This window comes from uncultured Algoriphagus sp. (genome assembly GCF_963974365.1).
GTDB lineage: Bacteria > Bacteroidota > Bacteroidia > Cytophagales > Cyclobacteriaceae > Algoriphagus.
This window is the reverse complement of the sequence record NZ_CAXBBX010000008.1, coordinates 1-57,671: the sequence shown is the minus strand read 5'-3', so window position 1 is coordinate 57,671 and position 57,671 is coordinate 1. Positions and strand designations below refer to the sequence as shown.

At 41.3% G+C, this 57,671-nt stretch carries 44 protein-coding genes (1 of these 44 running past the window's edge); 15 read left to right on the top strand and 29 right to left on the bottom strand.

Annotated elements, in window-relative coordinates; genetic code table 11:
• From AACZ87_RS11870 to AACZ87_RS11840, 7 genes are all read right to left on the bottom strand, one after another.
• Positions 1-140: the beginning of a histidine kinase gene (locus AACZ87_RS11870; RefSeq protein WP_339867405.1), read on the bottom strand. 934 nt of this gene lie to the left of the window's left edge; 140 of the gene's 1,074 nt are visible here — the first part of the coding sequence; the start codon lies at positions 138-140; its stop codon lies off the left edge, out of view.
• 77 nt (positions 141-217) lie between these two features.
• A complete protein-coding gene (locus tag AACZ87_RS11865; protein WP_339867404.1) occupies positions 218-862 on the bottom strand; it encodes a hypothetical protein in 645 nt (214 codons plus the stop codon).
• A gap of 11 nt (positions 863-873) precedes the next feature.
• On the bottom strand, positions 874-3,033 hold the full coding sequence (locus AACZ87_RS11860) for a TonB-dependent receptor (protein WP_339867402.1): 2,160 nt from the start codon (positions 3,031-3,033) through the stop codon (positions 874-876).
• A gap of 137 nt (positions 3,034-3,170) precedes the next feature.
• Positions 3,171-3,557 carry a VOC family protein gene (locus tag AACZ87_RS11855; RefSeq protein WP_339867401.1) on the bottom strand — a complete coding sequence of 129 codons (387 nt, stop codon included), beginning with the start codon at positions 3,555-3,557 and terminating at the stop codon, positions 3,171-3,173.
• A 4-nt stretch (positions 3,558-3,561) separates the two neighbouring features.
• Positions 3,562-5,361 carry a M14 family metallopeptidase gene (locus AACZ87_RS11850; protein ID WP_339867400.1) on the bottom strand — a complete coding sequence of 600 codons (1,800 nt, stop codon included), beginning with the start codon at positions 5,359-5,361 and terminating at the stop codon, positions 3,562-3,564.
• Positions 5,362-5,538: 177 nt separating this feature from the next.
• A complete protein-coding gene (locus AACZ87_RS11845; protein ID WP_339867399.1) occupies positions 5,539-7,194 on the bottom strand; it encodes a carboxylesterase family protein in 1,656 nt (551 codons plus the stop codon).
• Between the two features lie 235 nt (positions 7,195-7,429).
• Positions 7,430-9,961 (bottom strand): M14 family zinc carboxypeptidase, encoded by a 2,532-nt coding sequence (locus AACZ87_RS11840; RefSeq protein ID WP_339867397.1) that lies wholly within the window; start codon positions 9,959-9,961, stop codon positions 7,430-7,432.
• Positions 9,962-10,296: 335 nt separating this feature from the next.
• Here AACZ87_RS11840 and AACZ87_RS11835 point away from each other — a divergent pair, with 335 nt between their 5' ends.
• Positions 10,297-10,893, top strand: coding sequence for a Crp/Fnr family transcriptional regulator (locus tag AACZ87_RS11835; protein ID WP_339867395.1), 597 nt, complete (start codon positions 10,297-10,299; stop codon positions 10,891-10,893).
• Between the two features lie 68 nt (positions 10,894-10,961).
• Positions 10,962-11,360: a nuclear transport factor 2 family protein gene (locus tag AACZ87_RS11830; protein WP_339867393.1), complete on the top strand. Its 399-nt coding sequence runs from the start codon at positions 10,962-10,964 to the stop codon at positions 11,358-11,360.
• 21 nt (positions 11,361-11,381) lie between these two features.
• On the opposite strand, the gene AACZ87_RS11825 is transcribed toward AACZ87_RS11830, so the two are convergent.
• Together AACZ87_RS11825 and AACZ87_RS11820 are read right to left on the bottom strand one after the other, a co-directional pair.
• Positions 11,382-11,912 carry a hypothetical protein gene (locus tag AACZ87_RS11825; protein ID WP_339867391.1) on the bottom strand — a complete coding sequence of 177 codons (531 nt, stop codon included), beginning with the start codon at positions 11,910-11,912 and terminating at the stop codon, positions 11,382-11,384.
• Positions 11,913-12,050: 138 nt separating this feature from the next.
• Positions 12,051-12,236, bottom strand: coding sequence for a hypothetical protein (locus AACZ87_RS11820; RefSeq protein ID WP_339867389.1), 186 nt, complete (start codon positions 12,234-12,236; stop codon positions 12,051-12,053).
• Between the two features lie 102 nt (positions 12,237-12,338).
• Here AACZ87_RS11820 and AACZ87_RS11815 point away from each other — a divergent pair, with 102 nt between their 5' ends.
• Positions 12,339-13,499 (top strand): hypothetical protein, encoded by a 1,161-nt coding sequence (locus AACZ87_RS11815; protein WP_339867387.1) that lies wholly within the window; start codon positions 12,339-12,341, stop codon positions 13,497-13,499.
• Between the two features lie 52 nt (positions 13,500-13,551).
• On the opposite strand, the gene uvrA is transcribed toward AACZ87_RS11815, so the two are convergent.
• Complete coding sequence (uvrA, locus tag AACZ87_RS11810; protein WP_339867386.1) at positions 13,552-16,368, bottom strand: excinuclease ABC subunit UvrA; 2,817 nt, start codon at positions 16,366-16,368, stop codon at positions 13,552-13,554.
• A gap of 277 nt (positions 16,369-16,645) precedes the next feature.
• Here uvrA and AACZ87_RS11805 point away from each other — a divergent pair, with 277 nt between their 5' ends.
• From AACZ87_RS11805 to AACZ87_RS11790, 4 genes are all read left to right on the top strand, one after another.
• Positions 16,646-17,164 (top strand): hypothetical protein, encoded by a 519-nt coding sequence (locus AACZ87_RS11805; RefSeq protein ID WP_339867384.1) that lies wholly within the window; start codon positions 16,646-16,648, stop codon positions 17,162-17,164.
• A gap of 167 nt (positions 17,165-17,331) precedes the next feature.
• Positions 17,332-17,955, top strand: coding sequence for a nicotinamide riboside transporter PnuC (gene pnuC / locus AACZ87_RS11800; RefSeq protein WP_339867382.1), 624 nt, complete (start codon positions 17,332-17,334; stop codon positions 17,953-17,955).
• Between the two features lie 172 nt (positions 17,956-18,127).
• Positions 18,128-18,640 (top strand): ATP-binding protein, encoded by a 513-nt coding sequence (locus AACZ87_RS11795; RefSeq protein ID WP_339867380.1) that lies wholly within the window; start codon positions 18,128-18,130, stop codon positions 18,638-18,640.
• Positions 18,641-18,664: 24 nt separating this feature from the next.
• Positions 18,665-20,191 (top strand): arylsulfatase, encoded by a 1,527-nt coding sequence (locus tag AACZ87_RS11790; RefSeq protein WP_339867378.1) that lies wholly within the window; start codon positions 18,665-18,667, stop codon positions 20,189-20,191.
• Positions 20,192-20,206: 15 nt separating this feature from the next.
• Here the strand turns inward: AACZ87_RS11790 and AACZ87_RS11785 are convergent, their stop codons facing one another.
• The 4 genes from AACZ87_RS11785 to AACZ87_RS11770 form a co-directional block, all read right to left on the bottom strand.
• The gene (locus tag AACZ87_RS11785) at positions 20,207-21,292 is read right to left on the bottom strand and encodes a serine hydrolase domain-containing protein (protein WP_339867377.1); all 1,086 of its coding nucleotides are present in this window, start codon (positions 21,290-21,292) and stop codon (positions 20,207-20,209) included.
• Between the two features lie 350 nt (positions 21,293-21,642).
• Positions 21,643-23,184 carry a M20/M25/M40 family metallo-hydrolase gene (locus AACZ87_RS11780; RefSeq protein ID WP_339867376.1) on the bottom strand — a complete coding sequence of 514 codons (1,542 nt, stop codon included), beginning with the start codon at positions 23,182-23,184 and terminating at the stop codon, positions 21,643-21,645.
• A 244-nt stretch (positions 23,185-23,428) separates the two neighbouring features.
• Positions 23,429-24,328, bottom strand: coding sequence for a sugar phosphate isomerase/epimerase (locus tag AACZ87_RS11775; protein WP_339867375.1), 900 nt, complete (start codon positions 24,326-24,328; stop codon positions 23,429-23,431).
• Positions 24,329-24,377: 49 nt separating this feature from the next.
• Entirely contained in the window at positions 24,378-25,202 is an 825-nt protein-coding gene (locus AACZ87_RS11770; RefSeq protein WP_339867374.1) for an alpha/beta hydrolase family protein, read from the bottom strand.
• Positions 25,203-25,589: 387 nt separating this feature from the next.
• Here AACZ87_RS11770 and AACZ87_RS11765 point away from each other — a divergent pair, with 387 nt between their 5' ends.
• From AACZ87_RS11765 to AACZ87_RS11745, 5 genes are all read left to right on the top strand, one after another.
• Positions 25,590-28,922 (top strand): TonB-dependent receptor, encoded by a 3,333-nt coding sequence (locus AACZ87_RS11765; protein WP_339867372.1) that lies wholly within the window; start codon positions 25,590-25,592, stop codon positions 28,920-28,922.
• A 16-nt stretch (positions 28,923-28,938) separates the two neighbouring features.
• Entirely contained in the window at positions 28,939-30,654 is a 1,716-nt protein-coding gene (locus AACZ87_RS11760; RefSeq protein WP_339867371.1) for a RagB/SusD family nutrient uptake outer membrane protein, read from the top strand.
• Between the two features lie 63 nt (positions 30,655-30,717).
• Positions 30,718-32,025, top strand: coding sequence for a sulfatase-like hydrolase/transferase (locus tag AACZ87_RS11755; RefSeq protein ID WP_339867370.1), 1,308 nt, complete (start codon positions 30,718-30,720; stop codon positions 32,023-32,025).
• 163 nt (positions 32,026-32,188) lie between these two features.
• Positions 32,189-33,577 carry a sulfatase-like hydrolase/transferase gene (locus AACZ87_RS11750; protein WP_339867369.1) on the top strand — a complete coding sequence of 463 codons (1,389 nt, stop codon included), beginning with the start codon at positions 32,189-32,191 and terminating at the stop codon, positions 33,575-33,577.
• 34 nt (positions 33,578-33,611) lie between these two features.
• Entirely contained in the window at positions 33,612-34,529 is a 918-nt protein-coding gene (locus AACZ87_RS11745) for a serine hydrolase (RefSeq protein ID WP_339867368.1), read from the top strand.
• A gap of 129 nt (positions 34,530-34,658) precedes the next feature.
• Here the strand turns inward: AACZ87_RS11745 and AACZ87_RS11740 are convergent, their stop codons facing one another.
• From AACZ87_RS11740 to AACZ87_RS11715, 6 genes are all read right to left on the bottom strand, one after another.
• On the bottom strand, positions 34,659-35,807 hold the full coding sequence (locus AACZ87_RS11740) for an aldose epimerase family protein (RefSeq protein WP_339867367.1): 1,149 nt from the start codon (positions 35,805-35,807) through the stop codon (positions 34,659-34,661).
• Positions 35,808-35,812: 5 nt separating this feature from the next.
• A complete protein-coding gene (locus tag AACZ87_RS11735; RefSeq protein WP_339867365.1) occupies positions 35,813-37,657 on the bottom strand; it encodes a sugar-binding domain-containing protein in 1,845 nt (614 codons plus the stop codon).
• A 73-nt stretch (positions 37,658-37,730) separates the two neighbouring features.
• Positions 37,731-38,618 (bottom strand): virulence RhuM family protein, encoded by an 888-nt coding sequence (locus AACZ87_RS11730; protein WP_339867364.1) that lies wholly within the window; start codon positions 38,616-38,618, stop codon positions 37,731-37,733.
• Between the two features lie 178 nt (positions 38,619-38,796).
• Positions 38,797-40,341 carry a glycoside hydrolase family 43 protein gene (locus AACZ87_RS11725; protein ID WP_339867363.1) on the bottom strand — a complete coding sequence of 515 codons (1,545 nt, stop codon included), beginning with the start codon at positions 40,339-40,341 and terminating at the stop codon, positions 38,797-38,799.
• Complete coding sequence (locus AACZ87_RS11720) at positions 40,334-42,484, bottom strand: beta-L-arabinofuranosidase domain-containing protein (RefSeq protein ID WP_339867361.1); 2,151 nt, start codon at positions 42,482-42,484, stop codon at positions 40,334-40,336. The genes AACZ87_RS11725 and AACZ87_RS11720 overlap by 8 nt, the downstream gene beginning before the upstream one ends.
• A gap of 259 nt (positions 42,485-42,743) precedes the next feature.
• A complete protein-coding gene (locus AACZ87_RS11715; RefSeq protein WP_339867359.1) occupies positions 42,744-43,787 on the bottom strand; it encodes a family 43 glycosylhydrolase in 1,044 nt (347 codons plus the stop codon).
• A 289-nt stretch (positions 43,788-44,076) separates the two neighbouring features.
• Between AACZ87_RS11715 and AACZ87_RS11710 the strand changes: the two genes are divergently transcribed.
• Complete coding sequence (locus AACZ87_RS11710; RefSeq protein WP_339867358.1) at positions 44,077-45,663, top strand: ABC-F family ATP-binding cassette domain-containing protein; 1,587 nt, start codon at positions 44,077-44,079, stop codon at positions 45,661-45,663.
• A 115-nt stretch (positions 45,664-45,778) separates the two neighbouring features.
• On the opposite strand, the gene AACZ87_RS11705 is transcribed toward AACZ87_RS11710, so the two are convergent.
• Positions 45,779-47,170: a sulfatase-like hydrolase/transferase gene (locus AACZ87_RS11705; protein WP_339867357.1), complete on the bottom strand. Its 1,392-nt coding sequence runs from the start codon at positions 47,168-47,170 to the stop codon at positions 45,779-45,781.
• A 161-nt stretch (positions 47,171-47,331) separates the two neighbouring features.
• Between AACZ87_RS11705 and AACZ87_RS11700 the strand changes: the two genes are divergently transcribed.
• Positions 47,332-47,496 carry a group II intron maturase-specific domain-containing protein gene (locus AACZ87_RS11700; protein ID WP_339867356.1) on the top strand — a complete coding sequence of 55 codons (165 nt, stop codon included), beginning with the start codon at positions 47,332-47,334 and terminating at the stop codon, positions 47,494-47,496.
• Between the two features lie 372 nt (positions 47,497-47,868).
• Here the strand turns inward: AACZ87_RS11700 and AACZ87_RS11695 are convergent, their stop codons facing one another.
• The 6 genes from AACZ87_RS11695 to polA all read right to left on the bottom strand — a co-directional run bounded on the left by AACZ87_RS11695 (position 47,869) and on the right by polA (position 55,484).
• Positions 47,869-48,180: a helix-turn-helix transcriptional regulator gene (locus AACZ87_RS11695; protein WP_283411820.1), complete on the bottom strand. Its 312-nt coding sequence runs from the start codon at positions 48,178-48,180 to the stop codon at positions 47,869-47,871.
• Entirely contained in the window at positions 48,177-48,638 is a 462-nt protein-coding gene (locus tag AACZ87_RS11690; RefSeq protein ID WP_339867353.1) for a type II toxin-antitoxin system RelE/ParE family toxin, read from the bottom strand. The genes AACZ87_RS11695 and AACZ87_RS11690 overlap by 4 nt, the downstream gene beginning before the upstream one ends.
• An 86-nt stretch (positions 48,639-48,724) precedes the next feature.
• Positions 48,725-49,417: a hypothetical protein gene (locus tag AACZ87_RS11685; protein ID WP_339867351.1), complete on the bottom strand. Its 693-nt coding sequence runs from the start codon at positions 49,415-49,417 to the stop codon at positions 48,725-48,727.
• Between the two features lie 133 nt (positions 49,418-49,550).
• On the bottom strand, positions 49,551-50,864 hold the full coding sequence (locus AACZ87_RS11680) for a tyrosine-type recombinase/integrase (RefSeq protein WP_339867349.1): 1,314 nt from the start codon (positions 50,862-50,864) through the stop codon (positions 49,551-49,553).
• A 224-nt stretch (positions 50,865-51,088) separates the two neighbouring features.
• Positions 51,089-52,462, bottom strand: a complete 1,374-nt coding sequence (radA, locus tag AACZ87_RS11675; protein ID WP_339867347.1) for a DNA repair protein RadA — start codon at positions 52,460-52,462, stop codon at positions 51,089-51,091.
• 193 nt (positions 52,463-52,655) lie between these two features.
• Positions 52,656-55,484 (bottom strand): DNA polymerase I, encoded by a 2,829-nt coding sequence (gene polA / locus AACZ87_RS11670; protein WP_339867345.1) that lies wholly within the window; start codon positions 55,482-55,484, stop codon positions 52,656-52,658.
• Positions 55,485-55,646: 162 nt separating this feature from the next.
• Between polA and AACZ87_RS11665 the strand changes: the two genes are divergently transcribed.
• A complete protein-coding gene (locus tag AACZ87_RS11665; RefSeq protein WP_339867344.1) occupies positions 55,647-55,961 on the top strand; it encodes a hypothetical protein in 315 nt (104 codons plus the stop codon).
• A 178-nt stretch (positions 55,962-56,139) separates the two neighbouring features.
• Here AACZ87_RS11665 and AACZ87_RS11660 read toward each other — a convergent pair whose 3' ends face one another.
• Both AACZ87_RS11660 and AACZ87_RS11655 read right to left on the bottom strand, forming a co-directional pair.
• Positions 56,140-56,967 (bottom strand): hypothetical protein, encoded by an 828-nt coding sequence (locus tag AACZ87_RS11660; protein ID WP_339867342.1) that lies wholly within the window; start codon positions 56,965-56,967, stop codon positions 56,140-56,142.
• Between the two features lie 99 nt (positions 56,968-57,066).
• Positions 57,067-57,510 (bottom strand): hypothetical protein, encoded by a 444-nt coding sequence (locus tag AACZ87_RS11655; protein ID WP_339867340.1) that lies wholly within the window; start codon positions 57,508-57,510, stop codon positions 57,067-57,069.
• Positions 57,511-57,671 lie beyond the last annotated feature (161 nt).

The following is a 57,671-nucleotide window of genomic DNA, read 5'->3' as shown; positions in this document are numbered from 1 at the left end:
TGCCAGCTCAAAAAGCAACTAGGACAGAAAAAGAGCATCAGGATGGTGACGATTCCTAGGTTGATTAGTATGAAACTAGGGAATGTACTCCAAATACCTTTGTTTGTTTTGCAGATTCCTGATTGCATTGCTTCTGACATACTGGGAAATTAATTAAAATGGCGCAATTCCTATCTTAGACTTTTAAAAGAAAAGAAGTGCGCCACCTGTGGAATGATCAATTACATTTTGAAGCTACCTGATCTGCTTGAGTTTTGCCCCAAGTAGGAAGAATATACGCTGCTGTGATTTTTGCTTCTTCTTCCTTATAGAGTTCTAGGCTCATTCTGGCCATGCCGCAGGCTTTCTCTGGTCCAGTACCAAAGAATTCAGCCATTCCCAACTCCATTTGAGACATCAGTGACACTGCCCGAGGGTTTCCTCTATCAAGATTGATCGCTTTTCCAAGAAGTTGCATCGCCTGCGGGCTCATCGTCTGTCCACGACCCGCAGGATCCAAGCTTATTTTACCCATCAAAATGTAGCCTTGTAAGGCAGTGATTTCGGAATTTTCTGAGGCTATTTTATCAGCCTTTTTAGCCAATTCCATGGCTTCGTCTAGGCTTTTGTCCTTATCAATATCAAACCGAAAAGCAGCTTCTGTTTTCAATAGTGATGCATAATAAAGTGGAAGCCACTCAGTTTCTGACACCTCTGCAATTCTCAAGAATCCATTGGTTACAGATTGGGATTCTTCAAATGTTGAGACGGTATTTCTTGCTTCCAACTGCTTTTGCATCGCTGCAACGAATGCTGGGTCAGATGCTTGGGCGAAGGCGATAAAAAGGAAAGTTAAGGCGAAGGTTAAGATGTTCTTTTTCATGTGTTTATGGTTTATAAGTTGTTTAGATTATTTGCAGTTTTGTCTTGTGAAAGGGTAAGGAAAATTCCCAGAAAAAGGAATCTAGGCGCTGGCTGTCCAGTGGGTAGTGATTCAAACACACCTTGCTCATTTGGCGATCTAGCATAGGAATACCCAAATACATTTTCTCTCCCCATCACGTTTTGCACCGCAAAGTGGATAATCAAATTAGGTTTGGGTAGATAACTCCAAGAGAAACTTAGGCTTTGGTAACTCTTGGTTTTTGAATTCATTTCTCCGGTCTCATTTGGATCAGTGTAAGTATATCCGTCATTGAAGGCGAAAGTCGTACCTAGCTGAGAATTCAGCACGGGGATGAAGTGTTTGACAACCAAGGAGAAATTATGCCTTGGAGCGAAATCGGGCTGAACTTGGGTTTCATACTGATTGTATATGCGCTTACTGTCCACAAAACTATACGATATCCAGTAGTCGGTATTTTTGATGCTTTGACGATCCCGGAAGAAAAAATCCAATCCGCGGGCATAGCCTGAGCCTGAATTGGACAGCATACTTGGATTTTGTGGAATACCTTCGAAAGTCAACAACTGATTGTAGGATTTGTAGAACGTTTCTGCTCTAAATAGTACGCCCTCTTTTTGATACATATAATTTAAAATCAGGTGTTTAGATTTAGAATTTTCAAGGGAAGGATCGATTACTTTGTAATTTTCGATAGGTAACTGGTGATATTGACCAGTGGCAAATGACACTTGACCGAATTCCGATACCTGATAGGCGAGCGAAAGTCTAGGGTCTACCCAGGTCTGATTTGCCAGCTTACTATTTCCAGCACGCAAACCACCACGGAGTACAAGCTTCTTACTCAGGTACCAATCCCACTCTGTAAACAGGTAGGTTTCTCTTTCTCCAAAGCTTCTTTGCTGATTTTCCAGCGGAAGCGCTTCTGAGTAATTATGGATGAAATATTCTGTTCCAATTTTCATGGAAATACGATCAGAGAAATCTTTGATCGCAGTGAATTTGGCATGAGAAAGCAGGTTTTTTCGCTCTATCGGAACAGTAGCCACATTCAGATTATCCTTGTTTGAGGAGACTGAAATTCCCCCGAATAGTGACCAGCCATTTTCATAGGAATTCCTCCAATTTGTCTGAGCATAAGAGTATTTGTTGTTCAGATTCACCAAAATTCCACGGCCATCAATTCCAGGCTGAGGCTGCCACAGTTCCATTCCCCCCGCCTCAGTTCTGGCAAGTACTTTCATAAGCCCACCTTTCTTTAGCTTTTGCTGAGCGGACAATTCCACATCCCATCCGAATGGTGCTCTTTCCCAATCAAAATCTTGTTTGATAAGTTTCTGGTAGGGTTTTAAGTCAAAGTAGTTCGCGGTGAGCGAGATACTTTGAGTTTCATTGGCCAGTGTTTGAGCATATCCTCCACCCACCGACATGATAGACAGATCACCCTGAGTTCTCAGCGAATGGTCTTTAGTATTTAGTGATAAAGTGGAGGAAAGCGCCTGTCCATATTCGGCAGAATACCCGCCCGTACTGAAAAAGGTGCCCTTGAAAATATTGGGATTAAAGCGTGTTCTGGTTGGCACGTTTGCGGTGGAGCTCCCATAGGCATTTCCTACACGAAGCCCATCGATGTAGATTCCCACCTCGCTGGCATCGCCACCCCGAACAAACAGACGCCCGTCATTTCCCACGGTGCTAGTTCCTGGTAATGTCTGCAAAGCCCCTACTATATCTCCCATCGCGCCTGAGGTGGTGACGATATCCAGTGGTCTCAGTACTACAGATTTTTTCTCATCAGAGGCCTCCATGGCTCCAGCAGAGATCGTCACAGAATTCATTTCGGTGATTTCTTCGATCAGTTTGACTTGCTGGATTTCGAGAGAATTCTGATCAATTGAAATTGTTACTTCCTGAGTTTTGAAGCCTAGAAACTTAAAAACCAACACTTGAGATCCTGTCGCTGAAGTTTCAATTCGGTAGCTTCCATCTGCCTCACTTGTAGCCCCATCATAACTGCCTTTGATCAGAATATTTGCTCCTGGAAGAGGTAGTCCTTTTTCGTCTAGGACTTTTCCTTGGAGAGTTGCTTGCGCAAAAGCTAGAGTGTGCAGAAGGAGAAAAGTGATAAAAAGTAGAAGTCGTGGATTCATTTCGTTTGAGATTTGAATCAAATGTGGGAGATAACCCTACCTCAAAAAATTAAAGTTGACTGAAGTGTAGAAATCTGCGACTGAACCGTGAAAAAGTGAAACTGGGTAAAATCAGAGAAATACGATAGTCGTTAAAATCAAACTGTAATCTCTATCCAATTCCCTTCTGGATCTTCAATCACACTTTCGTAATATCCATCGCCAGTAGTTCTCGGCTCACCTATAATTGAGGTTCCTTGTGCTCGAAAATCAAAAGTCATCTGATCTACGATTTCCTTGGAACCCACAGAAATAGCGAAATGTGCAAAGCCAGAAATCATTCCCCTTGGTATTGGCGATTCAGAAATAACAGTTCTTTTCATCAGTTCTATTCTGGTTCCTGATGCAAAGCTGAGAAAATAGGAGCTAAAACCTTTTGTAGGATTCTCATATTTTTCTCCAGCAGACAAATCAAAAGTTTGGCAATACCAATCCTTCATTTGCTCTAAATTATCAACCCAGATTGCGAGGTGTTCAATTTTCATCTTGTTACCACTCCCTTCCCACTGGAATAACTTTCCAATTTTGATCAAAATATGGTGTTTGCTTATAGAACCAAGAATAAATTGCTCTCGGAGATTTAGCAAAATCAGGATTTGCAGTCTTTTCTTCTTCAAATCGCCTTTTCAAATCCGCATCTTCAGCTAACATTTTTGTGATAAAAGGCTCCATGATGTAGGTTTCCATATACTCAGTCTGGGTAAAAATCGAATTGAAATATCCCCATTGAAAAAAGCTGTCAACTGACTCAGGTTCCAGTAAAATCACAGCAAGCTCACCTAAAGCTTGATCTGTAGCTACTCTTACTGACCCTGGATTTAAAGTCATCGTTCTGTACATTTTATCCAGCTCAAATCTTTGCACCCGCATCAATCCTTCGTAAGGTTGATTTCCCATAGCATAGCTGCTAACTGTGGATAACTCAACACGAACGTCCTTGGCTTCCTCTAAAGTTTCAAACTGAATTCCATGCTGCTCAAGTTTCGAGATTACTTCTGACCATTCTACTGGTACCCAATAGGCTTTTGGAACTGGAACTGAAAGCTCAGGCACATCCATAAGAATACTTGGAACGGATTGGGTCACAGGTTTTCCTTCCCACTTTACATATTCTGCTCCAGTAATTTCGGATTTTACTTTTGTAGAAGCTACACCCAGAAATTCCATCGAATCAGCTGGAGTATCGCGGAATTTGAATTTCACAGGAATAGACTCCTTTGGTTGATTGGCATCAGCTTTTACTGCTTTTTGGAGTGCTTCAAAATGATCTCCCAGTGATTTGATGGCTTGTTCTAAAAATACATACGTGCCCAAAACCCGCTGCTCGAAAGGTTTCAAGGAGTGATTTTCAATCAGGATGGAAGCCATGTGTCGGATATCACCATAGGTATGAGAAAAGCGGGGGCTAAAGGAAAAAGCAATGTTACCTTCGGAGAAATCATTTCCATTTGCTGCAAATAAAAGTGGGCCTGGAATGTGCCCCTTATCCTTTAAGGCCTGATCAACTTCAGGCTGAAATTTCGTGGATAACCAAGATGAGACCTCAGGTGAATAGCCGCCAGTGGCTACGTAGCCATAAGTAATGTCGTATTGATAGTCGGCACCGTCAGTGACATGGATGTCAATGTATAAATCAGGATCGTAGCTGTTGATAACTTTTGCTACAGTTTGAATTCCCACAGTTTCTAATTTGGTGTAATCTCTGTTCAGATTGAGGTTTACTGCATTAGTTCTCCAACCCATTTCTTTAGGACCTCGCTGATTTACTCTTCCATATTCACTTCTTCTTTCATGACCATCCACATTTAGAATTGGAATAAAAAGTAGGTTAGCGTTATCTAATAGGGATATTTTATTCCCTTGACTAATATCTCTTAGCAGCATCATTCCAGCATCTTTTCCATCAATTTCGCCTGCATGAATTCCAGCTTGGAAGAAAATCAGCGGTTTTTTTGATGTGGATAACTCTTCTGCGGTAAAGTCCTGGTCCAAAGATGCGATGACCATTTGAATCGGCCTCCCTTGTTCGCTACGTCCGATAGAAACAAGCTGCAGGTATCCCGAATTTTCTACTAATTTCTCCACCCAAGCCATCGTTTCAGCGTAGGTAGGAGATTCCATTCCATCAGAAAGTTCGAAAGGAGTTGCCCATTGATTAGACTTATCTACCAGAAGTTCTTTGCTTTTACCATTCCATGGAATTGTCGGAGGCATTATGTCTTGGGCAAAGGTTGCTATGGAAATGCTGAAGAAAAATAGGACTAGAGTTAATGTACGAAGTGATTTCATTGAACTTGAATATTTTTCTAAATATCGGAGTGTAAACAACAAATATCCCACATAGTAACAAGTTTTACTGCCGTAGATGGAAATTCTAAGGAGTGGTTAACTTTTATCATCTAGTCTATTTGAAAAAAAAAAGCGCAGTCCAGAGAGAACTGCGCTTCGGTTGGATTGAAACTCTAATTAGGCCGGCAAAGCAGCAAGCCCATTTCCATCTGGCTTACTTTTCACTTCTGGCGTATCTTTTAGAATCATAGTATCTCCACTTACTGCCGTATATGCTGGCCATTTTGGTAAAGTTCCAGCATTTGGATTACCGGTTTTCATAAAAGCTAGCAGAGAGGAGGACATTTTCTCGGATAATTTTCTTGGGCGATCTCCACCGCCAGTATGTGTATACATTCGATCTGTATTATCAAACCAGAAGCAAATATCAATGCAGTGGAATGCTTTCATTCTTCCATCATATAATTCTGGTTCCCAACCGAACCAGGCCAGGTAAACCGGAGCTTTTTGCTTCGACTTGGCATTGGCAGTACTTATTGCTCCTTTTCTGTTTGAAATGATCATTGCCCAAAGGTCTGCCGGAGATACATGAGGAAAGTCTTTTCGGTAAGCTGCGATTACTTTTTCAGTATCATCTCCAAAATTTGGATTAAGCTTCTCAGCTACTCCTGCCCAATCAATTTTCTCAAGTTCTGCTGAAGTTCGAGTAGGATTCCACTCGTGATAAGTTGTACAGATCATCAAAGGAATGTCCGATGCCAAGCCATTTGGATCAGAAAAGAATTCAGCTTTTGGAATAGTTGTACCATCAGCTACTGGGCTGAAGCCCCCTCTAAACCCGGGAAGTGGATGGTCTTTCCTCATTTTGGCTAAAGCCTTATTGGCAACATCTAAATATTCCCTCCAGCTCATGTCTTGCAATTTATCCACAGTTTCTGCAGTCAGCCCGGCTTCTTTCATTACGTATTCACCAAGCTCGCGTGAATATTCTTGATCCGATGCCTGAAGCATTGAGCCACTCAGTGCAACTCCCTTATGGACTAGACCTTTTGCTGCTGGCATAGCCATAGTAGCAGTGACCTTTGCGCCACCACCGGACTGCCCCATGATGGTGACATTTCCAGGATCTCCTCCGAAATTTTCAATGTTATCTCTCACCCATTCAAGTGAGGCGATTATATCCAGTTGGCTGACATTCCCTGAATCAGAATACTTGGATTCTACTACGCCAGAAAGATCAATAAACCCCATGGGACCAAGACGGTGATTAATGGAAACGAAAACCATGTCACCATTTTTGCTAAAATTCTCACCATGGTATCCATCTTGTTCGATACCATTGCCATTGGTGAATCCTCCACCATGCAACCAAACTAAAACTGGTCGTTTTTTAGCATCTAAAGCCGGAGTCCAGACATTTAATTTCAAGCAATCCTCACTCACTTCATCGTAATTCCAATGATCTGCGAAGGAGTAATCTGGACTTGCATAACGATTATCCATAATCTGAGGAGCAGTATTCCCCCACCATATTGTAGGCTTTACATCTTTCCAGGGAGCGGGTTTTTGGGGAGGCATAAATCTGTTTTTACCAGAAGTGTCTGCTCCATATGGAACTCCTAGGAAAGTATAAATATCGTTGAGAATATAGCCTCTGACCTTTCCAGAATCAGTATTGGCAACGGCAATTTCATCGCCTATTTGCAGAAATTGACCTCCATCTGCTTTTGATTTTTGCTTTGCTTGGGAGGAAAAAGGAAGAGCGGTTGCTAGGCTGAGTCCTGCAGTTCCTACGCTTACTTTCTTGAAGAATTCGCGTCTGTTATTTTTCATGGTTTTGGGTAGTATTGTAAAGGTTTGATCTTGAGTAAAATATACTTTAGACTTTCCGGATTATTAGCCTTTCTATAGGTGGAATTACTTGAACGGGAAATTATTGTTTCAAAGTGATAAAATAGAATTAGAAATCAAAAAAGACCGACCACTTTTCAGTAGCCGGTCTTGAATCTTATGTTTAGGTACCAAAATCTATTTCTTTGGTTCTTGATTCTATAATCTTGGATCTATTTTACTGTCCTACCATAAAGATCGCATTGCTCAGAATTAGTTTTCCAGACTCCCAGAAGCCTCTGAAAATCGGGTCATCCACGAAGTAAACGATTTCTCCGCGGCCAGCTCTCTCTACGCCAATTGCCATGGATTCGCCCATGGTGGATTTGATTTTAAAGCCAATATAACCGGTTCTATAGGCATCGTTATTTGCAATTATTCCTGCATTTGCACCATTGTTTAAGTAGGTGAATTTGCTTGAGTTGTTCTTTAAAGCATAATAAGTTCCGCCCGTACCATATCCCAATGGATGAGTTTCGTCCATGGTAATCTGATAAATTGCTCCGGCCGCTCCGTTAGAAATAGCAACTCTTTCCCCATCTTGATATGGAGTAAGTCGCTCTGCTTTTGCTAAGGAATCCAGCTTCTTTTGAGCTGCTTTTTTATCATCATCACTATCAAATGTTTTCAGGTCAAACCCTTCTTTGTTTGCAAAGAGATTCAAAGCACCATCGATCGCTATTACTTTTCCACCACCTCGAACCCATTGCATTACGTTTTCTTCAGCTGATTTGCTCAATCCTCCACCACGCATGGAAGGCATGATGAGCACTGTGTATTTATTTAGGTCGTAGCGACCCATGTTATCTAGTTCCAGATTTACCAGTGGATAATTCAAGTCTTTTTCGAAGAAATGCCATAGTGCACCGTAGTTCAGCGAATTTGTTCCTTCTCCGCCTACTAGCGCTACTTTCGGTGCTTGGATTACACGGATATTTGGCGAGCCAAAATCTTTTCCTTTGTCCACATACCCACTCATGGTAGTAGCCAGAGTCACCCCGAATTTATTGGCGATCTCAACCACTTTCTGGTCAAAATTTTGAGCATATTCATTCCCTCCTTTGGTGATCATCAGTGATCCAGCAGGAAAGCTTTTTCCTTCCACTTCAAAAGGAAATTCATTGTATTTCACACGAATATCAGCAGCCAGCAAAGCGGATAGAAATGCCGCATCACGAGTTCCTTCCCAAGCTGCGATATATGCTACGGGAGTTTTTCCTGCGACGTTTGCTGAGAACTCAGGCTTCATATATTCACCAGCAGCATTTACTCTAGTTTCAAGTGCATATGCCTCCAAACCATAGGCATAAGGCATGGACCAGCTGGTGATATCATAGGTAATACTGTCATGCAAGGCTGGATTTGGCTCAAATAATAACTGAGTCAACACAGCTTTAGGCTGATAGGCATTGATGATAATATCCTCTTCACTCGTAGAGAATGATTCACTTTTCCCAGAAGTATAAGAGAAGCCTTTCAAACCAGATTTTGCTCCTGCTTTGCCATAGACAATTTTATTTTTATCCAGCAATTCGAGTAGTTTCGCTACCTGAGCAGGGTTGCTTTCTCCTTTGATCACAAAGCTTTTGTACTGCCCTTTTGGAGAAGAGGAATTTTCATCAAAGAATTTCTCAAATTCTGAAAGCAATTTTTCAGCGTTTTTGCTGGTGACCTCAGTAGCAGACATGGCTGCAGTGTAATGGCCCTGGATTCTGTAGCTCAGAGTGACAGTATCTCCAACGGCATCAAAGCCTCCAACTCCAGCCTGACCACCACCACCTTGCTCGATGGTCATTCCTATAGCGCCGTTAAACATCGGATATGAATCACCATAGGATGGATAAAGCAAGTCAAAGCGCTCCTTTGTAAAGTAAAATCTTCCTGCCTCATCGAAGTATTTGGCAGTATTTCTACCAAAAGTATCCTGAAACTCATGTTGCCATGCAGTCAACTGCTCATGAAGAGGCTCCGCTGCTGGAGCCATGTAAAATGGATTGTTGATCCCTTGCTCATGGAAGTCCAAATGCAACTGAGGCATCCACTGGTTGTAAAGCTTCATTCTAGCTTGAGATTCCACTTGTACCTGCCAAGCCCAATCACGGTTTAGATCAAACAAATAGTGATTTGCACGTCCACCTGGCCAAAGTTCATTATGCTCCACCGATTGTAAATCCGGCTGAAGGGTAGTGTTCATTTTCTGGTTGTACCAGTTCGAGTAGCGATCGCGACCATCAGGGTTGATACATGGATCAATAATGACCACTTGGTTTTTTAGCCATTCTTGAGATTTTGCATTGTCAGGATTGGCTAGTGTATAGAACGAAGAAATCGCAGCTTCCATACCCACTGATTCATTTCCATGAACATTAAAGGACATCCAGTTGATCGGAACAGAAGTTGAAGGATTTCCATCCACCATGCCAGTTCTTTTCAGGTTGTCCGTTCTGATTTGTTCCAGATTGGCCATGTTTTCCGAACTCGAAAGTATAGCCACAATCAACGGACGCTTTTCGTTTGTTTCTCCGTATTGAACAAGTTTGACATTCGGATTATTTGCCGCCACATGCTCAAAGTAATCTACCATTCTGTGATGTGGAGTGAAACGGTCACCGGGCTTGTAGCCTAAAAACTGCTCCGGAGTCTGGATTTGGGCCCAAGAGCAGATGGTGGTCAAAAAAACGAATAATGATAAGAATAAGAGTTTTTTCATAAGGGGGTGGTGTAAAATGCTATGCTGAAAGTTAAAAGGAATTGTGATTTTACTTGACACCGATTAAAAAAAAGCTTGAATTTCTCTAGTGAGTAATAGCCAGGATCGCTGTAGCTTTAAGAGACCTCCTTCATTGAATCATGTAATCCTGAAATCTTTTACCATGAAAAACGTAAATCAAACCTTCGATTTTCATGGTAAATAGCCTCCTCAAATTATAGAGTTTAATGGTTGACTGTTTTAACTTTGGAGAACGGTGACCTCAACACTTTCTAAAAAACAAGATATAAGGTTTTAGTAATTGAAAAACAGATATCTGAAAATCTAACTTCTAAATGGAAATAGAATCAGAGAAATATTTCAAAAAATTCAGGCTTCATATTGAGAAGTATGTCCATATAGAAGACGCTGAATTTGATTCTGTTTGCAGGTATTTTGAAGTGGAAAAAGTCAGTAGAAAAACCTGTCTACTTGAACCAGGAAAAATTTGCAGGTTCGAGAATTTTGTCGTTTCTGGTCTATTTCAAACTACGGTGTCTGATGAATCTGGAAAAACTCACACACTGAATTTTCCTCACGAAGATTGGTGGGTAGGAGACTTCAAAAGTTTCTCTTCCAAGACCCCTTCTGTCATGAGAATAGAAGCCCTTGAGGACGCAATTCTGCTTAAAATATCCAAATCCTCTCTTGACACCTTATTGGAAAGTTCTCCAGCTTTCGCAAGCTATTTCCAAACACTTAGCGAGAATGCTAGTATTGCGGCAAATGAGCGGATTATCCAGCAATTATCACAGACCGCAGAACAACGTTACGTGTTGTTCAACCAAAAATACCCCAACATAAAAGGCCGCCTTTCTCAAAAGAAAATCGCCAGTTTTTTAGGGGTTTCTCCTGAGTATTTTAATCAGATAGAGAAAAGAAATAAATTTTAAAGACTTAATGTAGTTAAAGTTTTTTGGGAATTTGAAGTAATAGGTTTGGGAAACAAAACTGATGAAAAATGACTCAAAAGCACCCAAACATTAAACTTATTGAAAGCTTTTTTACAGCCTACGCTAATGCTGACTTTGCGGCTATGCAACAGGTGATGTCCATCGATGTTAAATGGCACATACCAGGCAATCATCCTTTTAGCGGAACCAAAAATGGAGTTAAAGAATTAATGGAATATTTAGAAAAACTAAATGATTTCGGCTTCAGAGCGGAGCAAATTGTAATCGGAGTAAATGAAAATTATGTGATCGATTGCCACAGAAACTGGAGTACTTCCAGTGGCTCAGGAGGATTGAATGCTATGTCCTGTTTGCTATGGAAAATCGATGAAAACAAGATAGTTGAGGTATTCAACTTCCCTCAGGAGCAATATTTGGTAGATGATTTTTTTAATAAGAAGATATAGTGACTATCTCAAAGCTAATCACTATCGTTTTTCTGCATGAAAGCTGTTAACCACCGAAGCAAAAATAGGCTGTGCTTTTTCGAATTGTTCCGCTGTAGAAGTTGCCGTTATTTTGAACGTTTGATTCAGCTTTTGGTACATGTAGAAAACTCCCATTTTATCTCCATTTGTGCCATAAGAGAATTTCACCCACTTAGCCGGAGTTTCGTCTATCGTCGCGGTTCCATTTTCCTCCACTTTTAAATTCGGAAACTCCTCGGGTAAAATGTACTGAATTTCAAAAAGAAAATCTTCTTCGAAGGATTGCTTTGCACCAACTGATTCAAAATTTTCTGTCCCCTGAGCGCTTTCTAGATAGGTTACAGATAGGATTGCTTTATCTATGTCTTTAGCAATAATCTTATAATCATAGCCATCGTCACTTACCTGCCAGTCTTTTGGCAAAACATAGCTGAATTTGATGTCTGGATCAGTAACCACTACTCGTTCTTGAGCAAAAGTAACTAGTGGGATCACTGTTAGGGAAAATAGAAATAGGATGCGATAGATCATGATGGATTTAAAGTTAGGATACGAAAAACACCTGAACTAATATATCCATTAATCAGGTGCTTATAAAATACATATCGCTTGATTTAAGTAGAATTAAGAAGTGGAATGAAAATGCTTATGCTTCTTGTACACTAAAAGCTACACAAAAGCCTCCCTCAGATACTTCGCAGTATAATTTCCCTCTTCCTTCATCATATCTTCAGGCGTTCCTTCGAAAGTTAAATAACCGCCTTTATTTCCACTTTTCCGGCCCAGATTAATTACCCAATCTGCCGTTTTAATTTCCTTGGCAGTTTGCTTCTTGGCTATCCATTCCCTTGTCAATCAATTTGTTAAATAAAGTGAATCAAAAACTTTAGCATGTTATAAATAAATATCTTAAGGAATATTTGGTAACGTATCCTTTGAGCAAACCTCATTTTAAATATGTCTAGACCTATTCTATTTTTTGTCATTTTCATTACGCTGCTTTCCTGCGATAAAAAAGAAAATTCTGTTACAGATGTACAAGTTTTATTTGAAAAGGTGGATAGCATTCAAATTAATTACTTAGGCAGCCCTACAGTTCATGATCTCGATCCTTTGTCTCAGAGGGTCGTTTTTATGGAACATAGTTTATCGGATAGTGGGCATGAAATTTTTATAGCGGACTTTGATGGAAATATCCTTTCATCGTTTATCAAAGATGGAGATACCCGTGACACTTACGGTCACATTATGGCACCTCTCGCAATCGATGGGGAAAACTCCTTTATGGCCTACTCTTTTAATGGTTTTATTCATTATGATTTTGATGGAAACCTTATTTCAAGAGTCAAAATTGTAGATTTTTTTAATCCTGGCGGACGAATATTAGGGATGGGATATGGCATGGAAAAATGGGAAGGCAAATACTTTTACGTGAATAGGGGAAGTAAAAATGCCGATTATGGTGATAAGGACTTTTTTGATGAGTATCATACCATGTACTTATTAGATCCTAGTACTGGTATAAGGGAATCTATTATCCCCTTTCCCGAAAATAGTCTCTTTATGAAAGGAAACTTTTTTTTTAGCCGCGCTTGGGAACCGGTTTTTCATATATCAGAATCTAAGCTTTACATAGTGTTCGGATTGGAGCCAGTCATTTACATTTATGAAAATCAAGCTCCTTTTAATCTTATATCAAGTATCCCTATTGAGCTTCCCGATTATCATTATTTTAAAGGATCAGAAAAATATAATAATGAAGATGTTCGCTTCTTTGGACATAGGGTTACCTCAGGTAAAATTTCCAATATAAAATATGTAGATAATTATTTTGTTCTCTCGTATTTTCCCGGCTTTGATGCTGCAGATACTGAAATGAGTATTTCAACCAATACAGGTCCGGATTTTTGGAATGCGATGCGGAAAAAATATACCACTCGTATTGCAATTTTGGATAGCCAAGGGAAAGTTCTCAATGACTTTGTGCCTGAAGGGCTGAGTGAAACTTCTATGAAAGTTAAAAATGGAGAGCTTTGGATGATGGGTAAACCCAATGGGGAAGTTGAGCTTGATTATTTCCAACTTTTTAAAGTAGGGTTAACAACTAAGGGGCCTTGAAAATTTGATTAAATAGAGCTCTTGGTACTTCTTTCAAAAACCAACTGGTAAACTACACAAAAGCCTCCCTTAAATACTTCGCAGTATAATTTCCCTCTTCTTTCATCATATCTTCTGGGGTTCCTTCGAAAGTCAGGTATCCTCCTTTATTTCCTCCTTCCGGTCCTAAGTCGATAACCCAATCTGCAGATTTGATCACCTCGGTATTATGCTCAATGATGATAACTGAATGTCCCTGATCGATCAGTGCATTGATGGAATGCAGGAGTTTTTTGATGTCGTGGAAGTGAAGTCCAGTCGTCGGTTCATCGAAGATAAATAGGATATGATCACCCTGTTTAGTTCCGCCCTTGCCTAGGAAGGAAGCCAGCTTTACCCGCTGAGCTTCACCACCTGAAAGCGTATTGGAGCTTTGTCCCATACCAATATAGCCAAGCCCAACTTCCTGTAGTGGTTGCAGCTTATTGATAATCTGAGTCTTTCCCTTAAAGAAATCCAAGGCTTCATCGATGGTCATATTCAATACGTCAGAGATGTCTTTCTCCTTGTACTTTACGTCCAATATCTCGTTCTTAAATCGCTTGCCTTTGCAGGACTCGCAAGTGAGATGTATATCTGCCATAAACTGCATTTCAACAGTGGTGATTCCTTCTCCGGCGCAATTTTCACAGCGACCACCATCTACGTTGAAAGAGAAAAAAGCAGGTTTATAGCCTCGCTGCTTGGAAATAGGCTGCTCGGAGAAAAGCATACGAATTGCGTCATAGGCTTTCACATAAGTCACAGGATTAGATCGGGACGACTTTCCTATAGGGTTTTGATCCACAAATTCCACTTGAGAAATGGATTTGTAGTCTCCCTCGATCTTGTCGTACTTTCCACTTTCGTCGATGACAGTTCCCAGCATTTTTCCCAAAGCAGGATAAAGCACTTTTTTGATCAGAGTAGACTTGCCTGAACCGGAAACTCCAGTTACACAGGTGAGCGTGTTCAGCGGGAATTTTACAGAAATGTTCTTAAGGTTATTTTCCCTAGCACCTTTTACCGTAATTGAATCCTTCCACTTGCGATTGCCATCTTTCTGGAAAATTAACTCTTCCCCACGCAAATATTTGGCAGTGTGCGTCTGAGCGGAGGTCATGAGTTCAGCTATTGTCCCTTGGAAAAGCAACTCTCCTCCATGTACACCAGCATCTGGGCCAATATCAATGATCTGATCAGCAGCTTTCATTACCTTTTCTTCGTGTTCAACCACGATCACGGTGTTGCCCAGATCTCGAAGTGACTTCAACACTTCGACCAAGCGATCGGTGTCTCTTGGATGCAAACCGATGCTTGGTTCATCTAAGATATACATGGAGCCTACCAGCGCAGAGCCCAAGGAAGTCGCCAATTTGATACGCTGAAATTCCCCGCCAGAAAGAGTAGAGGTCAATCGATTCAAAGTCAGGTATCCTAATCCAACCTGATCCATATACTCCAATCGACTCTGGATTTCCTTCAGCAATCGGTTGGCAATTTTCGCTTGATGTGGAGGAAGATCTAGGGTATTGAAAAACGGCAATGCCTCGTCTATCGGCATCAGCACGATATCCTGAATGGATTTATCTTCGATTTTTACATAAGAAGCATCTTTGCGCAAGCGCGTTCCCTTACAGTCAGGGCAAGTCGTACGACCGCGGAAACGTGAAAGCATTACGCGATATTGAATCTTATGAGTTTTGGTTTCCAGGTCTTTGAAAAATGCGTCCAGACCTTTGAAATACTTGTTCCCCGTCCAAAGCAAGGCTTTTTCCTTGTCATTCAGATCCTCATAAGCTCTATGAATAGGGAAGTCAAACTCGATTCCTTTTTTCAAAAGCGGTTCCACCCAAACTCGTGAGGATTCCCCTCGCCAAGGAGCAATTGCGCCTTCATAGACTGAAAGGTCCTTTTCGGGAATAACCAGATCGGGGTCAATTCCCAGCACATTTCCAAACCCTTCGCAGGTACGGCAGGCACCGAATGGATTGTTGAAAGAGAAGAAGTTGACCGAAGGGATCTCGAACTGCATGCCGTCGAGTTCAAAGCGATCTGAGAAACTCTTTGTCTCTTGACCAGGAATAGTGATTTTGCAGTCACCATGGCCTTCGAAAAGCGCAGTTTGCACCGAATCAGCAATACGGAATTGATTGTCTTCATCCTCTTTGTGAACAGCCACACGGTCGATTAAGATCTCATAATTCCCCTTTTGAATCTTTTTTTCCTGAAGCAAATCTTCGACAAAATAGGCTTCATCGTCAATTAAAATCCGTGTATATCCTTTTTGCAAGAGCAATTCCAACTCTTGGTTGATCTTCCTTCCACGCTCAATTTGAAGCGGGCAGGAAATCATGACTTTTGATCCCTCTTCAAAAGATTGAATGTAATCCACGATGTCTGTGACGGTGTGATGCTTTACTTCTTTCCCAGAAATAGGCGAGATTGTTTTCCCTATTCTGGAGAAAAGTAGCTTGAGGTAATCGTAAATTTCTGTTGTTGTCCCTACGGTGGAGCGAGGATTTTTTGTATTGACTTTTTGCTGAATAGCGATGGCCGGAGCTACACCCTTGATGTATTCCACATCGGGTTTTTCCATCCTGCCGAGAAACTGGCGGGCATAAGAACTTAAGCTTTCCACATACATGCGTTGGCCTTCGGCAAACAGCGTATCGAAAGCCAAAGAAGACTTTCCAGAGCCCGAGAGCCCGGTTACAACAACAAATTTATTTCTTGGAATTGCGACGCTCAGGCTTTTCAGGTTGTTCACCCGGGCGTTTTTGATGATAATGAATTCCTTGGGATCGAGGGAATCGATGGATGTATTGGCTGTTAATGTACTCAAAGTCATAGGGGACAAAGTTACGAAAGGAACAGAGGAACTCCTTGGAAAGTTTGAAGCTTGCAGCAAATTGTCGGATATGGATAGTAATCCTTAATTCGCGATATGTTAAGAGATACTAATTCGTTTAGGCGAATGGCTTGGAGGGAAAAAGACAAATTTGCAGTAGCGTTTGTAATGAAGGAACCGTCATATACTTGTGAATGATATTTCAAGGTTATTTAATTTATCTTGGCGTGTCGCTTTATCCATATTTTGTAGCAGTTTTTTACATAAAAATGAAATTATGAAAATTTTCAGCAAACGTTTTTGGGTTCTAATTCCGGTAGTTTTGGTACTGTTTTCTTGTGAGGAAGCAGAAAAGCCTTGCGGATGTACCAACCTTGACGTGGCCTTCCTTTTCAATGTAGTAAATCAAGAGAATGTTGATTTACTGGACCCAAGCGAGCCAAAACACATTGAAGCGAGCGATTTGTCAGTTTCTTTTCTCCTCGATGGAGAGAAAGTTGAGGTTTATGACTCTAAGATTAACCAGTTGAAAAGCTTTCCTAGGATAGTAGAACCAGAGCCTTTGGCGGGTGTGGATAAGTACGTACTAAATGTGATTTTAAATTCATCAGAGGATGAAGCTATACCAACCACCTATTTGGAGTGGAAAGATGGATCAATAGATGAATTGCAAGCTGAATTTAGTTATAGTGGCAATTCTGTAATCGTTAAGAAGCTTTGGCTGAATGGAGATCTAATTTGGGATATGCAAAGGGATGGAGAAAAGCCTATTTACCCACTTGTTAAGGACTTCTAAGAACAGCGATTATCAAAGTTGCTTTCCATTAAAGATGCTTCCCATGGTTGGGAGGCATTTTTATTGGCTGGATATTTCCGCTTTTGGTTAAGTATTTTCCTGCCAGGCAATTCTCCAATCTGCCACTGCGGACAAGTACTTACAATTTTATTCCTTTTCTTCGCATCATGGAATTCCAATTTTTATATAATGGAATAAGGGAAGGCCTTGCTGCGATGACTTGGCTGGAAGCTATTGCTGTGTTTTTCGGAATAGCTTCTGTGATTTATTCGATGCGGGAGCACATTTGGGTATATCCCACGGGCATTATTTCTACGCTCATCTACGTTTGGATTTGTTTGCAATACAAGCTCTACGCCGATATGGGGATTAACGCTTATTATTTCAGCATGTCTATTTTCGGCTGGTATGTGTGGACTCATCCGAAGGAGGGAAAAGCGGAGCTGCCCGTGACTTGGCTCAAACCTTCGGGTTGGGCGGTTTCATTAGGAATATTTGTGTTGTCTTATGTTGTTCTGGTATATGTCTTGGTCAATTTCACAGATAGCGATGTGCCTTATTGGGATTCTTTCACGACCTCTTCGGCATTTGTAGGCATGTGGTTGATGGCAAAAAAGAAGGTCGAAAACTGGATTTTCTGGATTTTGACTGATTTGGTGGCTGTTCCGCTTTATTTTTACAAAGGCCTAATCCTGACCTCATTTCAGTATCTTTTCTTCACAGTGTTGGCGATTATAGGATTAATTGCCTGGATCAAATCAGCGAGAAGATATGAGATTTATGCTTTATAATTAGATATTATTTCGCTCTTTCAGAGCTAAGGGAAACTAAATAATTGCTAACCCAGCCCGTTAGGCTGGGCTTTGGTATCTTGGGCTTTCAGCCTTATTCATACCACTAAAAATTCTGCTTTGCGCCACTCCGTGTTGACCTCCGTGGCCTCTGCGGTAAAAAACCTTATCAATGCCCAATCCACAACGAATCTTAATTCTCGGTCCAGAATCAACAGGCAAAAGCACACTGGCAGAAGATCTGGCTAATCACTTTGGGGAGCCTTGGGTGCCAGAATATGCTCGGGAATACTTAGATCAGTTAGGTAGAGAATATCGCTACGAAGATTTGATTGAAATAGGAAAAGGGCAGGTTGCCTTGGAAGATGAGATAGCTAAAGGAGCGGAAAAGTATCTTTTTTGTGATACAGATTTGCGAGTTATCCACATTTGGTCGGAGCATAGATTTGGGAAGACTGATCCTTGGGTATTGGAGCAAATAGCTGCGAGAAAGTATGCTAAAATCTTTCTTACCGATACCGATTTACCCTGGACACCAGACCCTTTGCGGGAATATCCAGAATTGGAGATGCGAAATTACTTTCTTGATTTATACACCAAATTGGCGAAGGAAAGCGGTTTTCCTTTTTATCTAATTTCTGGAAATAGGGATGAGCGGCTTACAAAAGCCCTTGAATTGCTTTAGTTTCGAATTTGAAAACACATTGCTATGACACGAAATATTCTCTCTCTAATTCTAGTACTCTCATTTTTTTCTTGCCAAAAAGTTGAAGATCAAAAGCCCACTAAGCCCAATATAATTTTTATTCTGGCCGATGATTTAGGTTTTGGTGAGGTAGGTTATCAAGGTCAGAAGAAAATCAAAACGCCGAATATTGATGCCTTGTCAGAGAAAGGAATGATTTTTACGAATCATTACTCCGGTGCACCAGTTTGCGCTCCTGCGAGATCCGTTTTGCTTACAGGAATGCATATGGGGCATTCCTATATACGCGGAAATGATGCTATGAAAGAGCGTGGAGATGTATGGGATTATGCCAAAGCTTCTGCAGATCCAAACCTTGAGGGGCAGAGAAATCTCCCTGCAGAAACAGAGACCATGAGCAAGATGCTTCAAAGAGCTGGTTATAAAACAGGCATTGTAGGTAAGTGGGGTTTGGGTGCGCCATTGACGGAAGGAATTCCAAATAACTTGGGTTTTGACTATTTCTACGGATACAATTGCCAGCGTCAAGCTCACAATCTCTACCCAACTCACCTTTGGGAAAACAAAGAAAAAGTGATGTTGGATAATGACTTGGTCGTTCCGGCCACCAAACTTGGGGAAGGTGATGATCCAAATGATCCGGCGAGTTATGCCAAATATGAGCAGAATGATTATGCGCCGGATTTGATGCATGAAAAGGCGATGAATTTCATCCAGGAAAATAAGGATGAGCCATTTTTCCTATACTATGCTTCTCCGCTTCCACATGTTCCTTTGCAGATTCCGAATGAAGAGCGACAGGAATATATTTCCGAATTTGGATCTGAAGAACCTTATAATGGAAACAAAGGCTATTTTCCTAATCAATATCCAAATGCTACTTATGCGGCGATGATCACCAAGCTTGATCAGCAAATCGGCGAGATCCGAGCAAAAATTAAGGAATTGGGTTTGGAGGAAAACACCATGATTATCGTGACTAGTGACAACGGGCCAACTTACGTGGGTGGAGTGGATTATGATTACTTCGAAAGCTCTGCTCCATTCACGAATGGATTTGGAAGAACAAAAGGCTTCCTATACGAAGGAGGAATTCGAGTTCCAATGTTGGTAAGCTGGCCAGGAAAGATTGAGAAGAGTACCTCGGATCACATTTCAGTTTTTTACGATATTTTCCCTACCCTGGCCGAGTTGGTAGGCGCATCTGTTCCTGAAAATTTAGATGGAAAAAGCTTCCTTCCGGAATTGATGGGGAAAGAACAAGAAAAGCATGACTATCTCTATTGGGAATTTCCCGAAACTGGAGGTCAGCAAGCCGTAAGAATGGGAAACTGGAAAGCCGTACGTCAGAATATAGTTAAGGAAAATAACTTGGAAATCGAGTTGTATGATCTTTCAAAGGACATTCTGGAGCAGAACAATATTGCTGCTGATCATCCGGATTTGATTAAGAAATTTGAAGAAATCATGGCAAAGGAGCATGAAACTCCAGTGGTGAGTACTTTTAGAATGGCTGCTTTGGGAGATTGATTTTGTAGGAAGAAGTTACCATTTCCCCAAAGAAAGCGTAGCTGCTTCCACTAGTCTCATCATATCTGGATGAGCGTTATTGTTAAGGATGATGATGGTTTTATTTTCTTCCAAATAGCGAACGATGATCGTCGAGTATCCAGGGTTTCCTCCAGTATGCATGACCATTTTCCCAAAGGGACTTTGAGGCTTTATCTCCCAGCCAAATCCATAATAGCTGCGTGTTCCATCGTTTAGCTTGAACGCACTATAAGCCTCTTCCATGGTCTTTTTGGAAACTAGTTTTTCGGTATAGAGCGCCTGATCCCATTTCAATAAATCTTCTGCATTGCTGCTGACTCTTCCCGGGCCTTTTCTATTGCCCAGCCAAATTGTGTAATCGGAGGAGTGGAATGTATTTGCATTTACATAATTGCCGTTCCCATCTTTGATGTGTCCTGCGGCAAAATTCTTAACCTTCGCTTTTTCCTCCAAAGATCGGATGTCCGTGTTTTTCATGGCAAGAGGCTTAAAAATCCACTCCCGCATAAGTTCTACGAAATCCTCTCCAGTTGCTTTTTCCACAATGCTAGCAAGAAGAACATAACCTGTATTACTGTATTCGTATTTGTCGCCAGGGTCAAATGACTTCGCTGGTTGGTATTTGCGCAGGTATTCAAGAATCTCAGGGTTTCCGGCTACTTTGCTTTTATCCCAATGCTCATCCATTACGGACTGATAATCCGGTAATCCGCTGGTATGTGTAAGAAGATTACGAATGGTGATGTCTGGATAGGGTGTTTCTACATACTTTGATGCCATGTCGTCAAAATCCAACAACCCTTTTTCCTTGCAAATCATAACCATCATCGCAGTGAATTGCTTAGATAGGGAAGCTAATTCGAAAATATCGCTTTCATGTAGGAGTGCACGATTTTCATAGGTCCGCATTCCCATTGCATCTTCGAGAAGTATTTTGCCATCTTCTGCTACGAGTATCACTCCAGAAAAGCCCTCTTTCTGTGCTCTATCAATTGCTTCTTTTAGGATTTTTTGCTGCGCAAAAACACTAGGTTCTATAAGGATAAAAGCCAGAAGAAAGAGTGCGAGAAATCTATTCATGAGAAGGGGATTTATCAGGAATTTACAAAAGGTTTTGCTGTTCCGCTAATATGGGGTGGAAATGAGGATATTGAAAAATAATATTAACCGCAAAGCCCATAAAGTTTCGCAGAGTTGACAGAGCTTAATTTCGAGGGTGCGGCATTTAAATAGGATTGCTTTTGCCGCGAATTCTGGACGGCAGGTTTTTATGATTTTATTTTAGAGTATTCTTACTTAAGCTAAGTGATTTGGGCTTTAACCTAATTCTCTATGTGGGAGAGAGGGTGTCGATTGTGCCCTCCTATTTAAATAAAAACAAAAAAGCCACAGTTTCCCGTGGCTTTAAAAATATAGATAAGAGGTTAATACTATTCTACTCCACCTTTTCTAGTAGGAGATCTTACTGCTGGCCATTCTGCCGGCTCACCACCTCTTCCGAGTGGTACACGTACTTCTCTGGATACCATATCGTCCTCTTCGCTCGCCATATAAACCATGATAGCTGCCATGATCACGTTATTCTGAACGTCATCAAACACAATTTTATCATAGGTATCTAAATTGGTGTGCCAAGTGTAATTGAAATAAGACCAGTTCAAAGAGCTCAATGAAAATGCCGGAACACCAGCTGCCACGAAGGAAGCGTAGTCAGATCCGCCACCGCCTGGATTGCCAGGAAAAGTAGTTTCCACATCTCTGGTGATCTCGCGAGGTACTTTGGACATCCATCTACCCAAATACTCATAGCTATGAATGAAGCCTTGTCCAGATACGTTGGCCACACGACCGGTTCCGTTATCCTGGTTGAAAAGCGCCTGGATTTTAGGCATCATCTCAGGGTGGTCTTCAACGAAAGCTCTAGAACCGTTCAGTCCCTGCTCTTCAGAACCCCAGTGACCTACCAAGATTGTACGCTTAGGGTTTGGATAGACTTCTTTCAATACTCGCATCACTTCCATCATCATGATTGTACCAGTTCCGTTATCCGTAGCACCAGTACCGCCATCCCATGAGTCAAAGTGTGCAGAAAGCATCACATATTCGTCCGGCTTCTCAGTTCCTTTGATTTCAGCAATTGTGTTGAAAGTCGGAACCATGCCGTTTTCTTTAGATTGCGCATTAAGGTTGATCATTGGTTTTTCGCCACCTTCAGCCAATCTGAAAAGCAAGCCATAATCCTCCAAAGAAAGATCTACAGTAGGTACTTTTTTAGTTGATGCGGAGAAGATTTTGTTTGCTCCGAAACCTTGAGACCAGTAAGAAGTGATGATACCTAGTGCCCCTGCATCTTCAAGTGCGATAGGTAATTCTCTTCTGCCTTGACCTGTTTTTTGAAGTCTCTGGTTCCAAGCTGTATTAGATTCAGTGCGTTCTTCTTTCATTTTCTCGAAAGATTCTTCAGTAGCGAATTCCTCCCAGTTGTAATCAGGACGGCCTGTCACCTGCGGAGCGGAGATCATTACATATTTGCCTTTTACAGAAGGAAGCCATGCTTTGAAAGCCGCTTCATCTGCCAGTTCTGGTATTACTACTACTTCACCTTGAGCGCCACCTTTTGGAGAAGATGGACTCCAAGCCAATTGCTGCCCTGCCAAGGATTTTGTCCAAGGAGCCACCATATCGATGTGGGTAATTCCTCTTTCCCAGCCTCTCCATTCGCCCCACTTCTCATTGCGAGCTTCTATGCCCCAGCCTTTGTATTTTGCTACTGCCCAATCGTGCGCTTTTTGCATTTGAGGTGAACCTACCAATCTTGGGCCGATACCGTCCATCAATTCGTGACCGATTTGCTTGAGTTGGGAGTTTTCCGTTTCCTCTTTGATGATCTTTTCAATCACCTCATCTTGTGCTTGGACATTGCTGCCTAGAAGCAGCATCAAGCCCAGTCCTACTAAGTATCTCTTTTTCATGTGTATATATTTGGTTTGCTTTGGTCGCGCTGAATCTTATATGATATAAACAGCTCAATCTGTGTAGGATTGATCCTGCTCTCTTTCATAGTTGGCTATTTTATTTTTAAAATTATCGCTTAGTAACGTGATTTCCGCACCGTTGGTGGATTTGTGGGCGTGCAGAGATGTGCTTGTCCTAGTGATTGAGCCCTTAGCTTCTGACTGTTTTTCTGTATAAAGGGGGAAATGTTTGGGATGACCCCTAAGCAAATAAGTTAATCAGATTCTTCTTAAAATAGGTAGCGTTTTCTTTTACACTTTGAATAGGGTTTTGCGCGAAATTCCCTCCTTGCTCAATGTAGTAGTATTCCATTCCGGAGAGGGTAGCATCTGGGAGAATTTTGGTGTAATCAATTGATCCATTCCCCATTTCGGTATAGTCTCTCGAACCTTTATCCATGTCTTTGATATGCCACATGACAAATCTTCCTGGAGCTTTCATGAAAAGTTCCTGGGCAGTTAGTGGAGAGCTATGTGCGACCCAATACAGGTCGATCTGAAGTTTGACTAGCTCTGGATCTGTATTTTGCAAAATGATGTCATAGCCTATTTCACCGTTATGGTCAATAAACTCAAAATCATGATTATGATAGGCAAAGCCAAGTCCGGCTTTGTTCACTCTTTCTCCAATCAAATTCAGCTTATCAGCTAAGATCTTGAATTTTTCAATGGAGCGGGACTCTGGATCTAGCCATGGCCAGGTAATATACTTTTGATTTAGCGCATGAGCTCCTTCTATGCTTTGATCTGTATATTTCATTAAGTCCTCGGATGACCCGTTGAAATACTTGATAAAATCGTAGTGACCAGAGGTGCTTACCAGAGAATTATCTTCCAAAACCTTCTTGAAATCAGTAGCCGGCATTCCATAGAATTTCTGATTTTCTCCATCATAACCATATGTTTCGGTGTCCTGATAGCCAAATCCAGCAATTGTTTTTAAAGCTAGTTTTGGATCTTCTGCCATGGGAGCTCTGATCGTAAAAAGTTGCAGCCCCATTTTGTAATCTTTAGCCTTAGGGGAATTGAATCCAGCTAGTCCAAAACTTGCTGCAGATATGGCAAGTCCGGTTTGCTTTATGAAATCACGGCGGTTAATCATTGAATGAGAATATTAGGTTTATTGGTGAAAAACTAAGTAGGAAGATAGGCTATTTTGCTTGCTCAAAATAGTTATGAAAAAACAGCAATTGGTATTGTACTGCATCAGCCCAATATTCCCAGGTATGGCCCCCGGGACCTGTCGTAAAGGTATGGGGGATATTATTATAGGCTAGTTTTTCGTGGAGCTTCACATTGACATCGTAGAAGAAATCTTCTGTACCACAGCTGATGATTATTTTTAATTTGTTTGGAATCAGACGATTGCTTTGGTACATCACAGAATATTCTTCCCAGCGCTCAGGGTTTTCTGCTTTGGTCCCTAAGTATTTTTTCATTTCCCAGTTTTCTGGAAATGGACCAATATCTACTCCTCCGCTTAAGCTTCCAGCTGTTCCATAAGTGTCTTGATGACGAAAAGAAAGGTAAAGTGCACCATGACCTCCCATACTTAAACCCGTGATTGCCCGTCCTTCACGACTTGGGATGGTGCTATACTTTTGGTCAATAAACTCCACTAATTCCTCGCTCACGTAAGTCTCATATTTTGAGTCTTCCACTTCTGGACTGTCCCAGTACCAGCTTCCAAAATTACCATCGGGTGTTACGATAATCAGATCGTATAAATCTGCAAGGCTTTCTATTTGAGGGACTTTTTCGATCCAATTCTTATAGTTTCCTGAATAGCCATGAAGCAGGTAGACCACTGGATAATCCTTGGATGCGTGGTAATTTTTTGGCGTGATCACTACAGCGTTGATTTCTTTTTGCATGGAAGCACTGTAAGTCGCGACGGTGTCTACACTTGCCAGCGTATGAAATGAGACTATGAAGAAACCGAGGAAGCCTAATAGAAAAGAGTACTTGGATTTCATTACTACGGTTATTTTAGGTTATAAGTAAGGTAAATATGGTGAGGATTCTAAAGAGTTGTACACTCAAATCTCAAGAGCTTAATTTTTCCTTAGCAAGAGCAAAATGTGTCATAAGAACTAAGAAGGAAAGTAACTATTTTAAGTTGAAATAGTAACAAATCTGTATTTAAGTCCTATTTCTGTTTAATCGGTATCAGGGGGATGTAGTAATTAACTGATTAATATTCAGCATTATATATTTTAATTAGGACTTTGGCCCAATTTTCAATTACCGATCGTATAAGTATATAGCCATTTATAACCGATAAGTGAATTTGATATAATCCGCTTGGTAAAATTCAAGTTAAAGCCCCACCTTTTTAAAAAATTTTAACAAACCACATCAAAATGACGAAAATTATACTCAAAGATTGGGTTTTTCGATCGAAGATCTTAGTAATTATTATTGGCTTAATTTCATTCTCGGCCAATTCTGAGACTTTAACCGAATTATCTGTATCAGAAGCAAACAGCTTTGACATGAATAAGAAGCTAAATTCCGGTGAGGCAGTGGTGACCATCACAGGTAAAATAGTAGATGCAGAGGGGTATCCTCTTCCTGGAGCCACTGTCACCGTTCAGGGCACCACGAGAGGAACTGTGACTGATGGAGATGGGAATTATACCATTTCAGCTGATGAAGGAGCTACTTTACAATTCTCTTTTATCGGATATGCCACTCAAACTGTAGTGATAGGCAATTCAAATGTGATAAATATCACTATGACTGAAGATGCGCAATCATTATCTGAAGTAGTAATTGTGGGATACGGTACACAAAAAGCAACTAACCTGACTGGTGCTATTGACGTGGTAGATGGAAAAATGATAGAAAGCCGGCCTTCACCTTCTGTATCACAGTTGCTTCAGGGTACTTCCCCTGGTCTTACTTTCAGTGTGGGAAATAACGGTTTTCAGCCAGGTGCTAACTTGGGCGTTCAAATTCGTGGGATGGGATCCCTGAATGGTGGTGGCCAACCTTATATAGTAATTGATGGTATTCCAGGTGATATGAACCGCCTAAATCCGGATGATATCGAGTCAATTTCTATTTTGAAAGATGCTGCAGCTTCAGCAATATATGGAGCCAGAGCACCTTACGGTGTAATTGTAATCACTACTAAATCTGGTAAAAACCAAGACTTGCGGGTAAGTTACTCAGGAAATGTCTCCGTGGCTACTCCTCAAAACCTTCCAAGTATGGTTAACTCGTTGACATTTGCAAAGGCTATTAATGAAGCTGGGGTAGCAGGAGCTGGTGGTAGATTTTTCAGAGATGAGATTGTTGACAATATCATTGCCTACCAGGCTGGAGATTACGAATTTCTCAGAAGCCGTCCCAATTTCCCACAGGATGCGACTTATTTTGAAACTACTCCGAATCTAAACAACCAGAATCAATGGGGGTTCAATCAATTTGGAAATTCAAATAGAGACTGGTTTGATGAGTACTATGGTACTGGATTTATTCAAAAGCATGACTTGACTCTATCTGGAGGAAACGACAAAACAGCTTATTATTTCTCCGCTGGCCTATTTGGTCAGAACGGGGTGCTGAATTATGGTACAGATACCTTTGACCGCTACAATGTCATGGGTAAAATCACTACGTCAATCACTAAAAACTGGGACTTCACCTATCAGCCTCGATTTTCAAAGCAAATACGTGAGTTACCAAACATGGATCGTCAAGGTTCTTATGATCTGATATTCCACCAGATTGCTCGTACAATGCCTACTAACGCACTTTACGATGGCTATGGAAATATCATGATCCAATCCAAAATTCCTTGGGTAAATGATGCGGGGACGGATAGAACTGAAACTACTGAAAATTGGCAAAATTTCTCTTCTGATTTTAGACCAATCGAAGGATTAACTGTTCATGGTGATTTTGCATTTAGAAATGTGGATCAATTCTATCAAAGTAAAGAATTGACCGTATATGATCATCTGGTCGACCAAACTGTAATTCCTAGCGGTAATACCGTACCAAGTAATTACCGTGCGACACACTATTCCAATATTTATTGGACTACAAACATCTTTACATCCTACGAATTTAAAGCTGGAGAAAAAAACAATTTTAAGGTTTTGGCTGGTACTCAGTTTGAAAGAACTAAACTTAGAAACCTATCTGGATACAGAACAAACATCCTAGTGCAGGATGTACCGTCATTGAATACTTCTGATGGAGAAATCCAGATGACGGAAGGCTTACTCACCTACAGTACGCAAGGTTACTTTGGCAGATTCAACTACAACTTTGATGAAAAGTACCTTTTTGAAGCCAATGCAAGGTATGATGGAACATCTAGATTTAAGGAGGGAAACAAATGGGGTTTTTTCCCATCATTCTCAGTAGGCTGGAATTTGGATAAAGAGAATTTTTGGGAGTCTATTCAGCCAGTAGTGAACAAATTCAAAGTACGTGGATCCTGGGGTGAGCTAGGAAATCAGAATGTTGATCCTTACCTGGATCTGTTACTTATCCCTCTTTCCGGTAATGCAGTCAACTGGATTTTTGAACAAGGTGGAAGTAGACCTATTGGATTTGCAGGTACTCCTTCACTAGTAAGTAATAGTCTTACTTGGGAGACAGCAAGAACGCTGGATATAGGAGCAGACATGTCCTTTTTGGATAATCGTTTGAAAGTTGTCTTTGATTATTTTGAAAGAACTACCTACGATATGATTGGGCCAGTTCAGCCTGCGCCTGGAGTATTAGGTTCTGCGGTGCCGCAAACCAACAATGCTACTCTGAGAGCCAGAGGGTGGGAATCTTCTATCAACTATGGTCATACCACTAACAGCGGCTTCACTTATAATGTAGGTTTCAATATTTACGATAGTAAAGCAGTAGTTACTAAATATTCAAATCCAGAAGGAGTGTTGTCCACCTGGTATGAGGGACGTGAACAAGGCGAGATCTGGGGATATTCTGCAGATGGTCTTTACCAGACGCAAGAAGAAATTGACACCTATACTTCTCAAGTTGATCTTTCAGACCTGACAGGATTAGCATGGAATACAGGTGATGTAAAGTATCTTGATACCAATGGAGATGGTAAAGTGGATAACGGATCCAATACGCTAGATGATTCAGGAGATCTTCACATAATAGGAAACAGTACACCACACTTCCAATATGGCTTGAACCTTAGCGCTGCTTACAAAGGTTTTGACTTTTCATTGTTGGTGAGAGGAGTAGCTCGGCGAGATCTTTGGTTTGGGTCAGGAGAAAATATGTTCTGGGGCTTTAGAACAGGCAATCAATCGACTCTTACAGATTACCATTTAGATTACTTCAGAGATCAAGTCGGTGATACGTATACAGGTCTTGTAGAAGGGGAAGCCAACTTCAATACCGATGCCTATTTCCCTCGTCCATATATCAATAACGGTCAGAATGATAAGAATAGAATTACGAGTACCAGATACCTTCAAAGTGGTGCTTATATGAGGATTCAAAATGTGCAACTGGGATATTCCTTCCCTAGGCCATTGTTGGATAAAATGAAGATTAGTAACCTTCGAGTTTATTTCTCAGGAGAAAACCTATTCACTTTCTCAAGCTTACCAGACGGAATAGATCCAGTAGCCGTAGGCGGAAGTTACGGTGTGGGTAAAACATATGGTGCAGACCGGATTTTTTCATTCGGGTTGAAAATCACCAATTAATAAAACCACAATAGACATGAAAAAACTACAATATATACTATCCTTTTCTTTACTACTCTTTATCACTATGGCATGTGATGAGTTTATAGAAAATCCTCCTGAAGATCAGATCTCAGTCAATGAGTACTTCAGAACTAGCAATGATATTGAGAATTACGTAAAAAAATATTACGATATTTTCCCACGTCATGGAAGCGCAAATCAGCCTCTATCGGAGAATAACTCTGACAACCTAATCGTGGCTACTCCGAACGCGGTGATAAATGGTACTCGAGCTCCTCGAAACGGACAATGGACCAACGAGTGGTCAAACGTTAGAAGTATTAACATCCTATTTGATAACCTTGAAAATGTGCAAGATGATATCAGCTCCTATGGCCAATTCTTAGGAGAGGCACATTTCTTCAGAGCTTGGTTCTATTACGAATTGTACAAAGACTATGGAGATCTGCCCATCTACGATCATCAGCTATTTCCTGGCGATGAGGCACTACTTGACCCTCGTGCGCCTCGAACTGAGGTAGCGGATTTTATTATTTCTGAGTTAGACAATGCTTTCCAATACCTTGGCACTAGACAACAAGTCGGAAATTCAAGACTTAATAAAGAAACTGCACTAGCATTCAAAGCTCAAGTGGCACTCTATGAAGGAACCTGGCAGAAGTATCACGCCGGTACTGCATTTGGTACGGATGGAGCAGATCCGGATAAGTATTTCCTAGAAGTAATTTCGGCATCCGAAGAGCTAATGAGCGGGGGCTATACCGTTGGCTTATTGAATACTGGCCAGCCGGAAGTTGATTATTACACACTTTTTGGATTGGATAATATGTCCAACGTCGATGAAGTGTTGTTTTACAGAATTGCTAGTACAGCTGAGCAACTCGGACATGAATTGCAGTTTTATACTACGCGCAGAACGCGCGATATGTCACTCACCTGGTCGTTGATTAGTTCCTATCTAGGAAAAGATGGCAAGCCATACGACTACATGGACCTTGCGGAGTCAGCTAAAGGAAATGCGTTTCTAACCCAAATAGTCAAAGATGTCGATCCTAGATTACACGCTACAGTCTGGGCTCCAGGAGACCTTAGAGTGGGGAGTTCTAATCAGCTATTTAGTAAGCCATTTCTAGATGGTGGATCTGAGGAGCTTGCTGCTACAGGCTTTCAGGTGAAAAAATTCTCTAATCCATATTCTTCTGGAGCAGGTGCAGATTTCGGTGGATACAGTCAAACTGGTAGGATTTACTTTAGATATGCGGAAGTACTTTTGAATTATGCAGAAGCTAAATATGAATTGAATCAAGAAATAGCATTGACTGAGTTGAATATGATTAGAAGTCGCGCAGGAATGCCTGATTTTGAAGTGATTCCTCAATCAGAATATGGTTCGAGCTTACTAGATTATGGATACGCAATAGATGATGCACTTTATGCGATCAGAAATGAACGTAGAGTAGAACTTGCGCTGGAAGGTCAGCGAGTAGATGACTATAGAAGATGGGCAGCACATGGATTATTCAAAGGTCAGCGACCTCTAGGATACCCATTTGAGCAGTCGGAATTCCCGACGCTCAGCGTGAAAGTCAATGAGGATGGTTTAGTGGATTACTTTCAAACCGAAATGCCAAATGGATACGGTTTCAAAGAAAATAGAGATTATCTCATTTCCATTCCAACCGATGAGCTCACACTTAATCCAAATCTAACTCAAAATCCAAATTGGTAATTTGACTAAAGGAGAAGCATTTCGCTTCTCCTTTTTTATTTTTAAGCTTATGAAAATACTCATATGATGAAATTAATTCTACTCCATGTTCCGATCCTTCTTCTATTTTCAACAGTAACTAAAACTGAAGCTCAAACTAAGCAGCCAAATATCATCCTGATCATGGCTGATGACTTGGGTTTTGAAACATTGGGAATTAATGGATCTGATGATTATTCCACGCCCAATCTGGATAGGCTGGCAGCAGAAGGAATGAACTTCACGCAGACCTATTCCATGCCGCTATGTACTCCATCCCGAGTGCAAATCATGACAGGCAAATACAATTTCAGAAATTACATAGGCTTTGGATTGCTGGATCCTAACGAACTTACATTCGCTGATTATTTGAAAGAAGCTGGATATAAAACCTTCATTGCTGGCAAATGGCAGCTTTATGGAAATGAAAATCAGCAAGAGTTGGCAGGCGGAAAAATAGGGTCGCTTCCTGAAGAAGCCGGATTTGACGAGTATTTTTTGTGGCAAATCAAAGAGCTTGGCAGCAGATACAAAGATCCTCTGATTAGCTCAAATTCAGGCACCCAAACCTATACGGGTAAGTATGGACCGGATCTTTTTACCGAGCAGGTTAACCTTTTCATGGAGAAAAATAAGGAAGAGCCATTCTTCATCTATTATCCGATGGCCATCACTCATGACCCATTTGTACCAACTCCATCAAATCCAGATTTTGAAGACTTTGATTCCAAATCCAAAATCAATGACCCGATTTACTTCGGAGAAATGGTGAACTACATGGACAAGTTGGTTGGTTCAATCGTAGCGAAAACCGAAGAGCTCGGCATCCGAGAAAATACTTTGATACTCTTCGTGGGAGATAATGGTACAGATAGAAAAGTGACCAGCTCTCAACTTGGGACTTCCATCAAAGGAGACAAAGGTTATACTACTACTGCTGGCACGCATGTTCCTTTTATTGCAAACTGGAAAGGGAAAATCAAGCCGGAAAGCATAAATGACAACCTGATAGACTTCTCTGACTTTTTGCCTACACTTTTGGAAACAGTCAATTACCAGAACTCATCTGCTATTCAATCTGATGGATTGAGCTTTTATTCCCAGCTTTTGGGAGATAACACTAAGAAACGGGATTGGATTTATTGCTATTATGCTCCAAACTGGGGGAAATTTGAAAATGCTATTTACGTTCAAAACGCCGATTGGAAGCTCTATGCAGACGGTAGAATATACTCACTTCAAGAAGATCCACTTGAGCAAAGTATCCTTGAGAAATCGAGTCTGTCAAAAAAAGCGAGAAAGAAGGTCTCATCATTCGAGCGAGTAATAAAGGGATATGAAAAAATGAAATAGCCAAGGAATTGCGGGCTTCAAAGAAATTCAGTTCGCCTTTTATAAAGTAATTGTTCTGCAAATCTGGAATCAGATTGTTTCCCTAGAACCTAAATTTTAAATTAGTCTGGACTTTAGCCTTTTAGGAGGCTTTCCTTTTCTAGATTTTATTCGATCTCACCTGATGAAGAAATTACTTGCTTTTACTGTCTTATTCTTAGCGTTTTATGCTTCGGTTGAAGCACAAACTAAGGATAAAGAGCCCAATATTATCCTGATTTTCATTGACGATATGGGCTGGGCAGATTTGTCTTCCTTTGGAAATACGGATGCCCAAACTCCGAATATTGATAAGATGGCCAGTGAGGGAATTTCTTTCGAGCAGTTTTACGTCAATTCTCCAATTTGTTCACCTTCACGGGTGGCAATTTCTACTGGCACCTATCCGCAGCGCTGGAATATTACCTCTTATCTGGATCATGAAAAGAACAATAACGCTAGAGGAATGGCGAATTGGCTGGATCCTTCAGCACCTATGCTGGCAAGAAATCTTCAGTTAGCGGGCTATTCTACCGGCCATTTTGGCAAATGGCATATGGGTGGACAGCGGGACGTCACTGATGCTCCGCCGATCACTGATTATGGATTTGATAAGTCTTTAACAAATTTCGAAGGAATGGGACCAAAGCTCCTTCCCATGACCAAAGACGAGACAGGAAAAGTAGGGAAGATCTGGCAAGATGCTGAGATTTTGGGTGAGGGGTATACTTGGGTGCAGCGTTCTGAGATCACCACGGGATTTGTGGATGCTGCATTGGACTTTATTGAAGAAGCGAGTGGAGAAGGAAAGCCATTCTATGTGAATATATGGCCAGACGACGTTCATAGCCCATTTTGGCCACCATTTGAAGAGTATGGATTGGCAAAGGAAGCTGGCAAAAGAGCGTTGTATTTGGCGGTATTGGAGGCGATGGATCAGCAAATGGGAAAGCTTTTTGAGTACATTCAGGCTAATGAGGAGTTAAAGGAAAATACCTTGATCCTTCTTTGCTCTGACAATGGCCCGGAATTAGGAGCTGGAAAAGCAGGCAACTTGAAAGGCTATAAAACTCATCTTTACGAAGGAGGAATTCGCTCTTCGCTAATAGTGTGGGGACCTGGATTTATCGATAAAAGTGCGGTAGGTAGCCGAAATAAGGAATCCGTATTTTCTGCCATTGATTTTACACCTTCACTTTTGGCTTTTACCAAAAGTCCGAAAACTAGCCTCTCGGATGGGGAAAATGTCATTAAAACTATCCTTGGAAAGTCTAAGGATTCCCGTCAGGCACCTATTTTCTATAGCCGTCCTCCTGATCGAAAGAACTATTATGGAATCGAAAATCTTCCGGATCTCGCTGTACGAGATGGAAAATGGAAACTGCTTTGCGACTACGACGGCAGGCGACCAGAACTCTACGACATGGTAAAAGATCCAGGAGAAACAACAAACCTAGCTGACGCAAATTCGGATATTACAAAAAGACTAGTCCGTGAAGTCACTTCTTGGTATGCAACCATGCCTCAGCTGTAGGTGAAAAAATTTAATTAAGCTTAATGAAATACTCATGAAATCTATTCCTTCATTCCCATCGATCATCTGTTTATTTTCAGCAATCATATTTTTTTCATGCCAGGAAAAAACAGAAAATGCACCTACACTCAATGAGCAATTACAGTCTCAGCTAGACTCTATTCAGGGTGATGTCGCTGTAGCTTTTTACAATTTGTCAGATCCTTCCGACAGTTTACTTATCAATGCCAGTGAGGAATTCCACGCTGCCAGCACGATGAAAGTACCCGTTATGATTGAGCTTTTCAAACAGCAGCATGTGGGTAAAATCGATTTGAATGATTCGATTTTGCTTAAGAATGAATTCAGAAGTATTGTGGACAGTAGTTTGTATAGTATGGATATCGGAGTAGATAGTGATGATGTGATTTATAGTAAGATCGGAACGACCGTCACTCTCACAGATTTGATGTATTCCATGATCACCGTAAGCAGTAATTTGGCCACTAATGTTCTTATAGAATTGGTAGGAGCAAAAAATGTAACTGCCACGATGCGCGACTTGGGAGCGGATAAAATCGAGGTGCTAAGAGGAGTGGAGGATACTAAAGCTTACGAGTTAGGATTGAGTAATTCCACTACTGCGAATGATTTGATGCAGATCATGAAAGCAATCGCTCAACATACTGCTGGGACTAAGGAGGATTGTGAAAAGATGATTGCAATCATGAAGGATCAGAAATTCAACGAAATCATTCCTTTTTACTTACCGAAAACAGTGAGCGTTGCTCATAAAACAGGATCAATAACTGGTGTTCATCATGATGCCGGAATTGTCTATTTACCTGATGGAAGATCGTATGTGCTTGTACTACTTTCGAAGAATTTACAAGATTTTGATACCGGAACTGAGCAGTTGGCGGGGATGTCTAAAACTGTATTTGAATATGTGGTTAAGAAAGGAAATAATTAGCTTTGTCTGCACAAGTCAGGACTAGGCATACGATATCTCAGCTGTGCGCTTTGTGCGTTCTTTGTGTCCTTTGCGGTTTAAAAAAAAACTAAAAAAGCCATCCCGATTTCTCAGGATGGCTTTCTACTTTTACTTCGTTCCAAACTTATAAATACAAGTTTGTTCATATTTTTCTCCCGGTTTCAAGATAGTTGACGGGAAATTCGGTTGATTCGGAGAATCAGGATAATGCTGGGTTTCCAAGCAGAATGCAGATCTCAGTTCATAGACTTTTCCTCCTTTTCCTGTGACAGATCCATCTAGGAAATTTCCGCTGTAGAATTGGATCGCTGGCTCAGTAGTCCAAACTTCCATTTCTATTCCTGTTTGAGGGGAAGATATCACTGCTGCCTCTGTCAATTCATTTCCAGTCTTGTCCAACACCCAGTTGTGGTCATATCCACCGCCAAATTTCAGTTGCTGATTTTCTTGGTTTATTCTTTCGCCAATTGTGGTTGGATCAGTAAAATCAAAAGGTGTTTCTTTCACGGATGCCACTTCACCAGTTGGAATTAGCACCTCATTCACCGGTGTGTATTCACTCGCATTCAGTTGAAGTGTATGATCCAACACAGTTCCATTTCCTGCTCCATTAAGGTTGAAAAAAGAGTGGTGAGTCAAATTCACAGGAGTGGCTTTATCAGTTTCCGCTTCATAAGTGACTTTGAATTCATTGTCATCTGTCAGTGTATAGATCATTTTCACTTTCAGTTCTCCCGGGAAGCCTTCTTCTCCATCTGGTGAAGTGTAGCTGAAGATCAATCCATTTTCTCCGGACTTTTCCACATCCCAAATGACATAATCCATTCCGCCTGGACCGCCGTGAAGCGTTTGTCCATTATTATTCTGAGGCAAAGTGTATTCTTCTCCGTCAAGCGTGAATTTTCCATTTGCAATTCTATTGCCGTAGCGACCAATCGCTGCACCGAAGTATTTCTCACCACTTGAAGTATACTCGTCTAGAGTTTCAAACCCTAGAACCACATCCACCAGATTTCCATCCTTATCAGGAACCCAAAGATTGGTAACCCGTGCACCAAAGTTGGTGACTTTCATTTTCATGCCATTGGCATTCTTGATCTCGTATGTTTCCACTTTTTTATTTTGAAAAGTTGTGCCGAAAACCTGCTCTTCCACAGTGTCCTCGACTTTAATTTCTTCTTTTGGTTTGCTATCGCAGCTGTAAAGTAAAATGCCAAGCGCGGTAGCGCCAAGAACTTTATTGAAATGATTCTTCATTTTGATCACTTTTTATATAAAGGTGAATGTATGCTTTTCATCTTAGAAACATCGAATTTGATGACCTTTCTATCGTATGTCATCAGTCCATTAGTCTCCACTTCCACATCGGTAGTCTGGGTATACACTGCTGCCGAAAGACCTGCTTCTATCAATTCCCCCAATCTAGTCATCAGCCCGGCATATCGATCGTAAAGCTCATCTTGATTTTTGAAACTCTGATAGCCCCAATTGTCTTTCTGCTGCCAAACGTGCCCATCCACTGGAAGTCCCAATCCACCAAACTCTCCAAGCACCAAGATATTATCTTTTCCATAAATCTCCGGTGCTGGCATTTTTGCATCTGGATAATTGTGCAAATCGATGATGTCTCCGGCTATCTTCGTTCCTTCCATTTCGAAGTTTCCACCACTTGCACTATTCACCAACCGTGAAGGATCATGGTTTTTTGTCCACTCAGAGATTTCTTTGGTTTTGAACTGACCCCAAGCTTCGTTGAAAGGTACCCAAACTACGATGGAAGGGAAATTATAGAAATCATCCATGATCTCTTTCCACTCCTCCTTGTAAATAGCCTCGGACTCTGGCGTTCTATCACGGTCTGTTCCGCTTCCCAACACGGCAAGCTTCATCTCCCAACCATTTCCCATGTCTCCGCTAGGCATGTCTTGCCACACCAGCATTCCCATTTTGTCACAGGCATGATACCAAGTTGCAGGCTCCACTTTCACGTGCTTTCTGATCATGTTGAAGCCCATATCCTGAGTCTTTTGAATGTCAAAAACCATTGCTTCATGACTTGGCGCTGTGTACAATCCGTCAGGAAACCAGCCTTGATCAAGCGGTCCATATTGGAATAAAAACTCACCATTCAGCATCATTCGCTGAATTCCGTTTTCATCGGGAGCCATGCTGATTTCTCTCAAAGCTGCATAGCTTCCAACTACATCAATTACTTTTTTCCCATCTACTAGTTCTACTTTCAAATCATAGAGAACTGGATTTCCAGGTGCCCAAAGCTGTGCATCTTTGATAGCTAACTTAGCCGTTTGGGTAGGAGATATGGTTTGCTCAGCGAGCATTGTTCCATCTTTCCAGGCAGATACTTTTACTTGCTGGCCAGCGGCTGCTCCTGAAATTTCCGGAGTTACCATTATCTGACTGCTTTTAATATCTGATGCATTTCTCAAGCCAGATATATAGGCTGCAGCTACAGTTTCTAACCATACAGTTTGCCAGATGCCAGTCACAGGAGTGTACCAGATCCCATGAGGATTATTGATCTGCTTACCACGTGGCTGAGGTCCGTCATCACTTGGATCCCATACGCGAACTTGCAAATTTTGAGTTTTACCGGATTTCAGATGCTCTGTGATATCGAAATCAAAAGGATCATATCCGCCCTTGTGAATTCCAATACTTTGGCCATTGACAAATACTTCCGTCTCCCAATCTGATGCGCCGAAGTGTAATAAAACCTTGTCTTTGCTTGATTTTTTTGGAGTGGTAAAGGTCGTGTTGTACCAAAGTTCATTGTCCTTTCCTACAGTTTTCCCAACTCCAGAAAGCGCTGATTCCACAGCGAATGGCACCAGGATTTCCCCGTCGAAACTTGTAGGAGCTGACTGACCTTTTGGTTTGATAGCATAGTCCCAAAGTCCGTTTAGATTCACCCAATTTTCACGGGTCATCTGTGGACGTGGGTATTCCTGATGGACATTTTCTGGGGTGACCTCAGATGCCCACTCAGTCATTATTTTTCCTTCTACAGGCTTGTATTGGCTAGTTTGTGCTGTCGCAATTTGCTGGGCAAAGAGCAGGCAAGCGCTAATTATTAATTTGTGTTTCATAGGATAATAGGTTTATTGATCTAGGGGATTTAAAGAGTGAAATGCATTGTTTTTATGAAGAGACACATCAATGCTAGGTCTTCTTTAATTTTTTAATTTCCTTATCAAAGTCAGAAATGATTTTTTGGGTTTTATTAAAGTCCTCGTATTCGCTTATTGCCTTTTTGTCTGCCTTAAGTTTAGAGATATGACCTTTACCAGTTAGGACTTTGTATTCATTGAAATTTAGAAATTTGTTTACGCTTTCTGCCAAGCCAGCCATTGTAAATATGTTTTCTCTTTCTATCAATCCTTCTATGTAATCAAAGTATCCTGTCACTGTTCTTTCCAATTGTCTAATTTCCTTTTCTTGAAGGTAGTTTTTAGCAATAATAACATCAGATTTTAGTACTCTTCCGTCAGGGCTATTTTTCCAGGTGGTGAGTCCCATTTTTTCTTTCTTCGAATCGGCAGAAAGATGAATGATTTCAGCCGCGGTTTTACCTGTAATAGCAAAGTGAAACTTATTCTGCACCATGGCATAGAATTCCTTGGTAATTTCCGATTTAGGATCATAGTCAATGCTACATTCGGCAAAAATATCTGTCACCTGTTGGTAGATTCTACGTTCGCTGGCACGTATGGAACGAATCCTCTGTAGTAATTCCTTGAAGTAGTCCTTACCAAAGCTGTTCGTTCCTTGTTTTAGGCGCTCATCATCCATCACAAAACCTTTGATGATGTACTCTTTCAAAGTCTGTGTGGCCCAGATTCTAAATTGGGTAGCTTTAGAAGAATTTACTCGGTAACCTACCGAGATAATAGCGTCTAGGTTATAGAAGTTGGTTTTGTAATTTTTCCCATCCGCAGCAGTTGTTTCCAAAATGGAAATAACTGAATTCTCTTGAAGTTCACCTTCTTCAAAAATGTTGCTTAGGTGCTTGCTTATCGCAGGTACATTTACACCAAACAACTCACTCATAGCCTTTTGGGTTAACCAAAGACTCTCATCCTTCAGAAAAACTTGTACCCGAACCTCACCGGAAGGGGCTGTATAAAGCAGAAAATTATTTACATCACTCATTGTCTGAATCACCATTTTCTAAAACATACTTGATGAAAACTGCATCCTAATACCTGCTACTAATTACTTGCTACTTCTAATAAATCTTCACTTCCTTGAAATGGGCATAAGAATCTGTTGGTCCTTTGGCTACTAATCCAAGGCGGAATCCCATGCCCCAAGGCACAAGATGCTTCACGTCTTGTGTCTCGCCAATTTGAATTGCTTTTCCATCCACAAGGGCCGAAGTAGTCATTTTGTAGCCGTCTTCCATGCTTAAAACTAATTTGACTTCTTTGCTGTCTGGAATCGCTAGTTTGGCAATTTCTCTAGTTTTCTGATTGATCGTTTCCCAAAGGATCAGTTGATTTCCCTTTACAGAAATGCCCATTCCTGCAGGAGGGGCACCGAAGCCATTATTAGCACCACCAATTACCGCCAACCCGGCTGCAGCATTCCCGTCAGGAATTACTGTTGCTTCGTATTGATAATCCAGAGATTTTGTGCCTTGAACCAAGAGTGTTCCAAGCGTTTCATTTTCCTCAGAAGCCTGAAGTATGAGACCATTTTTGCCAGTTTCGTAATTGATATCTTGGGTCACTCTCCATTGCCAAACTGGATCCAGTCGCTTTTTAAAATCGTCATTAAATTCCAAGGAAGCTTTGCTACGCTCGTATTTTTCATCGTTTGCGAAAACTGGCCATTCATCAGCTGTCCATTCTACTTTTTGCAAAACTCCTTGCCGACCTACATAAACAGACCCCTCCTGATTATAAGCATGGTTTAATAACCAAAGCTCTCCATCTTTTTCTACGACAGTTCCATGTCCAGGGCATTTCCAGTTCTCATTATCCTTGATGACTGGATTCATATCGTACTTTTCCCAGGGTCCCAGAAGTGTTTTACTTCGTGCTACGCCAGTTACATAGTCACAGGAAATTTCGCAGCAACCACGAGCAGAATAAGTCGCATAGAAATAGCCGTTCTTTCTGAAAATGGCAATGCCTTCTACCAAACCACCTTCCCATTCCTGATCATTGTGGAAAAGCTCATGCTTCTCACCGATCAATTTGGTGCGTTCCTCGTTTACTTCCTGCGCCCATATGGGAGTTTTTTGCCCTTTACTATTCCCGTCTTCCTTCCAAAGGACATAGAGTTTCCCATTTTCATCCCGCGTTTCAAAAGCATCGATAGATCCATATTCCTGAGCGACAAGTGGGCCATGATCTTTAAATTTTCCTTCCGGCGAATCTGCGCTAGCTACTGCGACGGAAAGCCTATTGCTTTCTTTATCTCGGGCAGTATAGTAAGCGTAGATTTTATTTTGCTCCTCATCATACGAAAGCTCGGGAGCCCAGAAGTTATTCTTTGCCCAATCTGGAGCTCCATCTGGAAAAACATAGTTTACCAGCTCCCAATTCACCAAATCATCGGATTTGAAGATTGGAAAAAGCGGCGCCCACTCGTTAGAGGTGGCCGAAGCGTAATAATATTTGCCAACCTTCACCACCGTTGGATCTGGGCGATCGCCTTCCAACACAGGGTTAAAAAAGGATTGTGTTTGAGCTAATCCGATATTGGAAAATCCAATAATTAGGGAAAGTAGTGCAATAATTTTAGATGAGCTTATCAGCCTATTCATTGATTTTTGGGTTATTTTCTAATTGAGGAAATGCGGTAATTCTTAACCTCGCTGCACCCATTGGAACTAGTGTTACATCTACTATGGGCTGATCGGAAATCTTTGGAAGATCCTTCAATTCTCCCACCAAACCATATTGATCCAGTTTCCAGTCGGGAATCTGACGGGCTTTTGCTACGATTTTAATTGGAACTTCCTCCAGAGAGAATGGGAAATCAGATTTTGGCCAATGTCCTTCCATTACTTCGAAAGAGGATGCAGGATCATTTTCGTCCACTACCAAACTGTAGTTCCAATCCGTTACGGGATGAATTTCCCAAGACGGCCATTTTTTTGTATCTGCACCTTTCTGCCATTTGGAATCCCATTGGGCCGTTTCCTCACTGTCTTTTTTGAAATACTTCTCTCTGATTTTTAATGAATAGGTCAAAGGACCTCTACTTACGCTTAGACTATTGCTGTTTTTCTCCCAAGTTTTGGTTTGGATTTCCATCGGAAGGGAAAGCGAAATTTGATCTCCGTTAGTCCAAGTTCGGCTGATTTTAGCATAGCCGATTCCGGAAATATTTTCTTTCACTACTTCTCCGTTGATGGAAATGGAAGCTTCTTTTGCCCATGCGGGAATACGTAAATAAAGTGGGAAATCTACCGCTTTTTCTGTGCTCAAGGCAAATTTGATTTCCTCTTCAAATGGGTAGTGCGTTGTTTCTTCGATGTTTACAATTGTTCCATCTCCAACTTTCACTTCCACTTTGCTAGCTCCATACATTGCTGCCACTACACCATTATCAGGTGTTGCCATCCAGAGATTTTCTATAAAATAGGGCCAGCCTTGCGCATGATTATGCTGGCAGCAACGTGAGCTGAAAGGATTCATCATCAGGAATGGGCCAGAGTTGGCAATTCCTGGAGAGTGATTCTCAGCATCCAGCAAAACCATATTTGGTGAAGTGATGTAATGCAAGGCCTTGAAGTCAGGCATCACAGCTGCCGGATACGTGTTAAATGCAACTTCCTCGGCATGGTCCGCCCAGAAAGGATCTCCCGTGATTCTCAGTAAATGCTCATCGGAATTCATCTGCTCCACCATTCCACAGGTTTCTACGCCTTGGCGTGGATCTGCATATCCCGGTCTTGCATTTTCATCAGAGCCAAACATGCCGCCAGGAACCTGACCGAAATGCTCACGGATGATGTTGAAATTTTCATAAGTGGCCTGAAGGTCTTTCTCGTTCTTGGTCAGTAGATAATACTGGGCTGGTTCGCGGAATGCCTGCGCATGGTTTACATTGTGCCAATCGACTTGATCGCGATACCAATCAGGAACTTCGCCTCCATCACGCACTTCATAATAATTTTTCACCTGTTCGATAGGCAGATCTCTCCCTCCCCAATCGGAAGTATTCTGGTGGATTTTTTCAGCTAGTTCTAATAAAAAATCGTCTCCTGTGCGGTTGTAAAGCCAAATCACGCTGTGAAGATTATCTCCCCCACGTAATCTTTGCCAATATCCTTCGAGGAATTCCTCATCAGGAACTGTCAGTTCATATTTGAAATAATTGGTCATGAGCGTGATCACCCGCTCATCCTGAGAATACTCGTAATACGATTGCAGACAGTATAGCATGATCATTTTTGCCCAGAAATCTGGATGATCTCCATCCATAAGTTTGGGTCCAAAATCACCATTTTCCCGCTGACTGGTAAGCACAGATTCCAGCCAGATCATGGATTCATTGATCATTTCCTGATCCTCCATGATGTAGCCGATATTGGCGTATCCTTTCAGCCAATAGGGCACTTCTTCCCAGCCCCATTCTCCAGTGCCATCTTTAGAGAGCCAGGCGTTATTTTCTTTTTGAAGCCAAGCGGAAATTTCTCCTAGGTTACCAGTAAGGCCATTTTTCTGACGGGTGAGGTATTCTTTTAAAAATCCCTCTGGCTTCACAGCACCTACGGGAAGCTTAATCAGCGCACTGGGCGCCAAAGGCGCCCGGTTGCTGATGTAAAATTGATTTGTGTTTTCTGTGGGGATTCGGTCGACGATTGTGACCGAGTTATTGGATTTTATACCAGTGGTACAAGAAATCAGTGCTGCACAGAAAATCAGTGCAAGCGTTGATTTAAAGCGGTTTTTTAACATTTTTAGCAGGTTTTGGGACAATAAATGTTCCCGAAAGTGCAACGCCTTGCTTCAAACTAGGTTTGATCTTAGTTGTGTTTCTAGTGTAGGTCTTTTTCATAATAGGTTTGGGTTTTTGTTATTAAAAATAGATTTGACTCTAGCTAGCAAGGTAGTAATCAAAATCTAAAAAGCACTTTATTTTTGAGGGCAATATCTAAAAGTCTATAATTCCTATAGGAAATTATACTCCCTCATACCTAGGAGACTATAAAAAACTCTACTTCCAAACTGGTGCTTTTTGTGAGGTGATGCTTGGTTCAAAATTTTCAATTGAGGGCCATCCTTCTTTCCAGCTAATCTTGTCCAATAGCAAAGTTCTTCTGTTAGTCCCATTGTTGAGTTTTGGTTTTTGCTTGGCCATCCCATGATATAGTAGCCAATTCTGACCTTCTGAGTCTGTAATGATTTCAGCATTGTGTCCTGGGCCGGCATAGCCATTTCCGCTTGCATTTGGACCTACCACCAAAGTCCCAGAGTCAGCATCTAGCATACTTTTACCCTGCTGATCAAAATAAGGTCCTTCCAGATTCTCCGACCTTCCGACTAGAACTTTGTACGTGCTATTTGCTCCTTCACAGCAAGTTCCAGCAGAACCAAAAAGATAGTAAAATCCATTTTTCTCATAGATATAGGCTGCTTCCAGATGATTACCTGCAAGTTGGATTTTTTGTCCTTGAGGCTTTTTGCCATCAGCAGTCAATTCAGTCATGTACAAACCATGGAAACTTCCCCAGGCTAGGTACTTTTTCCCATCTTGTTCTATATAAAATGGGTCAATTGAATTAGCGACACCAATTTCCTTTGAGTCAAAAACTTTCCCTTCATCTACAAATGGACCTTCCGGCCTTTCAGCTATTGCCAATCCCACACCTGGGTTTGGATCTCCCCAAGTGGAAAAGGAATAGTACATGTAAAACTGCTCCCCGACTTGTGTGACGTCCGGTGCCCAGATGCCTCCTCTTTCTTTCCATTCAGGCTTTTTGTCCATAGAGTTGCCTAGCAATTCCCAGTTTATCAGGTCTTTCGACTTGATCACAGGAACCAAGTGATAGCCTCCCTCTTCACCCCAATTATCCTCTGTGCCATAAGAATAGAATTCCGCGCCAACCTGAACGACTGTCGGGTCTGCAAGCACCGGTTCAAAGACAGGATTGGCATACCTGAGCGTGTCATTAGTATGCAATGAATACTCAGCCGCCTCAATTTTAGAAGGATTCTGATATACTGTGAATAGGATGATTAGCAGAGGGACAATGGGCATGACGATTAAATTTGACTCTCCAAGTTATACGAAAATGTTTTCTAGTGAGAAATTCGAAAGGAGAGTTTGGAGATGAAAATCCTCACAGGATTTTTACTTTTAACTCCGTTTAATATGGAGAGAATTCACCTTTAGAAATTCTATCCCCATTTTTACTGTCTATACCTTTCCACTATATTTGCACCTCATTCCCGCACAATCACTATGTGAAATCTAATTTCTTTCTGACTATAAATACGGCAATCCAGCCTCTTGGCAACGCTGTTTGTTTAATCTTCAAAGAGAAATTATGCTCATTTTACAGAATATCACCTATATACATCCCAATAAGGATTTGTTGTTTGAAAACATCAACCTTACCCTTAATCAACACCAAAAAGTTGCCTTAATTGGAAATAACGGTGTGGGAAAATCCACCCTTTTGCGAATCATCGCTCAGGAAATCGCATCCTCAGACGGGCAGTTGATAATAGAATCCCAACCTTATTATATACCTCAGATTTTCGGGCAGTTCAATCATCTCACCATAGCTCAGGCTCTGGGAATTTCCGAAAAACTCACGGCCTTTCATGAAATTCTCGATGGAAAAGCGACTGAAAGCAATTTGCTTTTGCTTGACGACGATTGGACTGTAGAAGAGCGATGTAAAGAAGCGCTGGCGTATTGGCAAATTTCAGAATTTGATCTTTCAGAAAAACTTAAAAACCTCAGTGGCGGGCAAAAAACTAAGGTTTTTCTGGCTGGGATTGCGATTCATAAGCCTGATCTGGTGCTGCTTGATGAGCCGAGCAATCATCTTGACACGGAATCCAGAAATCTGCTCTACAATTATATTTCCTCCACTTCCAATGCTTTATTGCTAGTGAGTCATGATCGGAAACTGCTGAACCTGCTGGATACTGTATGCGAACTCACCCGAAGAGGTATCCACACCTATGGAGGGAATTATGATTTCTACGCTGCACAAAAACAGCAGGAACTCGCTGCCCTCGACCATGATGTAAAAAGCAAGGAAAAGGCGTTGCGAAAGGCCAAAGAGAAAGAGCGGGAAACAATAGAAAGACAGCAAAAGTTGGATGCCCGAGGCAAGAAAAAGCAGGAGAAAGCTGGAATTGCGACGATCATGATGAACACGCTTCGAAATAACGCAGAAAAGAGTACTTCAAAAATCAAAAATGTCCATACTGAGAAAATTGGAGGGATTTCTCAGGAATTGCAGGAATTGAGAAAAGAGTTGCCGGACATCGATAAAATGAAGTTTGGCTTTGACAATGCTAAGTTGCACAGAGGCAAAGTGCTCATTACTTCAGATTACATGAATTTCTCATACCATGGGCAGAACCTGTGGAAAACTAACTTGGATTTTCAGATTACAAGTGGTGAGAGAATTGCCCTGAAGGGACAAAATGGCTCTGGAAAAACTACGTTGATCAAGCTTATATTGGGAGATTTAAATCCTCAGATCGGTAAACTTTTCCGAGCTGAAATAAATGCTGTTTACATCGATCAGGATTATTCCTTGATAGACAATAGCCTAAGTGTTTACGAGCAAGCAGAGCGATATAATTCCTCCGAACTGAAAGAACATGAAGTCAAAATCAGGCTAAATCGGTTTCTTTTCACTAAAGAAGATTGGAGTAAATCCTGTAGTGTGCTTAGTGGAGGAGAACGCATGCGACTCATGCTCTGCTGCCTTACGATCAGCAGTCATGCACCGGATATGATCATTTTGGATGAACCGACCAATAACCTGGACATCCAAAACATCGAAATACTCACCGCTGCCATCAACGAATATCAGGGTACATTGCTCGTGGTTTCCCACGATGAGTCTTTTCTAGAGCAGGTGATGATAGAGTCCTCCATCCAACTTTGAGAGATCTAGCGAAAACTGAGGATATGCTTTGAAGTTACTTCGGTCATCTCTACTCGATCAGTTCCGCTTTGAATCATAGGAAATTTGGTCGCAACCAGCTAGACAGCAATACTGACTACTTATTAAACCGATCAGGATGTAGTTCTGAGTATTTTTTGTCTTCTGACAAACCCATGAAAATTGGATCCATCAAGGACTTTTCCCAGGTTTTGATCATATTTTCCAATGCTTTGACCCGCTCTGCCTGAGTAGCAGCTAAATTTATTTTTTCAGCGATATCCTTTTGGATATCAAAAAGATAAGTTTCATCCTTCTTTAGGATTTGTTTGCTGTTTATTGTCCGGATCGCAAATTTCTGTGTGTCGTAATTTCTCCAATAAAGCTCTTGATGCGGAATTCCATTGTTTTCACCAGTCAGGTAAGGAATCAGATTCACTCCATCCAGTTCGTTTTTAGGAGTCACTTTAGCCAAAGCAACAGCGGTGGAGAATATGTCCAGAGAGATCACAGGATTGTCATACCTGATGCCCTCAGGAATGACACCTTTCCACTGTACCGCAAATGGAACGCGTACTCCACCTTCAAAGAAATCACCCTTGAAACCGCGTAGAGGAGCATTGTCAGCAGCGTTATGTGCGGTAGGTCCGCCATTATCAGATAAAAAGAAAACCAAGGTATTGTCATCTAGCTCCAATTCTTCCAGTTTATCCAACAAAGTACCTACCCCGTCATCCACCGCACTTACCATGGCAGCATAGGTTCTACGCTTGATGTCTTTGATGTGCAAAAACCGGTTGAGATACTTCTCTGTAGCCTCCATAGGTGCATGTGGTGCATTGTAAGCTAGATACATGAAGAACGGTTCTTTCTGGTGTCTTTGGACGAAATCAACAGCTTCTCGGGACAAGGCATCCGTGAGGTATTCTGTCTCTTCTACCCGCTCGGTATTTCTGAGCAATTTGGTATTATAGGCATCGTATTGGGATTTGGATTGCTCTATATCCTGCAAGGTAAAGTCCTCAGGAAAGTACCTATGTCCACCGCTGAGAAATCCATAAAATTCATCAAATCCTCTTTTATTTGGCCTTAAAGTCGGGTGAACCCCCATATGCCATTTTCCAAAAGCAACCGTGGCATATCCTGCTTTTTTCATGGCGGCGCCTAAGGTCTCCTCGCTGAGAGGAAGCCCCATCAGTGAATCCTTCGGAGCCATCAACGGGTTTTTTGCGAAGCCAAATTTGTCCTGATATCTGCCAGTAAGCAAGCCCGCTCTGCTAGGCCCACAAACTGCATAAGAAACGTAGCCGGAAGTAAATACTACCCCATTTTTTGCAATTCGATCAATTCCCGGGGTTGGGATTTCTGTGCTGCCGTTGAAGCCCACATCTGCATATCCCTGATCGTCGGTAAGGATGATGATTACATTGGGCTTGTCTGCAGCAGTTCTATCCTGAGCAAGTAAATTGGATGAAAAGACAAAAAATAGACTGAGGGCAAAATATCTCATAGGGGTAGATTCAAGCGTTCTTTTGAAAATTAGACTAAGGGCGAATTTATTGATTAATGGCAAGTTTGGTGGTTCTATTTGACCAATACGCGATCTTCAGTGATAATTGGGCAAAAGGACTAGAATCTAATTTTTCTAGTTTAAGATTACTCTGATCTTGGATGTACAGAGAGATAGCGTGTAGGGGCTGGATAAACAATTATCGTCTCGCCAGTATCACAGCCAAACTGAAATCACTCGATGAGTGGTTAAGAAACCGTCTCCGATATTGCATCTGGTCCCGTACTTACGGGAGAAAAAGCCTGAGCGAAAACGTAAAAACCTGATCAGATTGGGAGTGGATCAAGACCATTCCTATGCATGGAAGGGCTGAGCGTTAAGAAATTGTCCCTTAGGACATTTTTAGCGAAAGAGCCAGAATGTGGGGAGGCAGAAAAGGAGGATGGGCTGTGGCTCAAAGTCCAATACTGGTGACGACAATCACACTTTCAAGGCTGATAAGAAAAGGTTATCTAAGTATGCTGGACTATTACTCTAAATCAAAACCTGAGATTCAGAGAACCGCCGTATACAGCCTGTCCCGAGAATCGGGAAGACCCGTATCCCGCACGTGCGGGAGTGGTGTGAGAGGCGCACTCCCGTAAATCGGGACTGGCTGTGGGCTTATGGCTCACGGCCGTCTACTCGATTACCAGCATTTACCCTATTTCCATCCGTCGGTTAAGAAGTTCGACGTTAAAGTTGATTTTGGCATTCAATGCTCGGAATACTTTGATGATGGTTTCAAATCGGGCATCTGTTAGACTGTTCTCTAGTTTGGAAATTTGTGCTTTCTTAACTCCAACTAGTTCACCAAGTTGCTCCTGTGTTAAGTTGCGCTCTTTACGAGCATCCTTGATGGCCTGCCCTAATAAGTCCATTCGGAGTTCATACTCAAACGCATCTCGCTTTGGCGTTCCTTTTTTTCCAACGTGTTTGTCTGTTAGTTCCTCAAGTGAATATGTCTTCATGGCTTTCTTTTTTGCTTGCTCTCAAAATAATTTATTCTCAAACGTTCAGCTTTTTCAATTTCTGAGTTCGGTATTTTTCCAGTTTTCTTGATCAGTCCATGCGTGGAAATGACCACAGTATCTTGGCTGTCAGACTTGTCCCAAAAAGCAAAAAGTCGGAAGTAGGTTTTCTGATACAACGTTCGAAATTCCCAAATTTCACCCTTCAATTTTTTGAAAAGTTCTTTGTCATTTATTTGCCTAGACTTCCAAATATTGAAGAGAATCTTCTCTCTGGATTTTTCATCCACGTCATCTAAAAAGTTAGCAGCCTCCTCCATGAACTCTACTCGAAACTTTTCCTTCACCGTTCGTTTTTGAAGTAAAGATATATGTTTCCTAATTAAGAAACAATAGATCGCGCTTTGAAGATCATTGCTGGTAACGTTTTCGGGCTTGGCGAAGGTGGCGATTTTCACCACAAATGTTTATGCGGAGAACCAAACTTTGATTAACCACAAATGTGTCTGCGGAGCACTGAACCGCCACTTTTGCCAAACCCGTGTTAGCGGTTCGGCTTTCTTGTTCGTTCCAATATTCCATATAGTAGTTTTTCAATTCCTGTTGTCATTTCGAAGTCGTCTTCTTTTCTGAAAAAGTTATATCCATTTTCACTCCAACCCATTAATTGAGGGCTAAAAATGTCACGAACTGTTTTATGTATTATAGTGTCAGAGTTTGGTAGATATTCAATGATAGTTGTTGAAGTGTTGTTATTAATTAACTTCAATTGTCTTGAATCATATTGAATTTTTCCTTTCTTGAACTCAAATAGATGGGTTCTAGGGTTTAAACTTTCATAATTTTGTCCTGTGCTGTCAATTTGAAGGGCAATAAATTTGTCGGGTAGTTCTTCTTTGAACTTGTAAATGTATGCAACTCTTTCTCCTGTCGTCAAATTTGCAAAATCGCTGTAATTAATACTGTCGTATTTCACATAAGCATTAAAAGTGTCTCTGATTTTATATAAAGTCGTCCCACCGAAGTCTTGAGGGGTTGTCATTAATTGTAAGAATATTTGAAATGAAAATACGCATAAAAAAAGTGTCGAAAGTTGCCAAATTTTTAGTTGTCGTTTAGTTACCTTAAAAATAATTAAACCAAGTCCCATTGCAATTAATATTGTCAATGGCCAGCAAATTAGTCCACCAAGTCCTGTGTATGGAAATAACCATAATATAATTGCCTCTGCTATCATACACAAAATGACATAAATTCCAAAAAGTAAAAGTCGTTTTGATTTGTCCATTTATTCGTTCCGTGTCTATTGGTTGTCGTATTTTAAGCTGACCGCCAACGAGTCGCTATACGCAACTAGTTTCGTATATATTTTATATATCTAATTTGTCTAATGGAGAGATGATCTGGCTAAATCCCTTGGTTGTAATATGGGTGTAGACTTCCGTCGCTTTGGAATTGCTGTGTCCTAGAAGACTCTGTATGTACCTAAGATCAATCCCATTTTCCAATAAATGAGTAGCGAAACTATGCCTTAGCGTGTGGACTGTGACATGCTTGGTTATCTTGGTCTTACTTAACGCCTTCTTCAAAATCTGCTGGATACTTCGCGATGTGTATTGAACAGGTTTTTCCTTGGTGCTTCCCGCTCCTTCAAATAACCAATAGTGAGGCCTTTCTTTCTTGAAATATTCTCGTAAAAGCTCCAATATTTTCTTGGACAGAATCGTGTACCTGTCTTTGTTTCCTTTAGCATTTTCTACATAGATCTGCATTCGATCCGAATCTATCGCATTTATGGGAAGGTTGATCAGCTCGCTGATCCTCAATCCTGCCGAGTAAATAGTGCTCAAAATGGCTTTATGTTTGATGTTTTGGATGCCATATAATATTTGTTTGATTTCTTCTTCACTGCATACTGTAGGAAGCGTCTGTTCCTGCCTTGGACGCTCCACAAAATACAACTTTCTTTTTCCTCCTAATACCTTCTCAAAATAAAATTTGATAGCATTAATCGCCTGATTTTGATATGAGGTAGATACCTTTCTTTCTGTCACTAAAAATCTTGAAAACTCCATCACATGTCTATCATTAAATGAGTCAAGATCTTCTTTTGGAAAATGATTTATAAATTCTTCAAAAAGCGGAACGTAGCTTTTTACAGTGTTTTCGCTATAGCGTAGCTCTTGGAGCTTGTTTAAATAGGTATCTGGGCATGTTTTGTAATAGGCTGCCTCTTTAGGTTTCAACTTATTGATCCCATGTTTCTTGGGAGGTTCTTTTTCAAAAGTAATTTTAAGGCCAAGGCGCTTCGCAACTTGACTTATTTCTCCAAGGAATTGTTCACTATAGGGTATTTTCCACCACTTATTTTTGGTATCCCAGATTGAATAAGGAATGGTTTTTATATGCTTTATTAATTCTGGAACATACGCAAATAGTAGTTTAAGGCGGTTCTTTTGAATTTGTATTATTAAAATCTCGTCTTTTTCAATTGTGGGTTTTGCCACATGATTTAAATTAATTACCTCATCTTTTTCTATAAGAGTTATTCTATCTCCAAAATAGGCCTTTAACTTTTCTAAGTTGCCTGGATAATGCGGTACTTCCCAAACGAATTGATTTTGATTCCACCTAGCGTAAGTGATTCCTTTGACAAAATGGATGTCAGTGTCATTTTTGGGCATTTTAAGTAAGATCTTCCTACCGAAGACTCGAATTTCTATAGAAGTGATCACAAGCGAAAAAAATAAACGGTTGCGTATATATTTCTATAGAGCTACTATGCGCAATTAATTGTGATTCAGAATCCTACTTCATTGGATTTTATTACCCTCCACGTGCTTTACTAATCTTTCGACGTACCGGCTCCAAACTTTTTTCTCCAAGGACCATTTAGCACTTGAAATTCCTAAAAAATCTTCTGATAAACCTCCTCCAGCTTACTTACAGGCATGACTTCGATTTTGTATTTGCTGAGATCCAAGCCTTTCACAGCGTATTTGGAGACAATGATTTTTTTGAAACCTAGTTTCTCAGCCTCTGCGATTCGGTTTTCGATTCGGTGAACAGCCCGTATTTCTCCACCCAAACCAACTTCTGCCGCAAAACAAATCTGCTCAGAAACAGGCGTATCCTCATAGCTGGAAATCAAAGAGGCGCAAACTGCCAGATCTAGCGCTGGATCATCCACTCTTAGTCCACCTGCTACATTCAAAAACACATCTTGCTGCCCAAGTCGCATTCCGCCCCGCTTTTCCAATACTGCCAGTAGCATATTCAATCGCTTGGCATCATGGCCCGTGCTACTTCGCTGCGGAGTCCCATAAGTTGCTGGACTGACTAAGGATTGGATTTCGATCAGCAATGGGCGGTTTCCCTCCATCATGGCGCCAATTGCCACACCGTTTAGCACTTCTTCCCGCTGGGTCAATAGGATTTCCGAGGGATTTGCTACTGGACGAAGACCCTCGACGCGCATCTCATAGATACCAAGTTCATGGGTAGATCCAAATCGGTTTTTGGAAGTCCGCAGAATTCTATAGCTCATGTGTCTATCTCCCTCAAACTGCAAAACGGTATCCACCATATGCTCCAGCACTTTTGGTCCTGCGATGGAACCGTCTTTCGTGATATGACCAATTAGGAATACCGGAGTTCCTGTTTCCTTGGCAAACTTCATGAGTTCGGCAGTGCATTCCCTGACTTGGGAAACTGAGCCTGCAGCAGATTCTACATACTGAGAAGTCAAGGTTTGAATAGAATCAATCACCAGTAAATCTGGCTTTAGCGCTTCGATTTGCTGAAAAATCTGTTGGGTATTTGTTTCCGAAAGCACGTAGCATTCCGGGTTTTTTGCAGACATACGATCCGCACGCATCTTGATCTGAGCCTCGCTTTCCTCACCGGAGACGTAGAGGATTTTTTTGGTATTGAGAATCAGAGCAATCTGAAGCATCAGCGTAGATTTCCCTATTCCAGGTTCTCCGCCAATTAATACCAGTGAACCCGGCACAATTCCTCCTCCCAAAACCCGATCAAGCTCCGCATCTCCCGTTACATATCTTGGTTGCTCCTCGTAGTTGACTTCTTGGATTTTCTTAGGTACAGATGCTTTTTTGGTGCCTGTTGTTGGAGTTTTCCAAGACCCTTTCCCTGATTCCTCCTTTTGGATTACTTCTTCCACATAGGTATTCCATTCCCCGCAGGCAGGGCATTTGCCTACCCATTTTGGACTTTGAGCACCGCAGTTTTGACAGAAGAATGTTGTTTTTATTTTAGCCATTGGGATACGGGAATTACGATATGCGATTTACGAGGTTTGCTGGAACCTCGGAGATTGAATTAGGAAGTGAATTTTTCCTAGCAAGTTAATCTGGAAGTTATTTTCAAAACTTTCAATTTATAAATAATGAATGCCGAACGTTGAATATCGAATTTAAAACCTTCCAACCTTCCAACCTTCAACTTCCAACCTCCTAGTGCGCCTGCAGCCAATCCGTGCCTGTTCCAACTTCTACTTCTACCGGTACGGCCATTTTGATGGCATTGGACATCAGACCAGGTATGTTGGCTTTAAGGAGTTCAACCTCATCCTTGTGTGCATCAAAAACCAATTCATCATGCACCTGAAGGATCATCTTGGACTTGAGGTTTTCCTTTTTCATCCATTGATGCACATCGATCATGGCGACTTTGATCAGATCGGCTGCAGATCCTTGGATTGGTGCGTTGATTGCATTTCGCTCCGCAAAGCCACGCATGGTAGCATTTCGGCTGTTGATATCCCGAAGATATCTCCGGCGACCGAGGATAGTCTCCACGTATTCGTGAGTTTTGGCTTTTTCAATGGCTCCATCCATATACTCTTTCACAGCAGGAAATTCCTTGAAATAGGAATCAATAATCTCTTTGGCCTCACCGCGTGAAATAGACAATCTCTGTGAAAGTCCAAAAGCCGAAATACCGTAAATAATCCCAAAATTGGCTGTTTTGGCTTTTCTACGCATATCTGAAGTCACTTCTTCCAGGGGAACCTGGAAGATCTTTGCAGCGGTAGTCGCATGAATATCTCTTCCGCTTTTGAAGGCTTCGATCATAGATTCATCGCCTGAAAAAGCCGCCATGATCCGCAATTCAATCTGAGAGTAATCCGCTGCCAATAGGATGTGGTTTTCATCTCTTGGGACGAAAGCCTTTCGGATTTCCCGGCCTCTCTGGGTTCGGATTGGGATATTCTGAAGGTTTGGATTGATGGAAGAAAGACGGCCTGTTGCAGCCACAAACTGGTTATAGGTCGTGTGAATTCTACCTGTTTTGGAATTGATCAAGAGCGGCAAGGCATCCACATAGGTAGATTTCAACTTCACCATTTGGCGGAAGTCCAAAATGTTTTGGATGATCTCATGCTCATGGGCCAGTTTGCTTAGCACTTCCTCGCCAGTGGCATATTGGCCGGTTTTAGTCTTCTTGGCTTTGGGATCGAGTTTTAGTTTGTCAAAAAGCACTTCGCCCAGTTGCTTTGGAGAAGCTAGATTGAAGCGAACTCCAGCCATTTCATAGACTGTGTTCTCGATCTCCTTACTTTCTTTTTCCAGCAAAAGGGACATTTCTGCCAGACTTTCCATGTCTATCCGCACTCCTTCAAATTCCATGTCCGCGAGTACATTGATCAGTGGATTTTCTACCTCATCAAAAAGTTTTTCAAGGTTATTCTCCTTCAATAAGGGATCAAATTCTGCTTTTAACCTCAGCGTAATATCTGCATCTTCAGAAGCATAAGCAGTCACTTCATCTTCGTCAACATCACGCATATTTCCCTGATTCTTGCCCTTTTTGCCAATCAGTTCTGTGATGGAAACTGGCTCGTAATTCAGGTATTGCTTTGCCAGCCAATCCATGGAATGCTTTCCGTCCGCATCGATCAGGTAATGTGCAAGCATGGTGTCATAAAGGACTCCCTTGACTTCGATATCGTAATTTTTCAGTACCAAAATATCGTATTTGATATTCTGGCCAATTTTCAGAACAGCTTCGTTTTCAAAAACCGGCTTCAGTAACTCAAGAATAGCTAAGGTCTCCTCCCGACTTTCTGGACAAGGAATATAATATGCCTCCCCTGTGACATAGGCGAAGGATATTCCAACCAATTCTGCCTCCATTGGATTTACGGAAGTAGTCTCTGTATCAAAGCAAAGCTCTTTTTGAATCTCCAAATACTCAACAAGCTCCAAGATTTCAGCCTTGCCTTTTACTTTGTGATAATTCTGAATATTGCTGTGAATAGTATCCGGGGCTTTTTGCTCGGCTACGTTTACAGATTCCTCTTCAAATTCTATTGCAGGTGAGGAAGAGGCTGTAGCAGCTGGAGCCTCTCCGAAAAGTCCTAATTGATCGTTTTTCTGAACTGCAGCTTTTTTGTCTGTGCCTTTGAAAACCCTGGAAGCTAGGGTTCTAAACTCAAGCTCTGTAAAAATCGCACGAACTTTCTCCTCGTCGATTCCCTCGTATTTCAAGTCTTCTTTAACGTAAGTAATTGGCACATCGCATTTGATCGTGGCAAGTTCCTTTGACAAAATACCCTGCGCGGCAAAGTTTTCCACATTCTCCTTTTGCTTTCCCTTCAGATCAGCGGTGTTTTTCACCAATTCTTCTACGGTGCCGTAGGTCTTTAGAAGTTTGACAGCGGTCTTTTGTCCAATTCCAGGAATACCAGGAATGTTATCCACAGCATCTCCCATAAGGCCGAGAATGTCCCGAACTTGATCTACATGCTCTATATCCCATTTGGCGCAGATCTCTTTTGGCCCCATGATATCTACCCCATTTCCCATGAAGGCTGGCTTGTAGAGGAAAATATGATCATCTACAAGTTGCCCATAATCTTTATCGGGCGTCATCATATAAACAGTGAAGTTTTCCTTCTCGGCTTGCTTGGCCAAAGTACCAATCACATCATCAGCTTCGTAGCCGTCTAATTCCAAAATCGGGATGTTGAAAGCCTTCACAATTTCCTTCACCCAAGGAATGCCCACAGCTATATCTTCTGGCTGTTCCTGGCGGTTTGCTTTGTAGGGTTCGTACTGAACATGGCGGAACGTTGGGGCGTGGGTATCGAAGGCGACCCCAATGTGGGTAGGTTTTTCCTTATCAATTATTTCGAGTAAGGTATTGGTAAAGCCCAGCATGATGCCGGTATTCAATCCTTTGGAGTTGATTCTGGGGTTTTTGCTGAAGGCAAAATGCGCTCTATAAATAAGCGCCATGGCATCGAGTAAAAAAAGCTTACAGGGCTGTTTTTGGGACATTTGAAGTAAATTTATAGTAAAAAGGCATCTGCGTTTTAGCCAAGCAAGTTACAAATTTTAGACAAGGAGCTACCCAAAATCTAGCTATATCCATTGATAGTGCGACAGAGTTTGGCTGTAATATTGACAATAGTTGAAACCTGACTTTAAACAAACATTCTTATGAAAAAATTATTCGCAATTCTCGCACTTGTATTCTCCGCTCATATGCTTGTAGCAGCGCCGGCAAATGACGATAATTCCAAAAAAGATAAAACGGAATTGACAGAAGCTCAAAAAGAGCGTCTTGCAGAGATTCAGGCTAGAGTCGATGAAATCAAAGCCATGGACTTTAGTTCCATGAGTAAGGACGAAAAGAAAGATGTACGTATGGAGTTGAAAGAAATGAAGGAAGAAGCCAAGCGTGCAGGTGGTGGAGTTTATATTTCCGTGGGTGCAATTATTATCATTCTTTTACTTTTGATTTTGCTTACTTAAGCAAATCTAATTACCAATCGACCAAACTAAAGGCTGACAACTTATTGTCAGCCTTTTTCTTTGTAGTATTATATCCGTTGAAAAAGTAGTCTTACGAGATATTTGAACAGGAAATTTCTTAAATGAAAGAGGGGACCATTAGTGATAGTGTCGGCTATTGAATAGTGTAACTCCCAAGCTATTTGGTGTATAATGGTGTTCTTTTGATTAAATATTGTAATGTAATTTCGTAGGCATTTTCATCAGGCCAGAAACTGTCATGAGTATCTGCATAGATATTTTGCCCTTGATCATTATAGATCTTCATATCTACATTGGTGTTGAAGCTAGCTGATGAAGTGCTTGAACCAAAATTAGTTGAGTTATATCTATTTCCATTACTCTTGCTTGAGTATGCGTTAGAACTGCTATTTGTTACTCCTGTTTGGGTGATAACTACCGAGCCGTATATCACATATTCCACACCCAATAGATTGGCCATTTCACCTGGAGTTAGTCCAATTAGATTATCCACATGAAGGTTATTTTTTACTAATAATGCATTGGTAGTCATGGGATCTTGGATATTGAACATTGCAGCTTTCTTTTTTAGAAAAGTGTAGCAATCAGATTGAACCTTGAGTCCCATTTTATCATCTCTAGAGCCGCCTGACCCCATATAATCAAATGGTAAAACTGCAACTTGATTGTGATGAGATTGTACAGTATTTCCTGAATTCGGCGCTGCAGGAGCAGCCGGTGAAGCACTAGGGGTTTCAGTAAAGAATTCTACTCTCCCGCTCGCAAACTGAATTTTATTTATGTCGGTAGTTTTAACTGTATAGGTCAGAGATTCGCCTTTATGAATAAAACTGATCGCATCATCATTGATCGCTGTGACATTTCCTATCATCTCTTCTCCATCAATTTTGACGACCTTGTCAAACTGTTTTTCCTGAGCCGAAGCAACAGAAAAAATGAATAGGAGAACCACAAGTGAGAAGCAAGTTTTTAGATTAGCCTTCATATAATTAGCTTATAAATAGTATAAAAATAGGTTATTCACGCACTTAAAATAATGAGATAATTTTTTGTGTCACAGCTTTTTAAAGATGACGTGGACCTTTTACTGAGAATTTAATTTCTCTCTTAAATAGACTTTCACTTGTAAAGCTCGGAGAAAAACAACTATTAGAGGTGCGGTCCACAAAATCTCATTAAAAATAAGCTGAAATGCGGCTCTTTTTTGCCAGCCCAAATCAGGAATAAAACCCAGTGCAAACCAAATCGCTAGTATAATTTTCCCTGCAATACCAGCAATGATCAGGTACACCCAACTTACTGGGTAAAAGGCACTAAAGAAAATCAGCAGTCCAACCAAAATCCCAAATCCTCCATAATAAGCAGTCGGAAGTGTTGCCTCAATCACTTTTCCATCAGCCAGCCAGTTGATAATAGATCCTCCCATCAGTCTGAAAATAGCAGACCAGGCAATTGTGTACATCCCGGATAAGAGTAGAATTCCACGAAAGGACATTGGGAATACAGGAAAGGAAGGATTTTGATCCATTGGTTGATTATATTGGGAAATTGATCATGCACTTAGCATTCTTAGATTACATTATATGATTATCCGCATTCTTGCCAGTCATCCTAGAATCTTTGCTTATCTGGTAGGAAGACCGATGACCGAAGACTCCCTGACCTTACCTGATTTTGGTTGTCACTTTC

Coding starts and splice junctions, on each gene's coding strand:
- AACZ87_RS11865 (WP_339867404.1), bottom strand. CDS start 862: ATGAAAAAGAACATCTTAACCTTCGCCTTAACTTTCCTTTTTATCGCC.
- AACZ87_RS11860 (WP_339867402.1), bottom strand. CDS start 3,033: ATGAATCCACGACTTCTACTTTTTATCACTTTTCTCCTTCTGCACACT.
- AACZ87_RS11855 (WP_339867401.1), bottom strand. CDS start 3,557: ATGAAAATTGAACACCTCGCAATCTGGGTTGATAATTTAGAGCAAATG.
- AACZ87_RS11850 (WP_339867400.1), bottom strand. CDS start 5,361: ATGAAATCACTTCGTACATTAACTCTAGTCCTATTTTTCTTCAGCATT.
- AACZ87_RS11845 (WP_339867399.1), bottom strand. CDS start 7,194: ATGAAAAATAACAGACGCGAATTCTTCAAGAAAGTAAGCGTAGGAACT.
- AACZ87_RS11840 (WP_339867397.1), bottom strand. CDS start 9,961: ATGAAAAAACTCTTATTCTTATCATTATTCGTTTTTTTGACCACCATC.
- AACZ87_RS11835 (WP_339867395.1), top strand. CDS start 10,297: ATGGAAATAGAATCAGAGAAATATTTCAAAAAATTCAGGCTTCATATT.
- AACZ87_RS11830 (WP_339867393.1), top strand. CDS start 10,962: ATGACTCAAAAGCACCCAAACATTAAACTTATTGAAAGCTTTTTTACA.
- AACZ87_RS11825 (WP_339867391.1), bottom strand. CDS start 11,912: ATGATCTATCGCATCCTATTTCTATTTTCCCTAACAGTGATCCCACTA.
- AACZ87_RS11815 (WP_339867387.1), top strand. CDS start 12,339: ATGTCTAGACCTATTCTATTTTTTGTCATTTTCATTACGCTGCTTTCC.
- uvrA (WP_339867386.1), bottom strand. CDS start 16,368: ATGACTTTGAGTACATTAACAGCCAATACATCCATCGATTCCCTCGAT.
- AACZ87_RS11805 (WP_339867384.1), top strand. CDS start 16,646: ATGAAAATTTTCAGCAAACGTTTTTGGGTTCTAATTCCGGTAGTTTTG.
- pnuC (WP_339867382.1), top strand. CDS start 17,332: ATGGAATTCCAATTTTTATATAATGGAATAAGGGAAGGCCTTGCTGCG.
- AACZ87_RS11795 (WP_339867380.1), top strand. CDS start 18,128: ATGCCCAATCCACAACGAATCTTAATTCTCGGTCCAGAATCAACAGGC.
- AACZ87_RS11790 (WP_339867378.1), top strand. CDS start 18,665: ATGACACGAAATATTCTCTCTCTAATTCTAGTACTCTCATTTTTTTCT.
- AACZ87_RS11785 (WP_339867377.1), bottom strand. CDS start 21,292: ATGAATAGATTTCTCGCACTCTTTCTTCTGGCTTTTATCCTTATAGAA.
- AACZ87_RS11780 (WP_339867376.1), bottom strand. CDS start 23,184: ATGAAAAAGAGATACTTAGTAGGACTGGGCTTGATGCTGCTTCTAGGC.
- AACZ87_RS11775 (WP_339867375.1), bottom strand. CDS start 24,328: ATGATTAACCGCCGTGATTTCATAAAGCAAACCGGACTTGCCATATCT.
- AACZ87_RS11770 (WP_339867374.1), bottom strand. CDS start 25,202: ATGAAATCCAAGTACTCTTTTCTATTAGGCTTCCTCGGTTTCTTCATA.
- AACZ87_RS11765 (WP_339867372.1), top strand. CDS start 25,590: ATGACGAAAATTATACTCAAAGATTGGGTTTTTCGATCGAAGATCTTA.
- AACZ87_RS11760 (WP_339867371.1), top strand. CDS start 28,939: ATGAAAAAACTACAATATATACTATCCTTTTCTTTACTACTCTTTATC.
- AACZ87_RS11755 (WP_339867370.1), top strand. CDS start 30,718: ATGATGAAATTAATTCTACTCCATGTTCCGATCCTTCTTCTATTTTCA.
- AACZ87_RS11750 (WP_339867369.1), top strand. CDS start 32,189: ATGAAGAAATTACTTGCTTTTACTGTCTTATTCTTAGCGTTTTATGCT.
- AACZ87_RS11745 (WP_339867368.1), top strand. CDS start 33,612: ATGAAATCTATTCCTTCATTCCCATCGATCATCTGTTTATTTTCAGCA.
- AACZ87_RS11740 (WP_339867367.1), bottom strand. CDS start 35,807: ATGAAGAATCATTTCAATAAAGTTCTTGGCGCTACCGCGCTTGGCATT.
- AACZ87_RS11735 (WP_339867365.1), bottom strand. CDS start 37,657: ATGAAACACAAATTAATAATTAGCGCTTGCCTGCTCTTTGCCCAGCAA.
- AACZ87_RS11730 (WP_339867364.1), bottom strand. CDS start 38,618: ATGAGTGAGTTGTTTGGTGTAAATGTACCTGCGATAAGCAAGCACCTA.
- AACZ87_RS11725 (WP_339867363.1), bottom strand. CDS start 40,341: ATGAATAGGCTGATAAGCTCATCTAAAATTATTGCACTACTTTCCCTA.
- AACZ87_RS11720 (WP_339867361.1), bottom strand. CDS start 42,484: ATGTTAAAAAACCGCTTTAAATCAACGCTTGCACTGATTTTCTGTGCA.
- AACZ87_RS11715 (WP_339867359.1), bottom strand. CDS start 43,787: ATGCCCATTGTCCCTCTGCTAATCATCCTATTCACAGTATATCAGAAT.
- AACZ87_RS11710 (WP_339867358.1), top strand. CDS start 44,077: ATGCTCATTTTACAGAATATCACCTATATACATCCCAATAAGGATTTG.
- AACZ87_RS11705 (WP_339867357.1), bottom strand. CDS start 47,170: ATGAGATATTTTGCCCTCAGTCTATTTTTTGTCTTTTCATCCAATTTA.
- AACZ87_RS11700 (WP_339867356.1), top strand. CDS start 47,332: ATGTACAGAGAGATAGCGTGTAGGGGCTGGATAAACAATTATCGTCTC.
- AACZ87_RS11695 (WP_283411820.1), bottom strand. CDS start 48,180: ATGAAGACATATTCACTTGAGGAACTAACAGACAAACACGTTGGAAAA.
- AACZ87_RS11685 (WP_339867351.1), bottom strand. CDS start 49,417: ATGATAGCAGAGGCAATTATATTATGGTTATTTCCATACACAGGACTT.
- AACZ87_RS11680 (WP_339867349.1), bottom strand. CDS start 50,864: ATGCCCAAAAATGACACTGACATCCATTTTGTCAAAGGAATCACTTAC.
- radA (WP_339867347.1), bottom strand. CDS start 52,462: ATGGCTAAAATAAAAACAACATTCTTCTGTCAAAACTGCGGTGCTCAA.
- polA (WP_339867345.1), bottom strand. CDS start 55,484: ATGTCCCAAAAACAGCCCTGTAAGCTTTTTTTACTCGATGCCATGGCG.
- AACZ87_RS11665 (WP_339867344.1), top strand. CDS start 55,647: ATGAAAAAATTATTCGCAATTCTCGCACTTGTATTCTCCGCTCATATG.
- AACZ87_RS11660 (WP_339867342.1), bottom strand. CDS start 56,967: ATGAAGGCTAATCTAAAAACTTGCTTCTCACTTGTGGTTCTCCTATTC.
- AACZ87_RS11655 (WP_339867340.1), bottom strand. CDS start 57,510: ATGGATCAAAATCCTTCCTTTCCTGTATTCCCAATGTCCTTTCGTGGA.